At 47.2% G+C, this 57,671-nt stretch carries 48 protein-coding genes (2 of these 48 only partly in view); 12 read left to right on the top strand and 36 right to left on the bottom strand.

Features of this window, described 5'->3' with window-relative positions:
- A protein-coding gene (locus FN124_RS27645; RefSeq protein ID WP_142688013.1) for a short chain dehydrogenase crosses the window boundary here: on the top strand, nucleotides 1-463 show its 3' portion. Its footprint begins 140 nt before the window's first position; only the last 463 of its 603 coding nucleotides appear in the window; its start codon lies off the left edge, out of view; its stop codon occupies nucleotides 461-463.
- 92 nt (nucleotides 464-555) lie between these two features.
- On the top strand, nucleotides 556-1,644 hold the full coding sequence (locus FN124_RS27640) for a mechanosensitive ion channel family protein (RefSeq protein WP_142688012.1): 1,089 nt from the start codon (nucleotides 556-558) through the stop codon (nucleotides 1,642-1,644).
- Here the strand turns inward: FN124_RS27640 and FN124_RS27635 are convergent.
- The 4 genes from FN124_RS27635 to FN124_RS27620 all read right to left on the bottom strand — a co-directional run bounded on the left by FN124_RS27635 (nucleotide 1,636) and on the right by FN124_RS27620 (nucleotide 6,450).
- A complete protein-coding gene (locus FN124_RS27635) occupies nucleotides 1,636-2,109 on the bottom strand; it encodes a GNAT family N-acetyltransferase (protein ID WP_142688011.1) in 474 nt (157 codons plus the stop codon). The two genes, FN124_RS27640 and FN124_RS27635, sit on opposite strands and share 9 nt — an antisense overlap.
- Before the next feature lie 159 nt (nucleotides 2,110-2,268).
- Nucleotides 2,269-4,893 carry a glycoside hydrolase family 2 protein gene (locus tag FN124_RS27630; RefSeq protein WP_142688010.1) on the bottom strand — a complete coding sequence of 875 codons (2,625 nt, stop codon included), beginning with the start codon at nucleotides 4,891-4,893 and terminating at the stop codon, nucleotides 2,269-2,271.
- Between the two features lie 121 nt (nucleotides 4,894-5,014).
- Nucleotides 5,015-5,455 carry an SRPBCC domain-containing protein gene (locus tag FN124_RS27625; RefSeq protein WP_142688009.1) on the bottom strand — a complete coding sequence of 147 codons (441 nt, stop codon included), beginning with the start codon at nucleotides 5,453-5,455 and terminating at the stop codon, nucleotides 5,015-5,017.
- A gap of 5 nt (nucleotides 5,456-5,460) precedes the next feature.
- Nucleotides 5,461-6,450 (bottom strand): GlxA family transcriptional regulator, encoded by a 990-nt coding sequence (locus FN124_RS27620; RefSeq protein WP_142688008.1) that lies wholly within the window; start codon nucleotides 6,448-6,450, stop codon nucleotides 5,461-5,463.
- Nucleotides 6,451-6,574: 124 nt separating this feature from the next.
- Between FN124_RS27620 and FN124_RS27615 the strand changes: the two genes are divergently transcribed.
- Nucleotides 6,575-6,994: a VOC family protein gene (locus tag FN124_RS27615; RefSeq protein ID WP_142688007.1), complete on the top strand. Its 420-nt coding sequence runs from the start codon at nucleotides 6,575-6,577 to the stop codon at nucleotides 6,992-6,994.
- Between the two features lie 5 nt (nucleotides 6,995-6,999).
- Here FN124_RS27615 and FN124_RS27610 read toward each other — a convergent pair whose 3' ends face one another.
- On the bottom strand, nucleotides 7,000-7,476 hold the full coding sequence (locus FN124_RS27610) for a VOC family protein (RefSeq protein ID WP_142688006.1): 477 nt from the start codon (nucleotides 7,474-7,476) through the stop codon (nucleotides 7,000-7,002).
- 360 nt (nucleotides 7,477-7,836) lie between these two features.
- Between FN124_RS27610 and FN124_RS27605 the strand changes: the two genes are divergently transcribed.
- Nucleotides 7,837-8,673, top strand: a complete 837-nt coding sequence (locus tag FN124_RS27605; protein WP_142688005.1) for a ThuA domain-containing protein — start codon at nucleotides 7,837-7,839, stop codon at nucleotides 8,671-8,673.
- Nucleotides 8,674-8,713: 40 nt separating this feature from the next.
- Here FN124_RS27605 and FN124_RS27600 read toward each other — a convergent pair whose 3' ends face one another.
- Together FN124_RS27600 and FN124_RS27595 are read right to left on the bottom strand one after the other, a co-directional pair.
- Nucleotides 8,714-9,037, bottom strand: a complete 324-nt coding sequence (locus tag FN124_RS27600; protein WP_142688004.1) for a hypothetical protein — start codon at nucleotides 9,035-9,037, stop codon at nucleotides 8,714-8,716.
- A 12-nt stretch (nucleotides 9,038-9,049) separates the two neighbouring features.
- Complete coding sequence (locus FN124_RS27595) at nucleotides 9,050-11,434, bottom strand: glycoside hydrolase family 2 protein (RefSeq protein WP_221887928.1); 2,385 nt, start codon at nucleotides 11,432-11,434, stop codon at nucleotides 9,050-9,052.
- A gap of 308 nt (nucleotides 11,435-11,742) precedes the next feature.
- Here FN124_RS27595 and FN124_RS27590 point away from each other — a divergent pair, with 308 nt between their 5' ends.
- From FN124_RS27590 to FN124_RS27575, 4 genes are all read left to right on the top strand, one after another.
- A complete protein-coding gene (locus FN124_RS27590; RefSeq protein ID WP_142688003.1) occupies nucleotides 11,743-13,191 on the top strand; it encodes a circularly permuted type 2 ATP-grasp protein in 1,449 nt (482 codons plus the stop codon).
- A gap of 16 nt (nucleotides 13,192-13,207) precedes the next feature.
- Entirely contained in the window at nucleotides 13,208-14,143 is a 936-nt protein-coding gene (locus FN124_RS27585) for an alpha-E domain-containing protein (RefSeq protein ID WP_142688002.1), read from the top strand.
- 12 nt (nucleotides 14,144-14,155) lie between these two features.
- Complete coding sequence (locus FN124_RS27580) at nucleotides 14,156-15,133, top strand: transglutaminase family protein (protein WP_142688001.1); 978 nt, start codon at nucleotides 14,156-14,158, stop codon at nucleotides 15,131-15,133.
- 197 nt (nucleotides 15,134-15,330) lie between these two features.
- Nucleotides 15,331-16,551 (top strand): glycosyltransferase family 87 protein, encoded by a 1,221-nt coding sequence (locus tag FN124_RS27575; RefSeq protein ID WP_142688000.1) that lies wholly within the window; start codon nucleotides 15,331-15,333, stop codon nucleotides 16,549-16,551.
- A gap of 44 nt (nucleotides 16,552-16,595) precedes the next feature.
- Here FN124_RS27575 and FN124_RS27570 read toward each other — a convergent pair whose 3' ends face one another.
- From FN124_RS27570 to FN124_RS27540, 7 genes are all read right to left on the bottom strand, one after another.
- A complete protein-coding gene (locus tag FN124_RS27570; RefSeq protein WP_142687999.1) occupies nucleotides 16,596-17,180 on the bottom strand; it encodes a PhnA domain-containing protein in 585 nt (194 codons plus the stop codon).
- A gap of 113 nt (nucleotides 17,181-17,293) precedes the next feature.
- The gene (locus FN124_RS27565) at nucleotides 17,294-18,403 is read right to left on the bottom strand and encodes a calcium:cation antiporter (protein WP_142687998.1); all 1,110 of its coding nucleotides are present in this window, start codon (nucleotides 18,401-18,403) and stop codon (nucleotides 17,294-17,296) included.
- A 155-nt stretch (nucleotides 18,404-18,558) separates the two neighbouring features.
- Nucleotides 18,559-18,921, bottom strand: a complete 363-nt coding sequence (locus tag FN124_RS27560; RefSeq protein WP_142687997.1) for a response regulator — start codon at nucleotides 18,919-18,921, stop codon at nucleotides 18,559-18,561.
- Between the two features lie 171 nt (nucleotides 18,922-19,092).
- Nucleotides 19,093-19,827, bottom strand: a complete 735-nt coding sequence (locus FN124_RS27555; RefSeq protein ID WP_142687996.1) for a hypothetical protein — start codon at nucleotides 19,825-19,827, stop codon at nucleotides 19,093-19,095.
- A 13-nt stretch (nucleotides 19,828-19,840) separates the two neighbouring features.
- Nucleotides 19,841-20,815, bottom strand: a complete 975-nt coding sequence (locus FN124_RS27550) for a hypothetical protein (RefSeq protein ID WP_142687995.1) — start codon at nucleotides 20,813-20,815, stop codon at nucleotides 19,841-19,843.
- A 54-nt stretch (nucleotides 20,816-20,869) separates the two neighbouring features.
- On the bottom strand, nucleotides 20,870-21,193 hold the full coding sequence (locus FN124_RS27545; protein ID WP_142687994.1) for a S24 family peptidase: 324 nt from the start codon (nucleotides 21,191-21,193) through the stop codon (nucleotides 20,870-20,872).
- A gap of 383 nt (nucleotides 21,194-21,576) precedes the next feature.
- The gene (locus FN124_RS27540; protein ID WP_142687993.1) at nucleotides 21,577-22,548 is read right to left on the bottom strand and encodes a 3-keto-disaccharide hydrolase; all 972 of its coding nucleotides are present in this window, start codon (nucleotides 22,546-22,548) and stop codon (nucleotides 21,577-21,579) included.
- A 96-nt stretch (nucleotides 22,549-22,644) separates the two neighbouring features.
- On the opposite strand from FN124_RS27540, the gene FN124_RS27535 reads away from it, so the two are divergent.
- The gene (locus FN124_RS27535; RefSeq protein WP_142687992.1) at nucleotides 22,645-23,913 is read left to right on the top strand and encodes an LVIVD repeat-containing protein; all 1,269 of its coding nucleotides are present in this window, start codon (nucleotides 22,645-22,647) and stop codon (nucleotides 23,911-23,913) included.
- A gap of 70 nt (nucleotides 23,914-23,983) precedes the next feature.
- Here the strand turns inward: FN124_RS27535 and FN124_RS27530 are convergent, their stop codons facing one another.
- The 3 genes from FN124_RS27530 to FN124_RS27520 all read right to left on the bottom strand — a co-directional run bounded on the left by FN124_RS27530 (nucleotide 23,984) and on the right by FN124_RS27520 (nucleotide 25,840).
- Nucleotides 23,984-24,505: a hypothetical protein gene (locus tag FN124_RS27530; protein ID WP_142687991.1), complete on the bottom strand. Its 522-nt coding sequence runs from the start codon at nucleotides 24,503-24,505 to the stop codon at nucleotides 23,984-23,986.
- A 67-nt stretch (nucleotides 24,506-24,572) separates the two neighbouring features.
- Complete coding sequence (locus tag FN124_RS27525; protein WP_142687990.1) at nucleotides 24,573-25,472, bottom strand: hypothetical protein; 900 nt, start codon at nucleotides 25,470-25,472, stop codon at nucleotides 24,573-24,575.
- A gap of 29 nt (nucleotides 25,473-25,501) precedes the next feature.
- Nucleotides 25,502-25,840: a winged helix-turn-helix transcriptional regulator gene (locus FN124_RS27520; RefSeq protein ID WP_142687989.1), complete on the bottom strand. Its 339-nt coding sequence runs from the start codon at nucleotides 25,838-25,840 to the stop codon at nucleotides 25,502-25,504.
- A gap of 128 nt (nucleotides 25,841-25,968) precedes the next feature.
- On the opposite strand from FN124_RS27520, the gene FN124_RS27515 reads away from it, so the two are divergent.
- Complete coding sequence (locus tag FN124_RS27515) at nucleotides 25,969-26,340, top strand: DoxX family protein (RefSeq protein WP_142687988.1); 372 nt, start codon at nucleotides 25,969-25,971, stop codon at nucleotides 26,338-26,340.
- 268 nt (nucleotides 26,341-26,608) lie between these two features.
- Entirely contained in the window at nucleotides 26,609-26,986 is a 378-nt protein-coding gene (locus FN124_RS27510; RefSeq protein ID WP_142687987.1) for a hypothetical protein, read from the top strand.
- Nucleotides 26,987-27,066: 80 nt separating this feature from the next.
- Here FN124_RS27510 and FN124_RS27505 read toward each other — a convergent pair whose 3' ends face one another.
- The 3 genes from FN124_RS27505 to FN124_RS27495 form a co-directional block, all read right to left on the bottom strand.
- Entirely contained in the window at nucleotides 27,067-27,249 is a 183-nt protein-coding gene (locus tag FN124_RS27505) for a hypothetical protein (RefSeq protein ID WP_142687986.1), read from the bottom strand.
- Nucleotides 27,239-28,384, bottom strand: coding sequence for a PepSY-associated TM helix domain-containing protein (locus tag FN124_RS27500; RefSeq protein WP_142687985.1), 1,146 nt, complete (start codon nucleotides 28,382-28,384; stop codon nucleotides 27,239-27,241). The genes FN124_RS27505 and FN124_RS27500 overlap by 11 nt, the downstream gene beginning before the upstream one ends.
- A 215-nt stretch (nucleotides 28,385-28,599) precedes the next feature.
- Nucleotides 28,600-28,947 (bottom strand): hypothetical protein, encoded by a 348-nt coding sequence (locus FN124_RS27495; protein WP_185937413.1) that lies wholly within the window; start codon nucleotides 28,945-28,947, stop codon nucleotides 28,600-28,602.
- A gap of 374 nt (nucleotides 28,948-29,321) precedes the next feature.
- On the opposite strand from FN124_RS27495, the gene FN124_RS27490 reads away from it, so the two are divergent.
- Nucleotides 29,322-30,770 (top strand): S41 family peptidase, encoded by a 1,449-nt coding sequence (locus FN124_RS27490; RefSeq protein WP_142687983.1) that lies wholly within the window; start codon nucleotides 29,322-29,324, stop codon nucleotides 30,768-30,770.
- 61 nt (nucleotides 30,771-30,831) lie between these two features.
- Here the strand turns inward: FN124_RS27490 and FN124_RS27485 are convergent, their stop codons facing one another.
- From FN124_RS27485 to FN124_RS27410, 16 genes are all read right to left on the bottom strand, one after another.
- Nucleotides 30,832-31,974, bottom strand: coding sequence for a TlpA disulfide reductase family protein (locus FN124_RS27485; protein ID WP_142687982.1), 1,143 nt, complete (start codon nucleotides 31,972-31,974; stop codon nucleotides 30,832-30,834).
- A gap of 20 nt (nucleotides 31,975-31,994) precedes the next feature.
- Nucleotides 31,995-33,596 carry a S41 family peptidase gene (locus FN124_RS27480; RefSeq protein WP_142687981.1) on the bottom strand — a complete coding sequence of 534 codons (1,602 nt, stop codon included), beginning with the start codon at nucleotides 33,594-33,596 and terminating at the stop codon, nucleotides 31,995-31,997.
- A 3-nt stretch (nucleotides 33,597-33,599) separates the two neighbouring features.
- Nucleotides 33,600-35,069 (bottom strand): TlpA family protein disulfide reductase, encoded by a 1,470-nt coding sequence (locus FN124_RS27475; protein WP_142687980.1) that lies wholly within the window; start codon nucleotides 35,067-35,069, stop codon nucleotides 33,600-33,602.
- 18 nt (nucleotides 35,070-35,087) lie between these two features.
- Complete coding sequence (locus tag FN124_RS27470; RefSeq protein WP_185937412.1) at nucleotides 35,088-36,449, bottom strand: RagB/SusD family nutrient uptake outer membrane protein; 1,362 nt, start codon at nucleotides 36,447-36,449, stop codon at nucleotides 35,088-35,090.
- Between the two features lie 27 nt (nucleotides 36,450-36,476).
- Entirely contained in the window at nucleotides 36,477-40,022 is a 3,546-nt protein-coding gene (locus FN124_RS27465) for a SusC/RagA family TonB-linked outer membrane protein (RefSeq protein ID WP_185937411.1), read from the bottom strand.
- 28 nt (nucleotides 40,023-40,050) lie between these two features.
- The gene (locus FN124_RS27460) at nucleotides 40,051-41,088 is read right to left on the bottom strand and encodes a FecR family protein (RefSeq protein ID WP_142687977.1); all 1,038 of its coding nucleotides are present in this window, start codon (nucleotides 41,086-41,088) and stop codon (nucleotides 40,051-40,053) included.
- Nucleotides 41,089-41,213: 125 nt separating this feature from the next.
- The gene (locus FN124_RS27455; protein WP_142687976.1) at nucleotides 41,214-41,804 is read right to left on the bottom strand and encodes an RNA polymerase sigma factor; all 591 of its coding nucleotides are present in this window, start codon (nucleotides 41,802-41,804) and stop codon (nucleotides 41,214-41,216) included.
- Nucleotides 41,805-42,106: 302 nt separating this feature from the next.
- Nucleotides 42,107-42,490: a DUF3887 domain-containing protein gene (locus FN124_RS27450; protein WP_142687975.1), complete on the bottom strand. Its 384-nt coding sequence runs from the start codon at nucleotides 42,488-42,490 to the stop codon at nucleotides 42,107-42,109.
- 214 nt (nucleotides 42,491-42,704) lie between these two features.
- On the bottom strand, nucleotides 42,705-43,265 hold the full coding sequence (locus FN124_RS27445; protein ID WP_221887927.1) for a LytR/AlgR family response regulator transcription factor: 561 nt from the start codon (nucleotides 43,263-43,265) through the stop codon (nucleotides 42,705-42,707).
- Entirely contained in the window at nucleotides 43,265-46,129 is a 2,865-nt protein-coding gene (locus tag FN124_RS27440; RefSeq protein WP_185937410.1) for a sensor histidine kinase, read from the bottom strand. Before FN124_RS27440 ends, FN124_RS27445 begins: the two co-directional genes overlap by 1 nt.
- A 186-nt stretch (nucleotides 46,130-46,315) precedes the next feature.
- Nucleotides 46,316-47,437, bottom strand: a complete 1,122-nt coding sequence (locus FN124_RS27435; protein ID WP_142687973.1) for a cellulase family glycosylhydrolase — start codon at nucleotides 47,435-47,437, stop codon at nucleotides 46,316-46,318.
- A gap of 32 nt (nucleotides 47,438-47,469) precedes the next feature.
- The gene (locus FN124_RS27430) at nucleotides 47,470-48,273 is read right to left on the bottom strand and encodes a hypothetical protein (protein WP_142687972.1); all 804 of its coding nucleotides are present in this window, start codon (nucleotides 48,271-48,273) and stop codon (nucleotides 47,470-47,472) included.
- Between the two features lie 643 nt (nucleotides 48,274-48,916).
- Nucleotides 48,917-49,324: a hypothetical protein gene (locus tag FN124_RS27425; protein WP_142687971.1), complete on the bottom strand. Its 408-nt coding sequence runs from the start codon at nucleotides 49,322-49,324 to the stop codon at nucleotides 48,917-48,919.
- Between the two features lie 86 nt (nucleotides 49,325-49,410).
- Nucleotides 49,411-51,216 carry an OmpA family protein gene (locus tag FN124_RS27420; RefSeq protein WP_142687970.1) on the bottom strand — a complete coding sequence of 602 codons (1,806 nt, stop codon included), beginning with the start codon at nucleotides 51,214-51,216 and terminating at the stop codon, nucleotides 49,411-49,413.
- Between the two features lie 18 nt (nucleotides 51,217-51,234).
- The gene (locus FN124_RS27415; protein ID WP_142687969.1) at nucleotides 51,235-52,236 is read right to left on the bottom strand and encodes a PorP/SprF family type IX secretion system membrane protein; all 1,002 of its coding nucleotides are present in this window, start codon (nucleotides 52,234-52,236) and stop codon (nucleotides 51,235-51,237) included.
- A 37-nt stretch (nucleotides 52,237-52,273) separates the two neighbouring features.
- Nucleotides 52,274-57,671, bottom strand: partial view of a DUF8202 domain-containing protein gene (locus FN124_RS27410; RefSeq protein WP_142687968.1) — the end only. 19,373 nt of this gene lie beyond the right edge of the window; only the last 5,398 of its 24,771 coding nucleotides appear in the window; its start codon lies off the right edge, out of view — the gene reads right to left on this strand; it ends in the stop codon at nucleotides 52,274-52,276.

Raw genomic sequence — 57,671 nt, 5'->3', positions numbered from 1 at the left:
AAATATGTACAAAGCCGCTCCCGGCCTGGATGCGGTGATTGTTACCGCCGGCTCTTCCGGCATGGAAAGCTTTCAGACACTTTCTGAAAAAGGTTTACTGCCAGCCATCCGATCCAAGTTATTAGGGCAGGTAAATGTAGTCCTCATCGGACAACACTATCTGAATAACGCTGGCTCCTTCACGCTTACCTCCGGCATACTGGCCGATGAGCCAGCCAGGGACGCGGCCGCGGGCTCGCTGGTAAGCGGGGCCATCAACAGCTTTACGATAGCGGCGGCCACTGAATTAAAAAGAGATCTCCGCATCAATACCGTAAGCCCCGGGCTGGCAGCCGATTCTGCAGGCGCTATTGCACATTTGTTCCCAGGCTTTAACCCGGTGCCCATGCAGAAGCTGGTGAATGCTTACCTGAAAAGTGTGGGAGGAGTAGTTAATGGTCAGATTATACGGGTGCACGAATAAACACAAAATGCAAGCTGCGTAATAGCTGTTTTTCTAATGGTAAATTAATGACTGAAGGATCATAACGGCATCATGTTTGAGGCAAGGCGCGCATGTGGAATCAACTCATAGAATATGCGGATCACCTGCCTGATTTCCTATGGAACCTTATACTGGCAGGCATTGCAGTCGTTACAGGATGGCTGATCAAATATCTGTTATCGATCTTCTTACGGCAATCAGTACGAACACATCAGGACTTTTCACTGATACGCAGTATCCTTTTCCGTTTAGGAAAAGCTTTCAACTATTTCCTGCCCTTACTGTTGCTCAACATGGCCATCCCGTTGATGCGGGTGCCTCCCAAATATGTGCCGGTGCTGAACAAAGTGGCAGAAATAGCGCTTACACTTTCTTTCGCGGCATTAGTGATAGGCGCCATTAAAGTGTTGGAAGATTACGTATACCATACCTATGATCTGAAAAAAGCCAATAACCTGAAAGAGCGGAAAATACGCACCCAGCTGCAGTTTATCAGGAAAGTATCTATTGCGGTGATCCTGGTGCTCACTGCCTGCGTGATCCTGCTCAGCTTCGACAGCATGCGTAAACTGGGTGCAGGGCTTCTTACCGGTGTGGGCATTGGCGGTATCATCATTGGCTTTGCCGCGCAGAAATCACTTGGTAACCTGCTGGCGGGCTTCCAGCTGGCATTTACACAACCCATACGTATAGATGATGTGCTGGTAGTGGAAGGCGAATGGGGACGTGTGGAGGAAATTACGCTTACCTATGTAGTGCTTAGCATATGGGACCAGCGCAGGTTGATTTTGCCGATCAATTATTTTATAGAGAAACCCTTCCAGAACTGGACCCGTAACAGTTCTGAAATACTGGGCACGGCTTTCTTTTACCTTGATTATACCGTGCCGGTAGACCAGGTAAGGGCTGAATTTGAAAGATTACTTGAGACGTCCCCGCTGTGGGACAGGCGCGCAAAGGCGCTGCAGGTAACGAATACCAGCGAGCGCACTATTGAGGTGAGGGCACTGATGAGCTCCTCCAATTCAGGGAATGCGTTTGACCTGCGGTGTTATATCCGCGAAAACCTGGTAGAATTTATAAGGGAAAATTATCCCGGCAGCCTGCCAAAAACCAGGGCCATTATGGAAGACATGGATAGCCGGCCATTATCAGCCTAACCATTTTTCCAGCACGATCATGTGCCTGCATTGAATACCGTTTTCATAAATGGGCTCAGAGTAATGCGTGGTAAAATAATTTTTCCGGATAGCAGAAATTTCAAATCCCTGCCGCTGGTACAGGTACAACTGCGCAATGCTGGAGTTGCCCGTGCCAATGCAAAGCTTTTTGAAGCCGTCTGCCCTGGCGCGCTGCGCGGCATCCTGCAATAACATCTTTCCCAGGCCTTTGCCCTGGTGCGCCGGGTTCACCGCGATGTTCCTGATTTCCATCGCATCATTGTCTTTCAAAAGTACATAAGCAGCAATTACCTGTTTCTTTTGTTCAAGCACATATACATCGCTGAAAGGAAGGTAACTGTTGATCATTGTTACCGATGGATCGGCCAGCAGCAAAAGGTCGTAGGGCATCTTCTCATTTGAGGCTAATTTCCGGATAGTTGTTTCTTCCTGGAGGGTGGTCATCACTGAGTAATTTTGTCGGTATAAATTGGAATAATAGGTACTTACTTACAAACCGGGTCCCCGGGCAACAGCTACAACAGGTTTCAGGGAACAGATTAACAAAATGAATATACAAAAAAAACAGGCATCTGTATAAACAGATGCCTGTAATAAAATGCATTATTGAATAGCGATATACTGCCGTTTTACATTGTTACCATAAATTTCCACCTCTGCATCCTTGCTGGTGGCGGTGGCGCCGCCACTGATGCTGACAGATCTCTCTTCACCGGGTAAAACGGAAATATAATTATCGCTATAAAATACCGGTAAGATCCTTTTCTTGTTCTGTGCGTTCACCAGCGATATACGGTTAAAGAACGCCACAGGGCCACCTGCGGGATTACTGATGGTAACACGGATACTGTCGGCGCCGGCTTTCACAGCGGTTACTTTTACTGCTGCTGCCGGCATTTGTGCCAGCCCGGAATAGTTTCCCCTGGCATCGGGCAACCAGTACAGGTTTTCATCTACCACCTGCCGGGCTGCATTCAGCAAACGCAGGGAAAAGAAGACACCCTGTTGCGCCCGGAGCTTGTCAAGCATGGGTTTCATGTTCATGAATTGCTGCACGGTGGCAGGGCCTACTTCTACAAACACCTGTGTGAGCAGGCTGTCGTGGCCCTGCATATCAAAAGTTTTCAGCTCCAGCATCAGGTCGCGCGCATACCGGAATGTATTGTTCACGGCCATCACCATGCCTCCATCGGGATCGTACATTACATGCAGGGGTGTGGCTCCTTTACGGGTGCCGTACAGGCAGGCGTTGGGATCCAGGTAATAATCATACATCTGTCCGCGCAGGGCCGTCCATGGATTTTGCGTTTTCCAGATGATCACGCCGGTATACCAGTCCCACATATGTGAGCTGAACCCTTCCATGAGGCCGCGGTACTGGTCGTAGTTCACCAGCTGCGCCTTGTTGGCCCAGTCCCGCAGATCGTTTGTTTTTCCATACGGGTCCACGGCTTTGTTATAGGAAATATATTTGTGATAATCCCATACTGCATCGGTTTTACCGGTTTGCTGATCGGGTGGTACCAGGTTTTCGGCGGGCAGGAATCTTTCCAGCGATTCATAGTCGCCGGTACCTACGGAGCCTACTTCAGAGTTAAACGGAAAGGTGCGGGTGCTCCAGAAGGTAGACAGGGGCTGGATACCATAGGGGCCGTCGCCGTTGCCGCCAATAGTATTGTACGACATACTGTCTGAGTTGGAGTAATCGAAGAAATAGCGGGTGCCATCCAGTGTTGGAATAATGGAGTCTTTCATAGCGGCAAACAGATCTGCCGGAGGCGTAATTTCATTACCTCCGCACCAGAAAGCGAGAGATGCATGATTCCGTAACATTTTCACCTGGTCGGCCACGCTTTCTAGGAACAGGGAATGATCATCGGGATATTTCCGGCGGGTCCACTGGTCCTCCTTCTTCATCGGATCCTGCCATCTGCCGTTACAATCACCGGATATCCAGAAGTCCTGGAACACCAGCAGGCCGTATTTATCGCAGGCTTCGTAGAATTCAGGTCTTTCCGTCAGGCTTCCACCCCAGATGCGGATCAGGTTCAGGTTCATATCGCGGTGGAAGCGTACTTCCGCATCATATCTTTCTTTGGTAAAGCGGAACAGGGCATCAGAAGTGATCCAGTTGCCACCTTTAATAAATATTTTCTGTCCGTTCACTGCAACTTCGCGGCTGCCGGTATGCGTGTTCCAATACGTCTGGATTTCACGGACGCCAAATTCCACGTCTTCTTTATCATCTGTTTTTCCGTTGTTTACAAACTGCAGCTGCAGCTGATACAATGATTGAGGGCCATAGCCGGCCGGCCACCACAACTTCGGCTGTTTCAGCAGCAGGTCCGGCAGCTGCACGGTGGTAGTGGCATGCGGGGGCAGGGTTACTTTTCTGGTAATGCGGTTGCCTGCCAGGGTATATTGTAAAGTGCCGGAGATGCTTTTGGCAGTGGCGTTTTCCAGGTCCGCTCCCACCATCAGGGTAACGGGCGCCTGCGGTCCTTCCGTTTTACGGACGCCGGGCACACGGGTAATAATATGCGGATCCCTGATCCGTACGGCGCCTGTTTTTTCTATGGTCACCTTATCCCATATCCCGGTATTGCGGTCGCGCATGGGCTGGATCCAGTCCCACCCTGCCGTATACTGCGGCCCGTTGTTTTTGGCAATAGTGCCATCGCCACCCTGGCCTCCGTTTGGATTGCCGGGGAACTGTGGTGGATATACAATAACGGCGAGGCGGTTTTTCCCGTTCTTTGCCAGGAAGGGGGTAACGTTATAGGACTGGCGGAGATAAGCACCGTAATGAGTGGTTTTATTAACGCGATGACCATTCAGGTAAATATCGCAGCCATCATTTACCCCTCTGAAATGCAGCCATACCTGGGCGTCGCCGGTAGCTGGCTGTTCTGCAAAGTCCTTTACAAACCAATAGGTATAATGATCGCGGCCGATGTGGTAAATATCCGGGATCTTTTCATTGTTCATGCCATACATCGGATCCGGCACCAGTTTATTATCCAGGAGGGTGGTGAGCACCGTTCCCGGCACGGTTGCCGGCGTCCAGCCGGAGAGGGCATACTCCGGGTCTGAGAGTTGCTGACCGGTAACTTTTACGCCGGCAACATTACCGCATTGCCATCCGCTGTTGAGCTCATATTTTTCCTGTGCTGATAATCCCAAAAAAGATAAGGACAGCAGGCAGAAGATTGTTGATTTCCGAAACATAGTGCTTTATTTTACGGCCAGTAGTTGTTCACTGCCGCAAAGATAACACAACCGTACCCGGGATCAAAACATGTATTTCCCGTTGAGAGGCGGAAAATGCCCATTCATACAATAAGCCGGATTACTTTTTTTCGGACAGTTCCTTTACCTTGTCCAGCGCCAGTGGCCAGGTTTTACCAAAATAATCTTTGTAGTCATCATTGAGGTCCATATCTACCACCAACTCCGTTTTGCCGTTAACGTTAGTAAGCGTATAATTTTCATAAGCGCCTGCCCAGGCTTTCACTTTATCGCTGGTAAGATCTTCCACTCCATTGTTTATTTCACCAAGGTGCTGAAACGACATGTATTCATTAGGCACTTTATCTTCAATACGGGCTACCATTCCCTGGTTGTCGTTACCCAGGAATAAAACTTTGCTTCCTTTTTCCCAGTTGGTTTCCACTCTGGATCCCTCGGCAAAAGCGGCTGTCCACTCCTGATAGGAAGGATCTCCCCAAAGCACTTCCCATACTTTTTCACGTGGGGCATCGATTGTAATTTTAAATGTTGATTTTTCCATGATCATTAATTTACAGGGTTCATGATTTGTTTATTGTATTTATTCCGGTACTCCAAAGGAGTGAGTCCCGTTACTTTTTTAAACATGGTGCGGAATGTTTTGGTGTCAACATATCCCACGTCGTAAATCACTTCGTTTACATTCTTTGTGCTGGTTTCAAAATCGCGCTTCGCCGCTTCTATTTTTATGCGCTGAATATATTCCACCACCGTGTTGCCGGTTGATTTTTTAAATCTTCTCTCAAAGGTCCTTCTTCCAATGGCCGACATATCAGACAGTTGTTCCACCGTAATTTTATCCTGGTAGCTGGATTCAATAAACTGCTGGGCTTTGAGGATAGGTTCGTCGTTATGGGCTTTTTGTCCTTCAAAAATAATGAAGGGCGATTGGCTCTGGCGGTCTATATCAATGGCATATGCTTTGGCGGTGAGGATGGCAATATCCCTGCCTGCGTATTTCTCTACCAGGTAAAGAATAAGGTTAAGATAGGAATAGGCGCCGCCGCTGGTATAAATGCGATCGTCTTCCGTGATGATCCTGTCGTCCATCAGCTGTACGTCGGGAAACATGGTCCTGAACTCCTTTGCCATTTTCCAATGGGTAGCGCACTGTTTTCCTTTGAGCAATCCTGTGGCAGCCAGGAAAAAAGCCCCCAGGCACAGGCTGGCAACAGAAGCACCTTGCTGGTATTGCTCCCGGATCCAGGGAATAAAGTCCTTATTAAGCTCCGCAGCCTTAGCCTGATCCCCGTGGAGGGAAGGAATAATGACCAGGTCTGTTTTCTTCACCTCGTTTATCAGCACTTCCGGTGATATGGTGAATAAGCGGTTACGTTGGCTTACTTCGGTCTTCAGCCCTACCAGCTGCACCTGGAACATTGGTTCCCGGTCTTTTTCAGCGAGGAAGTTATTGATATCTGTCAGGATCTGGTAGCTGCCTTCGATGTTAACTAAACTGGTATGCCCCAGGGGAACCAAGATGGAAATATGTATCATACGCTGCTATTATAATAATTTATGCCGCAATTAGCCTGAGAATTGTCGCTATACACCCCTGTTATTTATCCGAACCATTACGATTTTTGCATTATGATTCTAACTGAAAAAATCCGGTTTTAAAATGACCTTCATCCATACCTACCTTACTTTTAACGGCAACTGCCGGGAGGCTATGACTTTCTACAGGGAATGTCTTGGTGGAGAGTTAAGGCTCCAGACCATTGGCGATTCGCCCGTTTCGGCGGAGATACCTTCATTTATGAAGCCTTTCATCCTGCATTCAAGTCTTACCAAAGGTAACCTGGTACTTACCGCTTCCGATATGGTGCCCGAATCGGGGCTTACTGCGGGCAATACCGTTTCTTTACTACTGGACTGTAACAGTGAAGAGGAAGCCCGTACTTTTTATGCCCGTCTTTCTGCGGATGGTATTGCCACTCATCCGCTGGAAAGTACTTTCTGGGGGGCTTTATTTGGTGGCCTCACCGATAAGTTTGGTCTTCACTGGCTCATTAACTTTGAAGGAAACAGCCGGCAATAAAGATACTATTTACCATTAAATGCTTTCTCGAGCGCTGCAATATCCAGCTTCACCATTTTCATCATGGCCTGCATGGCTCTGCCTGCCTTTTCTTTATTCGGATCGCTCAGCAGTTTAGACATGATAGTAGGCGTGATCTGCCAGGATAAGCCATATTTATCTTTCAGCCAGCCGCATTGCACTTCCTTTCCACCATCGGCAGTGAGCCTGGACCAATAATAATCTACCTCCTCCTGGGTTTCACAGTATACCGTAAAGGAAACAGCTTCTGTGAACGGGAATTGTGGCCCTGCATTGATAGCCAGGAATTCCTGTCCCTCCAGGGAAAAGGTAGCGGCCAGCAAAGTACCTGCAGGCACAGGCCCTCCTTCTCCATAATATGATTTGTTTTTTACTTCTGCACTTTTAAAGATAGATGAGTAGAAGCTGATAGCCTCTTCCGCATTGAAGTTAAACCATAATGACGGTGTGATCTTTTGCATAACGATAGATTAAAGTTTTAAGAGGTTCATTTCGTTACAAAGATAGCAGCCCTCTTTTTCTCACTTACGGTGCAAAAGCGACATTCTTTAGGGGCGCTTGCGACAATGCGGATGTTATCGCGAAGGTTGTCTGACTCAGGATTATGATGATTTAGATGATTACGCTGAGTAGATTTTATTTTTAGAATTTTGTCAATGATTAAGAAAGATTTGGGGAGATAAAGGCGGTTATTCGTTTCCATCTTCCAAAATCCTTTAAAATCCTAACAAAATCTATTCAGCGTAATCATCTAAATCATCATAATCCTGAGTCAGACAAAATTCGCGTAAATGGTTTATTTTGTAGTTCATTTACTATTTATGAAGCTAAAATTCCACACAAGCATCCTTTGGCTTATTTTAAGCCTGTTCGGCAGTGTTGCAGGCCATGCCCAACAAACCACCTCCCCGCAATTCCGTGTTATCGCTTTTTACACCGCTAAAAATGATCAGGCGCATATCAGTTTTGTGCATGAAGCCAATAAATGGTTTCCGGAAATGGCAGCGAAATATAATTTCAGTTACGACTCCACCAACAACTGGCAAAATCTCAATGCTGCATTTTTGTCTAAATACCAGGTAGTGATTTTCCTGGATACAAGGCCGGAAGATCCCGCGCAACGCGCCGCCTTCCGGGAGTACATGGAGCATGGCGGCGGATGGATAGGCTTTCACTTTGCTGCATTTGCGCTTACACCATCTGCCTTTCCGCAAAACTGGGACTGGTATCACAATATCTTCCTCGGCTCAGGATCATATGGCAGCAACACCTGGCGCCCCACACCGGCTGTGTTGCGGGTTGAAAACCGCCCGCACCCCATTACCCAAAACCTGCCGGATACTTTCTCCACCGCTCCCAATGAGTGGTATCGCTGGAGCAACGACCTGCGTAAAAACCCGGACATCAGTATACTGCTGTCTGTTGATCCCAGCAGCTTCCCGCTCGGCACCGGCCCTAAACAACACGAGATCTGGCACAGCGGTTATTACCCTGTGGTATGGACCAATAAAAAGTATAAGATGCTATATGTGAATATGGGGCATAATGATATCGACTATGAGCATCATACCAATAAGGAATTATCTTTCACCTTTGCGAACGAAATACAGAACAGGATGATCCTGGATGCATTGCAGTGGATGGGAAAGAAGAAATAACAAACAATGGGCACGGTGTAGATCCGTGCCCATTGTTTAATTACTTCGCATGCAAGGTGGCAATAGTTTGCTGCTGTTCTGCTACCTGTTTATTCAGGCGCTCCACGTTTTTATTCAGTTGGATAATATACATGGTAAGCTCTTCTACTTTCTTCAGGAGCTGCTGGTCGAAATCGCCCAGATCCAGGCCTTTTTCCAGCACTTCTTTTTCCGAAGGAATGCCTTCCAGATGCTTTTCCGCAGTCACAAAATTTTCTACCTCCTGCAGGGATGGCAATTTGTCTGACTCAGGATGTTGATGATTACGCTGATCAATCACAATAATCAGGATAATCAGCGTAATCCTGCTCCAAGACAACTTCATCGCCGAAGGCGATTAATTCATAAACGCCTCTATCTTTTTCTTTTCATCCAGCTTTACGAACTGGCCATATTTATCGAGGTATTCTTTAGCTACTGGTTTGAATCCTGTTTTGTCCTGTTTATTGAGAAGATAAATCGTTCTTGCCCGCAGGTATATTTCCTCTCCTGGTGCGCCATAGGGTTTTACAGTAGTGTAAATGGCATCCCAATCGGGATTGGCGCCGTTTTCAGGCACAGAGGGAGCGATAAGATCCTGGTAAATAAGATTCATCATTTTTACGGTGGCTTGTCTTGCGCCCATCGCTTTGTCGATGGCCTCCATGTTATTGCGGATAATAAAGAAGCCGGTATCACGGGTACTGCCGGTCACCTGCATCACATAACGGAGGTCATCTTCTGAATAGGGTTGTTTCATTACAGCGAAGTAGTCGGCGCCGGCCAGGGCTGCGCCGTCTTTATCGCCCGACTGCACCGCCAGCATAGCCAGCTTTCTCAGGAACTCCGGTTCCCTTTTACCGTCAATATACTCCTGCAACATGGCGCTGTAGATGGCGGCGGGCTCTGTAAGATCAGCATCCTGGGCAGCCACTTCCGGTATGGTGCCCAGGTCTTTGTTTAGTGGCGCATGTATCTTCCTTATTTCCTCAAACGGAATTTTCACTATTTCACGGTCGTAGGTAAGCAACCCGTTCTGCTCTCCTTCCACATCAAAAGGCTGGGTATAGATACTGGCGGACAGGCCCTGCCGCTCCAATAGCTGCAGATGCTGGTTCATAATGGCATACTTCGATTTCAGCGCAGCGGGCTTTTCCTGGATGTATCCCCAGGCAGTGTTGGTGTTCCACTGGTGATCGGGAATGAATACGCCAATACCGCCGAACTCGCCCAGTACCTGGGCTTTTCCCGGCATTTTTATGGCATTCATAGGATTGGGGTAACTGTGCACATCGGTAAGGTCTGCGCTGATGTATGCATTCGGGCTGGGACTGCGGAGCTTTTCATTTACATACAGGTATTCCCCTGAGTGACCATTCACCAGCCGCGACGGATCGCTGCGTTTGATCCATTCTGTTAAGCGCTGCTGATCGAATTGTCCCCATTTTTCATTGAACAGCACCCAGGTAGTAACGCATGGATAATTATGCAGCTGCGCCAGCGTTTCTTTACATTGCTGTTCAAAAGCCGCTTTGGCGCCTTCGGGCAGGCTGTGATTGGGGCTCACCATATCCTGCCATACCAGCATACCCAGTTTATCAGCCCAGTAATACCAGCGGTCGGGTTCCACTTTGATATGTTTGCGGATGGTATTAAAACCCATTGCCTTGATGGCTTTAATATCGAATGCCAGCGCTTCATCAGTAGGCGCCGTATAAAGGCCATCAGGCCAGAAGCCCTGGTCCAGGGTACCAAGGTTAAAGTAAGGCTTGTTGTTAAGAAAGATGCGGTCTACTCCTTTTTCATCTTTTGCAATGGATATTTTACGCATTCCGAAATAGCTTTTCACTTCATCGGCTACCCTGCCTCCTTTCAGGAGTTTCACGGAGAGATCGTACAGGAAAGGATTTCCGGGCGACCATAAAACCGGGTGATCCACCTTTAACTGTAATGGAACACCGCTCCTGCCTTTTACTGTGCCTGCAGTTTTACCGTTGGCAGAGGCCACCGCCTCCACCGTATACCCTGCGGGCGCATTTACCGTAAGATTAAGTATTTGTTTATCAATATCGGGTGTGAAATCCAGGCCGGAGATATAATCGGCAGGCACCTTTTCCAGCCATACGGTTTGCCAGATGCCGGAACTGGGCGTGTAATAGATATTGGCAGGATTCAATACCTGCTTACCGGAAGGGCCTATCCCCCTGTCCGACGGATCATAGATCTTCAGTACAAGAATGTTCTCCCCGTTCTTTACTGCATTGGTGATATCAATAGTAAACGACGTATAGCCGCCGGTGTGACCTCCTACCTCTTTCCCGTTGAGGTATACTTTACTTTGCCAGTCCACCGCCCCGAAGTGCAGGAGCGTTCTCTCTCCTGCCACCTGGCTAATATCAAGTTTACGGCGGTACCAGAGCCGCTGTTCCGGCAACAGTGTTTTCTTTACGCCGGATAATGCGGATTCCAATGGATAAGGCACAAGTATCTGCCCGTCGAAATTATAGGGTGCAGGTTCGTCTGCTGCCGTGATGGCATACTCCCAGAGCCCATTGAGGTTTTGCCAGTTCTTCCGTTCCAGCTGGGGCCGTGGATAGGCGGTAAGCGCATTTTGCGGATTCACTTGCTTCGCCCACCGGGATTGAATGGCAACAGGTTTCATTTTATAACCGGTTTGTGCCTGTAATGGGGCAAGGCTGCATAAAAGCAAGGCAGTGGCCAGTAATAGTGGTGTTCTCATCATGGAGTTACTTATTTCTTTGTGGTTAAATTGAGTGGCTTACAGGGTTGTGATCTTTCCGTTCATCTTAATGGCTAAAACAGGTACGGTAGCAAAATATACATAATTCCCCATGAATAAACAGGCTTAACTTTTAAGGTTTGTTAATCTGCATATTTTTCGATTTCATTAATATTATAATATTATATAATGTAATAAAATTAGGCATGAAATAAAAAATAAAACATCTTTACCATGATATAATTAGTATTTTTTTTCATAAATTAAACAACAAGAGCCATCGTATATGCCAGAATATAAATATTATTAAAATGAATACTATTAACCTCAACCGCTATGATCATATCTCCAATACCTGGGATGAAATGTACATTGCTGATAACCATCTCCGGGAACAATACCACCGGATCATCAGCTACCTGGAGAACGAATCGGCCAACGATCTCAATAAGAAAGAAGAACTGGCCAAACGCCTGTTTATGAGCCAGGGAATTACCTTTACGGTGTACGATAACGGGGAAGGGATTGAAAAGATCTTTCCCTTTGATATCATTCCCCGTATTATTACCTGCTCAGAATGGACTTTTATTGAAGAAGGCATTAAACAGCGGCTGAAAGCACTTAACCTTTTTCTGAAAGATGTTTATAACAACCAGTTTATTATCCGCGATGGTGTGATTCCCGCTTCCCTCATCTATTCCTGCCCTCATTTCCTGCGGGAAATGCACCAGCTGAACGTTCCTTACGATATCTATATCCATATTGCGGGCATCGACCTGATACGGGATTATGACGGCACCTTTTACGTACTGGAAGATAATCTCCGTACACCTTCAGGGGTAAGCTATATGCTGGAAAACCGCGAGATCACCAAACGGCTCTTTCCCGACCTCCTGCCACAGTGTAAAGTGCGCAGCGTAACAGAGTACCCTTCTATTCTTTATAAGAACCTGTTATCGCTCTCACCCCGTGCGGTAGCCAACCCTACTATAGTGCTGCTGAGCCCGGGCATGTACAATTCCGCCTATTATGAGCACACTACACTGGCCCGCCTGATGGGCGTGGAGCTGGTGGAAGGCAGAGACCTCGTGGTACGTGATCAGAAAGTATACATGAAAACCACCACCGGTTTGCAACAGGTAGATGTGATCTACCGCCGGGTAGACGATGAATATATAGATCCGCTTGTATTCAATCCCAAAAGCGTGCTCGGTGTTGCCGGCCTGATGAGCGCCTACCGCAAAGGCAATGTAGCTATCATTAACGCCACCGGCAACGGCGTAGCAGACGATAAAGCCGTATACAGCTATGTACCGGACATGATCAAATATTATCTGAATGAAACACCCCTGCTGAAAAATGTACCCACCTACAGTTTAGGCGACCCGGAACACAAAGAATATGTTTTCCGTAACATCCATAAAATGGTGATCAAAAAAACCAACGAAAGCGGTGGCTATGGCATGCTGATGGGGCATGCCGCTTCCGAATCCGATATAGAAAATTATAAGAAGGAAATACTGAAAGACCCCAGGAACTTCATCGCCCAGCCAACCATCAGCCTGTCTACCGCCCCTTGTTATCTCGACGGCATGCTGCAACCACGCCGGGTAGACCTCCGGCCATATGCCCTTACAGGCCCCGATGGCATCTCTATCGTTCCCGGCGGATTAACCCGGGTAGCCCTGAAAGAAGGCTCTCTCGTGGTAAACAGCTCACAGGGAGGCGGCAGTAAAGACACCTGGGTACTGGCATCATAAACAAAAACAAACGCCTATGTTAAGCAGAGTAGCCTCCAGTTTATATTGGTTGAGCAGGTATGTAGAAAGAAGCGACGGTATCCTGAGAATGCTGAAAATAAACTACGCCTCTTCACAAGACACCATCCAGGAATTTACATGGACACCGGTGATCCGCATTTCCTCCGGCGGCGATGAAGCCGAAATTTCATCTATCAAAAACGACAGCCGTTCGGTGATCGAGTACCTGCTCTTTAACCGCGACAATCCCAACTCCATCATCAACATGATCACATTGGCCCGTGAAAATGCCAGGAGCGTACAGGAGCACATCGCAAAAGACCTGTGGCAGTGCCTCAATGAGTACTATCATACCGTGAAAGACCCAAAGCTGTTATGGTATGTACAAAAAGACGACCCCGTAACAGCCCTGGATATTCTTATTAAACAGGTAATGCTATATTATGGCACCGCAGGCAGTATTATGGAAAGGGGTGAAAGCAGGAGCTTTATGAGCATCGGCAAATACCTCGAAAGAAGTATACAGTCGATCGATATCCTCGATATCAAATTTATCTCCATCTCCAACAATCCCGATCTGCTTACAGACACCTCTTACTGGCAACACCTGCTACTATCGCTGGGTGGTTATGAGCTTTACCTGAAAACCTACAGGAAAGGCTTTGAGGCAGAAAACGTGCTGGAACTGGTGATGCTCAACAACGATTTTCCAAGATCCGCAAAATATTCCGTGAACAATATTCACCGGTATTTTGAACGGCTTAAAAGCGATAAGAATATAGAACACTATAATAAACTGTCGTTTAATATCGGGCGATTGAACAGCACCATCACCTATAGCTCCGTAAACAGCATGAAAGCGGAAGGGCTTCATTCCTATCTTGTTAAAATCAGGAGCGAGCTATACGGCATCGGTAACCTGCTGAATGAATACTATTTCGCAAATGCTTAACCATTATATTATATGCCTGTTTTCAAAATAAAACATACCACGCGTTACACTTACGAAACACCGGTACGCGACAGTGCCAACCAGATCATCCTCTACCCGGTAAAAGATGAATACCAGAAAGTGATCAAACATGACCTGACTATTTCTCATCACCCTGAAGTTGAAGTATTCAAAGATTATTATGGAAATGAAGTAGGAATTTTTACGCAAACTGAACCGCATCATGAATTGAAGATCGTTTCTTCCACCTGTGTGGAAACCCTCCCCCGCCCCCTGCCGGCTGATAACCTGCCACCATTGGTCCAATGGCAGCTACTGGAGGATATCCGCTATGAGGTGGCTTTTATCGACTATCTTAAACAGGAGAATTTTGAAAACGCAGCTTCCCTGCGGCAAATTTCACTGAGCCTGAAAGAAGATACTGATACACCTTTCAAAACAGCTGTACGCTTCTCCGATTATGTATATACACACTTCGATTATATCAAAGGAGTAACCACGGTAAACAGCACCCTCGATGAAATATTACTTCTGCAAGCAGGCGTATGCCAGGATTTCGCGCACCTGTTAACCGCCATGCTGCGTTTCTCACAAATTCCGGCAAGATATGTAAGCGGGTATATTTGTCCCAATAAAAACGGCATGCGCGGGGAAGGCGCCACCCATGCCTGGGCAGAAGTGTATATTCCTGAATATGGTTGGCTGGGACTTGACCCTACCAACAACTGCATCGCCGGCGAAAATCATGTGAAACTGGCAGTAGGACGCAATTTCAGTGACTGCTCCCCGGTGAAAGGCGTATACAGCGGCGGCGCAGGACATACATTGGATGTGACCGTATCAGTAGGTTACGATGATCACGAGCATATTGATCCGGAACAGTTCCTTCAGCCCGCCACCAGTAGTACCGTTTCACCGGCGCCTGCAAAAAATAGTTACCAGCGCCACCTGGAAGAAATAATGATGCAGCAACAGCAGCAACAACAATGAATACACAAATTACACCGGCGAATGACGGGATCCCCTCTGCGGAGCCCGTCACGCTGATCCTCCTCCGCTTAATAACATCTCTTATTTATTCTCCTAAAACAATTTGATAATTCACAAATAAGGAAAATTTATATAGTTTTGCCAGGAACCTTAATGGCCGAACTATAAACTACAACTGTCACATTTAAAAGAGTACAATGCAACGCTTTGCCATAAAAAGGCGCTGGGATGCTTTCTGCCATACGATCGGCAGTATCCCGCCAAAATACCTGTATACCCTTTTTCTGTTAATGGCGGTGGGCATCTCTTTTCATTCCTGGTTTTCTTCACAGGATATGGAAAGATGGACCCGTTACAATAACTTCCTGATCTTTAAACAGGCATTTTCACACCTGGTACATAACCAGGACCTCTACGTGCTATACGAATCGGAATATTACGACCTGTATAAGTACAGTCCTTCTTTTGCTTTGTGGATGGGCGTTTTCGCCTGGATGCCGGATGTACCCGCATTGATTTGCTGGAATATCATGAACGTGGTAGTATTTATTATTGCCATCAGAACTTTGCCGGTAAAGAAAGAAAAGCAATCCATCCTGCTGTTGTTTTTAGCTATAGAGATGATGATTGCGCTTACCAGCTCACAGATCAACGTATTTATCGCGGGCTTTTTTATTCTTGCATGGCATTGCATGGAAAACAAAAAGATCTGGCTGGCAGCATTGCTGTTGGTGGTAACAGTGTATATCAAACTATTTGGCGTGGTGGCCATGTCATTGTTCCTGTTATACCCCGAACGCTGGAAAGCCGCGTTGTATACCGTTTTCTGGACAGCCGTGATTGCAGTGATGCCTTTGATGGTGATTTCATGGGATCAGCTGCTGTACCTTTACAAGAGCTGGGGCCACCTGCTGGCGAACGACTACTCCGCTTCCTATGGTGTTTCCGTGATGGGATGGTGGCATACCTGGTTTAACATGGATATCTCCAAACAGATTTTTATGCTGGTGGCAGCAGCCCTGTTTATGGCGCCGTTTTTACCCATCCTCTATAACCGGGAATCCAGGTATAACCTGAGTATGCTGGCCTCCGTGCTGATATGGGTGGTGATCTTTAACCATAAAGGTGAATCGCCTACCTATATTATTGCGCTCACCGGTGTGGCCATCTGGTATTTCACACAGGAACGGCCATCAACGTTAAATACCGTACTGGTGGTGCTTACGCTGGTATTCACTTCCTTTTCCTCTACAGACCTGATAACGCCATACTGGATTGCCAGAACTTATGTAGAGCCTTATGCAGTGAAAGCGGTGTTCTGCTCAATTGTATGGCTGAAAATAATAATGGAGCCTTTCTTCGCGGCATCCGCTGTTCCGGCAAGAATAACGGCCGACAAGCTGCAAAGGGCAGCTTAAAAATAACGAAAAAGGGGTGTCTCTCAGGAGACCCCCCTTTTTTATTATGCATTTTGCTTCCTTAAATATTTGGTGAGGATCACAATCAGCTGTCCTTCTATCTTTCCTTCTATTTGTTCTGTATTATCCGGCACCAGCCGTATATTCTTTACCACAGTGCCCATTCTTGCGTTTAAGGTAGACCCTTTTACATCAAGGGACCTGGTAAGAATAACAGTGTCGCCGTTTTGCAGAACAGCACCATTGCTATCCCTGTGCAATTCTACCGCAGCCTCATTTTCGTGATCGCCGGTAGCTTTAGCCCAGGCCAGTGCTTCATCATTCAGGTAAATCATGTCCAGGTTATCTGCCGCCCAGCTTTCCTGCCTTAAGCGGTTCAGCAGGCGCCAGGAAACAATCTGCACGCCAGGAACCTCACTCCACATCGATTCGTTCAGGCACTGCCAGTGACTACTGTCCAGCTCCGCTTTTTTCTCCACCTGTAACTGGCACTTTTCACAGATAAGGATACAATTATCCTGATCACTGTAAGTTTGGGGAGGCACTTCGTACATGTTCAACTGCTCTTCTGATTTGCATAGCTCGCACTTGTTTTCACTCCTTGTTAGCAATAGTTCGTTCAGCTTCATATATATCCTTGATAAAAAAATGTGCACGAAGGTAATATTTTTTTGCCCCGGACCATAGCCGTATTAATTTTTACCGGCAGTTTGAACTGCGGCAGCAGGGAAGCCGGTTCACTTTATGGTACCACGGTAATAAAAAGATAGGTAGCCAGTATCACCAGCAACACGATCCCCTGCAGGATATTCGTTTTTCCTGCATTAAAGGAAATGCTGATAGTAAAGAGAGAAAGGATCAGCAACAGGGTAGACTTGGCATCTATACCGAGCGTTATCTTAAAACCCAGTGTGTAAGCAACTATAGCCACCGCGGGAATAGTGAGCCCTATACTCGCCAGTGCTGAGCCAAGCGCCAGGTTCAGGCTTGTTTGTAACCGGTTTTGCGAGGCCGCCCTGATGGCGGCCAATCCCTCCGGCAAAAGGATCACCGCCGCTATGATAACCCCTACAAGGCTTTTAGGCGCACCCAGGTTTACCACAATGGTTTCAATTACAGGAGATAATTTCTTCGACAGTAATACCACCACTGCCAGCGCTATTAACAGGAATACCATGCTCACAACAGTAGTTAACCCCGACGGCGGTGCGGCATGTGTGTCTTCATCGCCGGGCGCCGCATCCTTCGGCAGGAAATAATCGCGGTGCCTCACGGCTTGCACCGCTACAAAACCGCCATACAGCACCAGTGAAATAATAGCTACAAATATCAGCTGGCTGCTGGAATAAACAGGGCCTGCTTCGGTAGTGGTATAATTTGGTAAGACAAGGGTTAAAATGGAGATCGCCGTTAAGGCAACCAGCGCGGCACTTACACCGGCTTTTATAAAGGCCTGTTCTTTAAAGCGGTAACCTCCAATGAACAAAGACATCCCTATAATGCCCGACAGGATCAGCATAATAGCGGCAAACACCGTATCTCTTGCCAGCGTTGCACCCTGATCTGCCTTGTTCAGCATAATAGATACAATCAGCGATACTTCAATCACCGTAATAGCAAGCGCCAGAATGAGGGTGCCATACGGTTCTCCTACCTTATGCGCCACCACCTCTGCATGATGCACAGCCGACAGCACCACACTGATCAGCACTAAACCCATCACAGCTGATAATATCCCGCTTTGCTGTTCTCCTGCAAATCCCAGTAATGCCAACCCGGTAAGAGGACTGATAAGACACCATAGCGGGAGCGTAATTTTCCATTTCCTGTAGAGAAAGTGATTGAATGCCATGTGCTTAATTTACAAAAAAATAAGCACATGCCCCCCATCCGCCAGTGCAACGAAGCGCCTGCAGGGGTAAAACGCCCTTCCCTGCAGGCATCAGCGCTCATGCTATCCGGTTGTATGGAAAAGCAGGAAAGCCCTGATGAGGAAATATTTATTTATCAGGCGGAGGGTAATAAATTGCTGACCACATTATAAAGCTCATCGATGCGGAAAGGTTTTGCAATCATGCTGTCGGCCTTGCAGAAACGAATGGATTCTTCTGAATAATTCCTGGCAGAGAACAGGATCACAGGTAATTTGGATTCCTCCGGCGAGGTTTTGATTTCCCGGCATAAGCGCCGGCCATCATAGCTACCCATGGCAATATCCATCAGCAGTACATCCGGCTCAAACCGGGCTATATAGTCATGAAGCACTGCGGGATCTTCCAGGGTAATCACCTCCATTTTCCTTCTTGAAAGCACCAGGGAAACAGCTTCAAGAATAGATGGATTATCGTCCACTACAAGTATTTTCCACATGGGAATAGTTTTAGATACCAGAACATGCACATTGTATAGCCTCGGCCGGGCCGCTCACTCAGAACGGAAATTAAATGTAGAACTGTTTTCCTGTTAAAATATGGGCACAGCACGCCTTCTGCAAAAAATTATTTTTGCGGAACCTCATTGTTGCGCTCCTTTGTTACTGCCTTATTCGCGGTAATAGTCTTTCACGCCGCCGGCAGGTGTAAAACTGATGAAGTACCGTTCCCTGCTGCCGCTGATAGACTGTGGATACCAGGTGAGCTTGTTAGCGCTGAAGATGCCATAAATATGCGTAAGCGGTGCAGCGCCCTCTATATTCTCTGCTTTGCGGTTGTAATTGCGGTATACCACGGAAGCACATACGAAACTGATATTATCAAGGCTGATCAATGCTTCGGAAATATTGTCTTGCACCGATAGCTGCACAGGTTTGGGGCTCTGCCATTTTCCGTTGCTGTAATTGTATTCATCAATATATTCAGGGTTCTCCGGGTGCTGGATGTTTACATTTATTCTTCCGTCGTTGTAAAAATGAATGGCTTTATAGAGATAGATGCTTTTCCCTGCAAAGGCCGGCAATGCACGCAGTGCCTTTTCGGCGTCAAGTAGCACGATGGCATCGCTGAGAAAATCGCCGTTTGTGGTGCGGGAATTATGAATAATAGTAGTCCCATTACGGTGCTCAATGGTTGTAGTGGTAGTAGTGGTACTGCTGCTCACGCTGGCGCCTGAACCGGAAGAAGTGGTGGTGACCTCCTCGTCCTGGCTTGCAGGCAGGTCTTTATAACTGCTGTCGGTATCACTGCCATACAGGGTATCATGTATAGATTCCCGGAACTGACTGCAGGATACGCACATCATCACTGTTATTATAATTCCGGTTAACTGTTGTAAACGCATCTTCTTTATATTTTTATTCGGCTATATCACTGGCAAATGCTACCTGCTCAGGGTCTTCTTTCAGATAAAAAACCGGGATGGACTCCTGCTTAGTCATATTCAGATCCAGGAGCGGCACTATTTTCTTTAATGAAGCCGTATGGGTTTTACCCAAATTATCCTGGTAGCGCAATTCAAAGCGTACCTGGGGCTGCTCATTAATATAGGTGCCGGTTTGCTCTGCGGAAACTATCTGCGCATCGGTACGCAGGCCGTAGTACTTCAGTTGCAGCCCATTAGCGGGAGCACCTATAAAAAGACTTATCAGTTTTCCGAAACCGATACGGCTCACCAGTACAATAAACGGGCATAAAACAAGCGGGTGATAAAATTCCAGGAAACGCCAGCCCCGCCCATGGTTCTCTAACCTGTAAGAATATACGTAATACGCCGCTACTGCGGTTACTATCAGTAACCAGGCCAGGAGCGACATAATAAGCCGTCCGGCTTTCATCTCCACCGTTACGCCATCCAGCGTTAAATGAGGCTGCGCTTTGAGCTTATCGTCGATCAGCAACCTGATGGTTTTTCCCTCATCATAGCGGTGCAGTTCCGGCTTGGTATCATTTACCTCCAGCTGTTCAGTGATTTCCGTGCCAACAAAATTCTGCAGGGAACATACTATTTCCCTGGTATCCACATCCTTACCCGCTGCGGGTAATTTTTTGCTGCTCACTATACGCGCATCTTTCCTTACACCTTCTTTTAAAAGACGCATGATATTTCCCCTCATGGTAAAAGGCAGTACTATCCATCTCCTGAACCATCCCTGGATCAGTATCAGCCATAATACAGCTGAAAGGCCCAGCAACACAAGCGCCAGCCATGGTTTGCTACCGCCATTCTCTCCGGCTGTCCCATACTCAGTGTTGTAGTAAATGAGCATGGGAAAAGGGATGGCAAAAAACAGCATGTAAATGATCCAGAAATAATTCCAAAAACCTTTCATTCAGCTAATTTAATTTATTTAGTTAAGTAAAGCTTTCTGCAGGCGCTAACCAGGTTAATCTTTTTTATAGATCACTTTATTTTCAAATTCACCCAGCACCACGCGGCCATAGATGACTTTTGTCCACCCGTTTTCAAACCCATGGTTATTCGCTATCAGGTAGCCTTTGCCGGCGTCTTTCTTTATCACTTTATGTGCATCAATATAACGGCCTTTTACTTTGCAGAATACAATATCGCCGATGCTGTATTCTGCTGCCTTTACAAACGTAAGCAGGGTACCGCTTTTCAGAATGGGTAACATAGAAGTGCCAAAGGCTTTCATTTTTCCTGTGCCGGTGGTTTCCAGCCCGGACTTTAGTCTTTCATACTTGTTCATGTTTTCATTATTTTTTTTGAATAAATCAGATGATCATATAGTAAAATGATCGTAGTGAAGGCTCATGGGGTATCTTAAGCCAAAATGCGGGAATATTTAACTGAAAGGGCAAATTCAATTGTAAGCATGATGGTAATACACTATTGGGCTACACAAGAAAGGCGGGTATAACAAACGGTATGCTGTGAAATAACAAAACCTGCGGGCAGCGCAGGTATCAAACTATTTGGGGATACTGCCGGGGCATTTTCTATAAAGAACAACTACGGCAAAAATAATGAAATTTTATATACGGCAAATTAAAATAGTGTTATCATCGCCTTCGGCGATGAGCGGATGTTGTCTGACTCAGGATTATAATCCTGAGTCAGACAACATCCGCGTTATTTAGCCGGCGTGATCACTATATTCCTGAACTCTATAGGACCGTGATCGCCCTGGAAATAAATCGGGCCCGGCTCACCTTCATTGCTATCCAGCGCGCCGCCGGTGATACCGGGAATGGCTGCGTTACAAATAATGGTTTTACCGTTGGCAACCACAGTTACCAGGCGGCCTACCAACGTAATATCATAGGTTTGCCACTGGCCGGGGCCAAGTGTTACCATATCGTTAGGCACCAGGAAACCGTATATGCCTCCGAACAGGTGACTGGAAGGTGCTTCTGTTTTGGGATTATCAATGATCTGTGTTTCATAACGGCCCCTCAGGTATACGCCGCTGTTGCTGCCTGCCTGGTAACGGAATTCCACATGCAGCTTAAAGTCGGAGAAGGTCTTTTCCGAGATCAGGTTAGCACCGGAATGCGGGCTGGTAAGGATACCGTCTTTAACAACCCATTGGTTTTCTCCCAATGCTTTCCAGCCGCTCAGGTCTTTCCCGTTGAACAGTTTTACCGGTTTTCCCCACACCGGCGGAGCCGTTCTTTTGAGATCCGGGGCTCTAACCCCTGTAAAAGAATAGGAATGCCCGTCGCTGGTATGGATAGTACCGCTGATGCCAGCGTCTGTTACCGTACCTTCCAGCTTCAGATCGCGGTCTTCCCTTTCCCATTGTGGCGGTATGGAGAAGCTGAACTTACCGTTGTCGAAGTTTACTTTGGAGATAGGCCTGGCACTTCCGCCGGTGCTCACAAAGCGGCCTACCAGGGTACTAAACCCGGAAAGCTCCACTTCCAGCCAGGAGGGCTTATCCACGCCGTTCTCACTGACCTTGATATCCCAGGCGCCTATCAGCGAGCCGCCTTTAACGCTTTCGTTCTTGATAGCCGATACCTGTGCCATAACACCGGAAGGAGTTACCAACCCCAGTCCCATGCAGCATACCAGCCCCGCGATAATACTTTTTCTATTCATGTTCATGTCCATGTTTGTTGAAGAAAGCTATAAAGATAAATATTTGGCCTGTAACTTTTACTCCTCTGTTTGCGTTAAACGGTCAAACCTCTCCCCATGCATATTTCTACCTATATCAAATTCCCGGTTATGATCGCCGTTATGATAGCTCTCGGCGGATGTGCAAAGGACAAATGCACTAAAATAGTCCAGCGAAAAGTATACACCCCCGTACTGATGGCGGTGAAAGACTACTGGGCCTCCATTAAGTCGGAGGCGCCCAGGGAGATCGGAACAACAGGCAAGATCTATGTAAAAGACCAGTATATCTTTGTAAATGAGCCATACAAAGGCATCCACGTGATCGACAACAGTACGCCGGCATCTCCCAAAAAAGTTTCTTTCTTAAATGTAATGGGCAACATAGATATCGCTATTAAAGGCAACTATCTGTATGCAGACAGCTTCACCGATCTTACCGTATTCGACATCAGCGATCCGCGTAATGTCACGTTTGTAAAGCGGCTGCCGGGAGCAACCGGCTACCCCGTAAGCGCAGATGGACTGCTGATAGGGTGGCAAATGGCCAGCGACAGTATGGTGATCGGGTTTACCAGCCGGGATACCTCTTACTGCGACTGCTCCGACGATGAATATGTGTTGTATTTTGCCAGCTCCGAAGCAGCCTCTTCTTACAACAATAAAACCCAGCAAACCGGCAAAGGCGGTTCAATGGCCCGTTTTACCATCACGGGGAATTACCTCTATGCCGTTAACTTTTCCCAGCTGAAAGCATTTGATCTCAGCAATGCAGCCGATCCTGTATTTAAAAGCTCACAAACCATCAACGGCGGTATTGAAACTATTTTCCCTTATGGCGACTACCTTTTCATCGGTAGCCAGAGCGCCATGTACATCTATGACATCCTGAATCCAGCCACTCCCTCCAAACGTTCCATGGTGACGCATTTCAGGGCCTGCGACCCGGTGGTAGTGGAAGGGAACAAAGCATATGTAACCATCAGGAGCGGCTCTGCCTGCGCAGGCTCGCTCAATCAACTGCAGGTATTTGATGTTACCAACGTAGACAACCCCATAAAACTAAGCACCACGGAAATGAAAAATCCCCATGGATTGGGAATCGATAACGGGAAGCTCTTTATCTGTGAAGGGAATTTCGGGCTGCGTTTCATGAACGCATCAGATGTAATGAATATCACCACCACCAAACTGGTAGATGGATTGGATACTTACGATGTAATACCTTTTGAAAACCAGCACCGCCTGCTGGTAAGCGCCAGGGATGGCATTTATCAATACGATTATAGCACAATGACTGATCCCCGGTTGTTGAGCAAAATTGCAGTAAAGGGACATTCATATTAAACAGAAGGCATGCTGGAATCAGCATGCCTTCAACTATTCTGACAACCGCTACACAGCAGTTGTATACAACTCATCTCAGTTTATTAATTTCATTAAACTGCTGTAGCGTATTATGAAACACTGTATCTTTCTCACTTACCTTTCCTGACATTGTAAGCTGTTCCTTATTTAACTCCAGCAACCTGTTCAGCGCTATACTTGCTTTTTCCTTGTCTTTATCATACGCGGCTTCCCGTTGCACTATTTCCTTCCGTTCCATGGTTTTCAGATCCCTGAGCGCCGTATAATAATCAACCGCAGCTTTCTTCAGTTCATCTCCCTGCTTCACTCCTTCTGCTGGCAATGCTTCTATTGTTTTAACAATATTATTGAACCCCTTCTCTATTTTATCAACAGCAGCCTGCGCTCCTTTAAAATCTTTGTTGATCAAACAATTCAGCTTTTCTTCTTCCGCTCCGCCTTTACCTACTAAAATATTGAATGCTACCCGCTCCTGCTTAACAATATCAGCCCTGAGCTCAATAGCCTTTTCAGGCTTACAGGAAGTAAAACCAGTTAATAAGAAAATGATGATAAAGATTTTCTGCTTCATTGGCGGTTCCCTTTAACAATGACATAAACAGGTTAAACAAAACAGTAAGATAGTTTTTTTTCTCCACTTAGCTGATGCTGCTGAAAACAGCTATTGAATATGCATTACCGTTTCCCGGGCTAAGGGGTAGCAGCCAATTCTGCGATGCCACATGAGCCGTACATGGCCCATAGGTAATAATCCTGATCTTCCGTTGCAGCGATTCTTTCTCCAGCGCATTCAGCACCTGCTGCAGTATCTGCCCTTTGAAAGGAGTAAACATAAAGAATACCGTTCCCTCTGAATAGCAGGCCGTTCTTGCGTCTGCGTTGATGAATACAGTATTGGCCAGGTGAAGTTGTGCAGCACAGTTGTTTGCATAGCCGCAAAAAGCAGGTTCAAATTCTATTCCCCTGGTGGGAACACCGCTAAGCAGATGTACAAGCATGGCTACCTGCCCAAGCCCGGCGCCTATATCATAGAAAATATCCTCTTTTGTGAACCCGGCTTTCTCCACCAGCTCAAAAACAATCCTGGCCGGTGTTTTCTGGTAGTACACCATGTCCGGCTCCAGTTCTTTTGTTTGCTCAGGCATTGTTTGAAAAGAGAATAACCCATTGATAAAAACATCTACATGGTCATACTCCATTGCCGCTTCCTGACTGCCGGCTGCATTAAAACCGGTATATTCCCGGATAAGCTCCCTGAACCTTTCCCCCCTCGCTTCTCCCGCCCTGATACGGGCCTGCAGCCGCCGGAACATTTTAGCATCGATGCTTTCCAGTTGCTGCTTTATACTTTCTGCGCGGTGCTTTAACAACAACAGATCCTGTTGATCTTCCTGTAGCAGGAGCTCATCAAGACGATCAATCACCAGGAAGTCCATCCTGTCTACCGCTTCCATGCGCCTTTCAAATTCTTCTTCCCGGGAAAGCAGGGAATCAGCGACTGTTTCTTCAATAAACGATTGCATCTGGGAGATGGTCATGTGGCAGAAATCCGGTTAATGAAATGAAACTATTTCCCAATCACTTTTTTCCGGTGCGCCTGCCCCCAATGATACAGTGCGTCCAGCACTTTATCGAGCGAAGTACCGTGTTTGGTGATTGAATACTCTACTGTAGGCGGGAAGGTATTATGTACTTCCCTTTTGATAAGCTTATTTGTTTCCAGCAATTTCAGTTCTTTAGACAATGTTTTGTCTGTAATACCGCCTACTTCTTTTGATATCTGCTTAAAGCGTTTACTGCCGGTCGACAGTGAAAGCATGATTAACAGCTTCCATCTGCCTTCCAGGGCTTCCAGCGCATCTTTTATAGCAAGTACACTTTTGGGGCATCCTTCGCGTGTCAGCATTTTCCTGGTTTTTGGATTTCACGATACTATCCTGTTGGATAGCGCTATCCGAGAAGATAGTACTATCATTTGGATAGCAAATGTAGATACTTTTACTACAGAATTATTAACAGCTCAAAAAAATTACAATGACGATCAAAGCAAAACGCACTCTCTCTACGGTATTAATGGCGATCTCTATCCTGGTACTTATTATGGGAGGGGTAATGAAACTGATTGATGCTGAACCTGCATCAGTGGTTCAATTCCTAACCAGGTACGGGTTTGGTAATTATATGAAGCTGCTGGGCGCCGGTGAACTGATCATCGCCGCATTGCTGCTTTTTCCCAAAACAAATAAGATAGGCTTCCTGTTGGCAAGTTGTTACCTGGGCGGAGCCTTTTGCCTGGAAATATCCGGCAGCCAACCTCTTGCTTCCGCCGTATTCCTGGCCATTCTCTGGGTAGGTATGTTTTTGAGATCCAGGGAGATGTTTTTGAATGTACCGGAAGCTTCCTGACTTCAACGTTATGCTTTCAGTACAAATTATGATATAAGCCGGGCATCTTTCACCACACCCATATCCAGTATGTACCGGTCGCTTTATTCTCCTTTTCATTACATTTCATAGCAGCAACTACCCATTGTGTGTACGACTTCACACAAAAAAGGGCCGCCGCGCTGCAATAATGCAGAGGATTATCTATATAGAAGAGCCCGTTCTCATCTGGTATGCTAATTGCATTTTCAGTTATTGAATCTTTATTGAGTAACCTAAAATGTGAATTATGAAATCGATTCTTGGCGTTATTGGTGTATTGCTGTTATCTGTAGTTTTATTCACCTCCTGTAGTAAAGACACTGACCCCGCAGACGTAGACGTTTTTGCCGGTACCTTCAGAGGAAAGATCGGGTATGTTGACGACGAAAAGAATATCAGCCAGGACAATGGCAGCGTTTTCGTTACAAAGGTGGGTACCCGGTACGACTTCAGATTTTCAGATGGTATCCCGGACCTTACCGGTGTGGAGTTTCAAAAGAAAGATGATAATACGATGGTGAGTATCGGATCTTCCGGTACCGGGCTTATCACCATCAATAAAGACAAACTTGTGATAGGTTTTGCCAGGAATGGCAGAAACTGGACAGCCGACTGTGGAAGATAAAGCTATTAAACAAAGAAGTTGATGTGTGATAAACAGATTTATCACACATCAACTTTTATATAAGCAGCTACCGGGAAACATTATCCCTGGTTACGCGGGAAATAATACCTGCGTATAATAATAATTACAGGCAAGGCCAATGCCACCCAGGAAAACGCATCCCATGCGCCATCGCCTACCAATGCTGCAATTAACCCCGCCAGCGACAACAAGGCTATCAGCAGCGGTTTTCCCCATAACTTCATAAATGGATTATTCTTCATCTTCGTATACTGCTTTTTCTGTGAGCCGGCTCCACTGCTGACTGGCGGCTCTTCTTCGCGCAAACCAGAGGTAAAGGCCTGTAATTAATACTATGATAGTGCCCAGATCGAACAGCGCCCAGATGATCTTTAAAGGCATCCCCCCATAATCGCCGAAATGCAGCGGTTCAGATAAGAACAAGGTGTTCACATACCAGGGCATCGTGCGGGCATCCGTTAACGTACCCGTTTTGGCGTCTATCAGCGCAGGCATCAGCAGCCTCGATGTAAGCGCGGTATTGCCCCGCATAAATACGGCATAGTGATGTTTGCTGGAAAACATGGTACCAGGGTAAGTTACTATACCGGGCTCCATATGAGGCGCCGCTTTCCTTGCGGTAGCCATGGCGCTGTCTAATGAGCTCAAGGTTCCTGTAAGTGGCTGCTGGTTTGCATATGGCGCCACCATTTCTTTCAGCTGCCCCTGTTGCCATAAGGCCACTATTACGTCTGACAATGTATTGATGACACCCGTTAAACCTACCACACTGGCCCATGTAAGCGTTACAATCCCGATCAGGTTATGCGTATCCAGCCATTTAAGGCGATTTGATTTGTACTTCCGCACCATACCGAAATCGTACTTTTTCATGATACGCCCATAAAGCACCACACCGGAAACTATGGCAATAACGAACAGGATTCCCATCAACCCAAGGAATAATTTGCCGCCAATGCCAAGAAACATATTCATGTGGATCTTCAGGATAATATCCATGATGCCGTCGGTGGTTGGTTTGCCCAGCACAGCACCGGTATATGCGTTGAGCGTAGCATACCTGCTTCCTTCAGGTGGCGCATCCGGTTTGGCTGCGAGATCAAATATGACCTTACTCTTATCATCGTTGTCCCAGAAAATATAGCGTATCTTCTCCGCCGGGTACTGTTTACCGGCAAGTATGGCCAGCGAATCGAGGCTCATTTTACGGGCCCCTTCCGGCACTTCCGCCACCACCTGTTTTTCCAGCAGCCTATCCAGCTCTTCGTGAAAGATCAGCGGAAGACCGGTGATACACAGCATCAGCATAAAAATGGTGCAGATAAGGCTGGTCCATTTATGCCATAAAAACCAACGTTTGGCGGTCCTGATATTCATTAACTGACGATTTGTATTTTAGTTATCCGGTCTTATGAAGCCGGACACAATTCAAACCCCAAAGTTGCCTTCTTCAGCAGGTTCCCGGTTTACGAGATCCGGAATTTGATTTTACAAATCGGGAAATTTTCTATGGCGATGATCCCTCGCTCTTTCAGCATACCGCACATCTGTTTTGAAAGCTCTTATCATGATCATTCCATAATTAAAGTGTTCTATTTCTTCTTTCCTATAACAGTAAAGGGATTGAAGGATATCCCCACATTGAGGTAATATGCAGGATCGGGCCGGGTCTTAAAAACAGGGGAGCCAAATGAATCCTCCTTCCTGAACAACCTCCCGGATGCAGTTAACCTCATCCCCGTTTTGACAGTAAATACAAATTGCCTGGCTATCACATGTTCATAAGTTAAACCTGAATTGACTTCCAGTTGCCGGTACTCGTATCTTTGATCTGTACCATCAATATTGTATAAATAAAAAGAGGTTCTGTCGATTTCACTGCCCAGGATCATACGATTGATCGTTGACGACCGGTGCAGGGTTTTACGGCATGTTATCATATCGATCAGTTTGCTGGTAATAATCGCGTTTTCCAACCAGTTGTCAGATTATCCTGAACCGGTGAGATATTACAGGATGCTGAGCATATACTTCTTCCTTATTTTATTAGGCTATGTAAACATGTATTTCCTGGCGCCTGTTCATCCGGGTAAGCAAATCCTTATGTAGTGAATATAAACTACATCGATTCATTTGATCACCGCTCCATCTATCTCGGCCCGCTGAAATCCCTTTAGGCGGGGTATACAAAAAAGATTTCTTTTCCATATACTCAGGAAGCGCTATCAATCCTTAAGAATAGATATTTCCTTTTGCCTGTTTGTTGCTAACTGAATAATCTTTAGATTCATGGGCATAAAAGACATTTCCATTTATGAAAATGAATTTAAGCATCCTGACTGTACTGCTGATCCTGCCTATGTTGCTGACCGCCGGGAAGCAAACATGTAACTGCGCCGAAAACATTAATGAAATAATTAAAAAAACAGAAGAGAATTACGCCGGTTTCCCAACAAAGGTCAATGCGCAAACCAGGCCGGCCTATAATCAGCTTGTTAAAACAATTAAAGCCAAAGCCGCTTTGGAAAATGATGCCAGGAATTGCTTTTATCTTGCAAAAGAATATATCCGCTTTTTCAAAGACAAACACTTTTCCTTCACCTATCAAAACACCGGTGATCCCGATAATGAGATCATTCCACCCGGCATCGCAAGGGATTATAAAAAAGCAAAACCGGATAACATAGAAGGCCGGTGGATAAACCCCGACACGTCCATTTCAATCAATATCATAAAAGTTCCGGGAAATGAATATAAGGCCGTCATACTTGAAGCCAGCGACAAAAACCTGCAGAAGGGACTTGTTTATTTTTCCTTAAAACCACACAAAAAAGGATTCCTGCTTAAACAGCATAATGTATATACCAGCACCGAAATGTATGCCAGGCAAAGGGGAGGGCTGTTACAACTATGGAACTTCGCTCTTTTTGGAAAAGTATATCCAACGGGCATGACTGCAGAAGAAAAAACGGAGCTAAGCAAGTGGCGCGATAATAATAACGGGTTGGATTTTAAAATGCTGGACGATGAAAGCAGTTATATTAAAATCCCGACTTTCTTTAATAACGACAATAAGATCAGTAAGCTGATAGCCGCTCACGATAAGGAAATAAGGAACAGCAAATACCTGGTCATCGATCTGCGGGGAAATGGCGGAGGCAACGCTGGCTGGAGTTATCTGCTGCCTTATGTTCTGACTAACCCTATAAAGCAGGATGCGCCGTTGCTCAGGATCTCCCCCGATAATGTAAAAATAAAAAAAGCTGACCTGGAGTATGTTGTTAAAAATCCAATACCCGAAGAAGCAAAAAAATATTATCCCGATGAATACATAGCATCGCTCAGGAACACCTATGAAAAGCTATCTAAACTGGATGGGGGCTTCTATGCGGTCCCCGGCATTACCATTCCTGTGGACGAGGTATTGGCGCAGCCTTCAAAGGTAGCCCTTATCACAGACGACCTTTGCGGAAGCGCCACAGAATACTTCTTTAAACTCATGGAACAAAGTAAAAAAACCATAAGGTATGGGGTTAACAGTGTTGGGATGATGGATTATGAGGGTCCAACGGTAGTTACTCCCCTACCCTTCAAACAATTTATTCTAATGATACCTGTTTCAAAATCAAGCTGGGCTGATACCGCCCCTATCGATGAAAATGGGTTTAATCCTGATGTAAGGTTGAGTGTTCCCGGAAACGAATGGACTGACTATGTTTTGAAAGATTTAAAACGCCGGGAGCTGCCGTTTGCCGGGAAATAATAAAAAAACGTTCAGAATGGATAAACAGTATCCATTCTGAACGTTTTACAGGAAGCTACAATCACTTCGCCAATACTTTCTGCAGCGTTTCCTCCAAAGCCGTTCCCCGCAGGTACTTGCCAATGATCTTCCCGTTAGGATCGATCAGGAAGTTCATGGGAATAGCATTTACTTCGTACAATTTTGCCGCTTCGTTTTCCCAGGCCTTCAGGTCTGATACCTGTGTCCAGGGCAATCCATCTTTTTCAATAGCAGCCAGCCATTTATCCCTGTCTCCATCTTTATCCAGCGATACGCCCAGTACAGTAAAGCCTTTATCCTTATAAGCCTGGTATGCTTTCACTACATTCGGGTTCTCTCTTCTGCAGGGGCCGCACCAGGAGGCCCAGAAATCAAGCAGTACGTATTTGCCCCTGAAATCAGAGAGCTTAACCGGTTTACCGTTTACGTCCAGCTGCGTAAAATCAGGTGCCACTGCCCCTTCCTGGGTCTTCTTCACTTTGGCGATCCTTTCCTGCAGTTCTATTCCAAGGTCTGATTTTCTTATGTCCGGATCCAGTTCATTGAAATCCTTTTCCGCAGTAATGGCATCAAACTCAGGCGGCAGCGTGGAATTGAAGGCCATCAGCGCCATATATTTACCGGGATTGGCTTTCACATATTTCATCTTCACCACAATGATCTCCTTTTGTATATCATTGGCCCTGCGTTCCAGGCTGGCGATATAGGCGGAATCTTTCTGTTTTTCGGGGGATTGGGCTTTAAACTCATTATCCAGTAACCCGTATTTATCATAGTAAGGCCTCAGTAATGCCGTTATCTTCACATTATCGTCGTTTGCCGGGCTGCCGGTGATCACCGCATTTTTAATGGAATCTTTGGCGGCAATGGTAATGGTCCTGTCTTCGATGAGGAACGGCAGGATATCTTCTACAGGGCGGGTTGTAGGATCTGGTGGCAGGTTGCTGTGCTTTACCACAATATGTGCTTCCTTTGGCGCCCCTAGGGTACCACGGAAAACGAATTTCCCGTTCTTCATAATAGTGGAATCCAGCTTCCGCTCCCCCTTCACCTTATAGGTCAGAAAAACTTTAACCGGTTCCTTTATACTGCTTACGCTGCCTTTAAGGGTATACGCTTGTTGCGCACTGGTTACAACGGGCGCGCCTAACGCCGCCAGTATCATTATTTTATTGAAGTTCATGTTCGTTTTTTTGATGAATACTATTTCTTCTCTTTCTTTACTGCTGGTGATTTCAGCTGCCGGTCAAAGTGCCCGGGCTCTTCCAGTAACCGCAATGCTTCCTGTATACTGGCATTATCCGTATTGAGCACGCGGAGATAATAGTCATTGCCTGCAAATAACTGGCTGGCCAGCTGTCCTTTAATTTCCAGGGAGAGTAAGCTGATAATCCTGTCTTTCCCGGCCATTTGCAAAGGCAGTCCTGCTTTTTCTGCGGCGCCCACTACCTGTTGCACCAAATACTCCGGCACCTGGTATTGTTTGTTAAACACTTTAAAATCCTGGTAGCTGGACAATAAGGAAGCGCGGTTGCTGTCGAGGTAATCAAAGGTGATCTTCCCCGCCAGGTTCTGATCTGCAACATCCTGGAGCCAGCCGTTATATTCAACGGTGTCTAATGGAATAAACAGGTCCGGCATAATTCCGCCGCCGCCAAACACGGTACGTTTATTTACCAGCGTAGTATACTTCAGTGAATCGGGGAAATGAAATACATTGGCATTCGTAAGCTCCCCGCTGGCAAAACGCGTTTGTACGTTATCGTTATAGCTGGCGCCATGATAGGGCTTTTGAATAGACCTGCCTGAAGGGGTGTAATAGCGGGCGCCGGTAAGCTCCAATACGGAGCCATCAAACACAGGTACCGGGCGTTGCATCAGCCCTTTGCCAAAGCTCCTTCTGCCTGCAATCACCGCCCGGTCCCAATCCTGCAGCGCGCCGGTAAGGATCTCACTGGCGGAGGCGGTAGACTGGTCTATCAATACCACCAGGTTACCCTCCATAAAATTGCCAAAGCCGCCGGTATAGTAATAATCTTTACCCTTATCTCTCCCAACACTATAAAATACCAGTTTATCTTTTGGTAAAAATTCATCTGCCACACCAATAGCCGCCTGTACATATCCGCCTCCATTGCCCTGCAAATCAAGGATCAGGCTTTTCATTCCCTGTTCTTTCAGCTGTATAAGCGCTTTGTCCATTTCTGCGCGGGTAGTTTCACTGAAGATGCGTAACGAGATATACCCTACCTTATCTGTAAGCATATACGCCGATTTCACGGACCTGTCGGCCACTACATTACGTATAATTTCAGTGGTAAACTTTGTCCCATTGGATTTACGGAGCACTTCCAGCGTAACAGGAGTGCCTTTTTCACCCCGGATCTTTTTCATCACTGCGAAGTTGGCAGCACCGGCAACGGGTGTTTTATCAATAGCCAGTATCCTGTCGCCCGCCTGCAGCCCAGCTTTTTCTGCCGGGCCGCCGCTTACTACCTGGGTAATGTAAAGACTGTCGTGTTGCATCATAAACTGGATACCTATGCCGGCAAAATTGCCTTTCATTGCTTCCTGCATCTGTGCCGCCTCTTCACCGGAAAAGTACCGGGAATGAGGATCCAGCTCCCGCATCATACCTGCAATAGCAGCATTTACCAGTGTTTCATCTGTCAGAGAATCAACATAATTTCCCTGTATAGCTTTCAGTGTTTGCCAAAGCTTTTCTTTAGGGTTCACCTGTGCTTTCGCATGCAATGAAAGTCCCGCTATCCCCAATGCTATAAGCGCATATTTTTTCAGCACCATAAATTATTTTTCTGCTTTTAAAAGTTCAATGGCATAGCTCAGCTCATCCACCAGTTTACTCGGGCTACCGGAGTAACCTTCGGAGGTGTAGCGCATCATGCCATCTTTAAGGATCACTTTCCTGGGTATGGCGGAAGAATGGAAAAAGGGAACAAAGGATTTAAATACCTGGTCCTGCTCCCCTGTTTTCTTATTTACTGCATCATGCAGCAGTTGAAAACGGAATCCCTCCTGTTTAACATATCCCTCCGATTTTTCCTTGTAGTTGCCTGTTTGCATAGTGCCCACCATGTACACGGCCACCTGCGGGTCCTGCGCATACTTGTCTACCAGCATCTGCATCCCGGGGAATGCGCTGATACAGGGTTTGCACCAGGTAGCCCAAAAGTCGAGCACCACAATTTTATTATTCCAATCGCTGGACCGTACCAGTTTACCCTCCGGGTTTTCCAGTGCAAAAGGCACATATTCCTGGTTGGTCAGATGCGCTCTCACGGATGCTTTCAGTTCTTCCTGTTCTTCCGCCGACTTCAGTGAAGCGAGGTACTTATCGTACGTGCCCGGGGTTTTATCTTTCGCCGTGAAAATACTTTTCAGCTTATCATACATAGCAGCCGTCATGGCATTTGCTTTCACACAATTTTCCAGGAATGGCTGTATGGCTTGCTGGTCACCGGTTTGCTGAAGAATGTTCATGTGAATATGATTCAGGTCTGCTGAACCATAAGCCCCTTTGGGCGATAAGTATTTGAAATACTCTTTTGCAGCGGCATATTGTTTCAGGTCGTGCAGCAACGAAATATGCGTATTCAGCTCATTATCCAGTTGCTCGCTGGCATTGGCTGCTGCTTTCTCCGGGGTAAACACGCCCGCTTCTTCATAGGATCTGTCATTTACTTTTTTTACCAGCTCATTGATCAGGGCAGTAGAAATCCCCGCAAGGGTATCGCGGCCAACTGTTTTAAATACATAGGCGCGCATGATATTCCATCGGTATATTTCATTTTCTGTTTTGAAGTTGAGCGGCGTACAAAAAGCCACCAGCTTGTCAAACTGCCGGGTGTTCATATAGGCGGCGCCCAGTTCGCGGTGCACGCTGTAGTAAATGAACTCCTGGTTGGTTGGATTGGCTTTCCAGGCGTCATAAGGAAATGCCTTCAGGAAAGTTTCTGCAGCCGTTATCAGCTCCTCTGAATTTTTGGCACCGGAAAGACGCTGAAAGGCATTCAGCCGGGCCGTTGCGCCTGAAGGATATTTATGGAGGATCAGCTGTTGCAACTCCTGCCCTCTTTTGGTATCCTTCAGTTCAAACTGATAATATCGCTGGATATCCGCCAGTTGTTGCTCGGACAGTGTGGTGCTTTTTATCAGTTCTTTTGGATCAGCATTCCTGTAGTCCTCCTTTTTCTGTGCAAACACCATTGTGGCGCCGAACAGCAGGCAACTTCCGATTAAGCTTATTTTCGTTCTCATATCTTTCAGTAATTATTGTTATCGTTGGTTCTGGGTTAACTCGGGGTTCAGTTCAATGTTTTTCGGCGGAATAGGATACACGTAGCGGTCGCCCGGCACCAACGTATAGGTAACGCCTTTGAATACACGCGATTCCGTTTCTGCCAGTGCGGGCTCCGTGCTGAGCCTGCGCTGGTCGAACCAGCGCAATCCAGTACCGAATAATTCACGTCTTCTTTCATCGATCACCAAACGCAGCGCTTCATCATTGGTAGCAGCGGTGAGGGCGGTATACTGTGCAGGAAGGAAACGTTTCTGCCGCAGCTCATTTACCAGGGCCATGGCCTCGTCTTTTTTACCGGACCTGGCCAGGCCTTCCGCCTGTATCAGCATCATTTCCGGTACAGATGCACCGGCTGTCACATAGTCCTGCAGGAAAATTTTATCCCGGTAAGATCCACGCCCGGTAAAGGATGGCTGGAAAGTATTCCCGCCCCGTGTAAACATCTTGTAGCGCAGGTCTTCCGGTGTAAGTTTGTCCATCAGTTCCGTGCTTAATGGCAGGTCAATATTCCCCGGCTTGGACACTTTTTTGCTGAGTATCACTTCCGGGTTATCGAGCCTGCGCGGGTAGACTTTTGTGCCATCTGCATAATCTTTCAGGTCTAACAGGGTATGCTGTACGCTCAGCGATCTGGCGGCATAATCTGCCGCTTCGCTGTAGCGTTGCATATAGAGATAGGTCCTGGCCAGCAGTGCATAACCGGCTGCCTTCCCCGGGTGCAGTTTGTTGGATGGGTTATCAGGCAGTAAAGGCAAGGCTGTTATGAGGTCGAGAATGATCTGGTCATACACCTGTTTTACGGAAGCCCTGGTAAGCGGTACAAAAAGATCCGGGGAAAGCAGTAAAGGCAAACCGGGATCTGTGGTGGCATTGGCAGCATTATACACTCTTGCATAAAGATTCACCAGGGTGAGATAAGTGGCAGCCCGCTGCACCTGCGCCTCTGCATATATGCTCCGTTTCTGCTCATCTGTGCCATTCATGCTTTCCATTACGTTGGCAGTGATCTGGTTGCATACGTAAACCTGATTATAGAGCTGATCCCAACCGGCATCGCCCTGGTCGGAAGTATAATAGTCTGCTGCCCAGGTATAAATATTCTGCAGTTCACTTGTAAGCAGGGTTTGTAAACCGGTATTGGATTCCAGGTTGATGTCATCGCTGGATAACATAGGCAGACTGGCCGAAACTTCAAACAGGCTTACATTGTTGAGGAGCGCCTGGAAGTCGGCGGTATATTTAAACTGGCGTTGATTGGGTTGTTCCACTTCCACGAACTTACGGCACGACATAGCCCCCATAGCCAATACCAGCAGCGTAATACAAATACGTTTCATTATCATTTTGATCATTTTTTTCCGTTGTTAGAAAGAAGCGTTCAGGCTCATGAAATAACTGGGTGATGGCGGCAGGTTGGTGTAGTTGGTGCTCATCGCATAACTGGGATCAATACCGGCCTTGTTCTGTTTCCAGATAATACCCAGGTTCCTTGCGGCAAAGCTGATCCCTGCCGATTTCAGCATGGTACGTGATAATGCCTTTGATGGTACCTGGTAACCCATTGATATTTGCTGCAGCCTTATATGGCTGGCGTTTTCCACCAGTATATCGGACATCTTGTACCGGTTGCTGCTGTTGGTGGTTACATTCGCCAAACCGGGCACATTGGTGAACTGCTCATCGCCCGGCTTCCGCCAGCGCTGCGCCAGGTCGCGCTGCGTGCCTATAAGCCCGTAGTAATTGCTGGTAGCGTAATCCGGGTAATTCTCTATCGACAGGCGACGGAACACATGTCCCATTTCATAGGAAATGCGCACGCCGAATGAAAATGATTTATAGCTGAAGTCATTGAAGAAGCCCCCGAAATAAGGCGGCGTAGTACGCCCTGCATATACCAGGTCCTTGGCTGTAATTGCGCTGTTGGGCATATCTGCCGTCACTATCTTTCCATCGGCGGTATATACCTGTGAGCGGCCTTTGTTATCCAGTCCGGCCCAGCGATAAGCATACATATAATCAGTGGGCATTCCCTCAATCGGGCTGCTGCTGCTCACGGCAAAGCTGCTGGTGGGCCGTGTAAAACGGGCATCCGTTACTTCGTTGGTATTGTAGGCAAAATTGAAAGTGGAGCTCCAACCGAAGTTCCTGTTCCTTACAATATCCCCGCGGATCCCGACATCGTAACCATGTCCTTTCATGCTGGCGGCATTATAATAAAGTGAGCTCCATCCGTAAGTGGTGTTGATGGGGAACTGCCACAGTATATCGCTGGTTCTTTTGCGATAGGCATCCGCACTGAAATGCAGGCGGTTGTTCAATACATCCACATCTACCCCAAGGTTCCAGGTTTGGGTAAGTTCCCAGCTGATCTTATTGTTGGCGGGAGATAATACATTGCCATAGGGTTCACGGGTAACCTGGTCCAGTCCTTTCAGATCCAGCAGGGCGGCGTTGCTGGCACTCATAGGCACAGCGCCTCCGGTACCATAGGTGAGCCGGACATTCAGTTTATTGAGCCAGTTTACTGATTTCATAAAATCTTCCGAAGTAACATCCCACTTCACGCCGGCGCTCCATAAGGGCCTTGCGCGCTGGCTGCGGGAAGCGCCTGCCAGTGTAAAATCATCAAAACGGATACTTCCTGATACTATGTAACGGTTGTTCATCATGGAGAGGGCGCCATTTCCGTAGTACGACAGGAACCGGTTGATAGACTTGTTAATGTTGCCATCGGAAAAACCGAGCGAGGTGGTCCAGCCCATCACGGTCTGGTAATACACATTGGGATCCCAGGAGGCGGAAGAATAGGTATCACTGTTAAATCCGTAACGCGTTTGCTGGTAAGCAGTACGCTGGTCTTCCCGGATTTCCGTACCGGCCAATGCATTAAGCGAGAAATTATTGCCCCAGGATTTATTAACGTTCACCTGTCCGCGCAGCCCGTAGTTAACCGTATTCGTATTTAGATTTGTCATTTTGCCACCGTAAGGCACGCCATACACCAGGCGGCCATTAGGGCCTATCGTGGTACCGGTATTCACTAATACTCTGGTATCGTAGCTTTCCAATTCACCGAGGATGGTATTTTCGGCGATATTGCGTTGCAGGGTGCCTGCTACACTTACATTTATCCAGTCGGTGATCTTTGTATTGATATCTGTTGTGAAGCGGTACCGGTTTTCTTTTGTAACAGAATTACCGTAATTCATTTCCTGCAAAGGGCTGTAAGTCCAGGGGAGATAGCCTTTGCTGAGGAAATCCGCCGCCACTTCATCGCGGTAATCGATAGAGCGGGCAATGGGATTACCGGCATTGTCCTGCAGCATTTCATAGGGCCGCAGTCCCAGGCGCCCGTTGCCAATGGCATTCAGGGCGGCTGTATTGGCCGTGCTGCTGGCGTAATTGTAATTGAGCCCTGTGCTGATAGTAACCCTGTTGTTAAACAATTCATTGCTCAGGTTGGCATTAACAAAATAATTTTCTCCTTTATTATTTCTGAACACGGGAACATCTTTGGTATAGTTGGTAGACAGGTAGTAAGTGCTGTGCGGGCCGCCCCCGGAGAAAGAGAGGTTATATTGCTGGGAAACGGCGCGTTGAAGCAGCAGGTCACGGATCTGGCCCCGGTTATCCATTTTACCAAGGGCAGATAATGCGGAGTCGCGCTGGCCGGCGGTTGCGGTAGCACGGTCTACTTTAAACATCCATTCCAGAGCTTCGCTAACGGGCCTGTTCTGGTTGAACGTCATCCAGCTGTTGTCCCAGATGGCAGGATCGGTAAAAAATCCCAGGTCCTTCATTTCCTTCTCCAGGTCAATATATTCCGCGGTGCTCATGCGGTTAAGATTCTTCATATCTGCCGGATTGGAGATACTGAGGTTGCTGCTGAAGTTGATACTGGATGAATTTTTCTTTCCTTTTTTGGTGGTGATCACAATAACGCCATTGGCCGCTTTGGCGCCCCAGATGGAGGTAGCGGCGGCATCTTTCAGTATGGTGATGGATTCAATATCTTCGGGATTATAACGGCTTAATACGGAGCCCCCGCTGGCATTACCAATCGTTCTGGTGGTGAGATCCTGTTCCACTGCAGGGAAGCCGTCTATAACGATGAGTGGCGTGCTGCCTGCGCCGGCGCCAAGGGTATTTACCCCACGGATGTTGATCTTATTGTTCCGCACATCAAAACGGACGCCAGGCGCAGTGCCTTCCAGGCGCTCCATTAAATTCACGGCGGGCACGGCTTTTATCTGTTTACTGGTGATCTGCTCAAACGCGCCGGTAGCTCTTTCCTTCGGTAAGGTCTGGTAACCGGTAGATAATACATTCACTTCCTGGAGCTGATGTATATCGGCTTCCATCCGGGCGTTCACAACGTTGTTATCTCCCACGTCGAGCTTCAAAGGGTTCATGCCTACAAAGGTGAAAACAACCGCCGTTGTTTTCTCTTTCAACCGCAGCGTGTACCTGCCGTCGCTGCTGGTGAGCGCGCCAAACCGGATAGCATATCCCTGTGGTATAACGGTTACGCCTACCAGCGGGCGCCCTTCTGTATCCGTTACCATACCTGTAATGGTTTGCGCATATCCTTCGTCAGGGATCTCGGAATTTTCTGCCGGCGTTGTATCCGGGCTTTTTACCGGGCGGTTATCCTTGATAATGGTGTAATAATTTTCCTGTACATAGAGGAAAACAAATCCTTTATTATACAACAGGTCCTTCAATACGGCTTCTACCGGCTCTTTCTTGGTGAGCGGACGTTTAAGGCTCACGTAAATATTATCCAGCAGGTGCTCTTCGTAGGCAAACCTGGTACCATATACCGCTTTCACTTCTTCCAGCGCCGCTTTTAGTTTTACCTGCTGTTGTGCAAATAACTTCCCCGGCAGTGTTACGCAGAGGCAACACATGACAAATAACATCCGTTTATACATGCTACTAATTTTGGCTGATAATTAAATGATTTGCTTTTTGACTGATTTTAAGATTAAATACCTTCCTGATAACAAAAAGGATATCGTCTGCATTGGCTGCAGGCACTGTTCCCGAAAGCCTTTTCTGCGCCAGCTCCGGCGCATCTAAAGTAATACTGTAACCGTAGTTGTCTTCCAGCACGTTCAGTATTTCCCGGAGGGTATAGCCGTCCAGGTCTAATTCGTTGGCTGTCCAGGCTTTATTGGCCTGCGGCTTTCTTTCCATTTCCTTTAACAGCTGTTTACTGCTGTCATAAACAAAAGCGTCGCCCGGTTTTAGTATTTTGACAAATGCCCCGGGGCCGTTCTTTTCAATCCTCAAACTGCCTTCCAGCAGGGAGATCTCCGTGATGTTGCGGCGGTTCCTTACATTAAACTTAGTGCCCAGTACAGTGAGCGCAAGGTTACTTACATGTACATGGAACGAATCCGATTGCTGCCACCTGTTTTTGATGGCTACATGCTTTACTTCAAAGTAGGCTTCCCCGTTCAGCCATATCTCCCGTGGTTTTGCTGATTTCCAGGTACGGGAGTAGTGAATGGAAGAATTACCGTTTAAAGTAACTACGGATTCATCCGGCAACACCACCTGTTCATGCTTTCCAAATGCGGTGGTATAGGACCTCTGGCCATGGGACGACAGCTCCCTGACAACTACCATGAACAACAGTACCGCTGCAGCAGCCGCTGTCCATTTAGCCACCAGTTTCATGGGCCTGTAATATCGCCGCTGCCGTTGCTCATCTGCTGCTATGTTGCCGGCAATTTTTTCCCATAGCAGTGATTTACCTGTAGCAGGACTATAGGCCGGTTCCCTGTTCAGGAGCAGTATCCAGGCACGGGCTTCTTCCATAGCGGCCCTCTTATCCGGGTACTGCGTGGAAAGCTGCACCCAGTAAGCAATAGATGCGTCGTCCCACTTCAGTACATGACGAATAAACGTTTCATCTTTAAAGAAAGAAGTAGTGGTATAGTCCGTATAATTCCCCTGCTGATGTTCCATAGCTGATTATATATACACTGCACTTTGAAATTTTATCCCTTGTCCAGGTTAAAAAATCAATAAATTTATTTTAACGGTCAGAAACTGAATATTTTCTAACAATTATATAATTAGATATGGCTGCCTTAGATTTTTTTCAATGAAACAACAGCCAGTAAAATAAGGAGATCAGTTTTGGATAAGTATTGCCGGAGGGTATCTATAGCTTTATACAGCAATTTATAAGTGCTGGAAACGGAAAGCTGCATGAGCGCAGCAATTTCTTCGTACTCCATTTCTTCGTAATATCGAAGGTGGATGATTTCCCTTTGCCTGGGTGTCATTTTTTCCAGGGCGGCTACCAGGTTGCTGCGGATACTTTCCAGTCGCTCGCGGCTGATCAGGGTTTGATCGTACGGCAGCTCCTGTCCCGGCCCCGGCCATCCCTCCGGCACGGAAAAACTATACTCCCGCTGCTGTACTTCCAGCATCCGGAGCAATACCCGGCGAAACGATTTATATAAATAATTTTTAACGGAGCCGGTATCTTTAATACCATCCCGGTTCTTCCAGAGCCTGACAAACAGGTTCTGCAGGGCATCTTCTATCAGGTGATCATCTGCAGAAAATTTATGACCATAATTAAAGAGTGGAGTGTAGTATTTATCAAAGATCCTTTGCAGGGAGGATTCATCTCCGGACCGAAATGCCTCCCATATATCTTTGTCATCCTGCATTATCCTGGTTGATTCAGTTGGTTTAGATGCGAAATTGCGGAAAATATTTCAAATATTCCCCCCGCAACTGCCACGAGTTGGTAAAACGCAATGCGAACAAAGGTTTCGGGGCAACAACACGGCAATATAGATAAACAATAATTATATGTGTCACATATACACGCTAAATTCCCTCAATGTCCGGCCGCTGATCCTTTATCTTTCTTCACTTATTTTATCCCCCTTAACAGGCGAATAGTCCGTTTTGGGCACTCCGTTCACCTTGAGTTTACTGAAGTAACATTTCACGCCGGTTGCCTTATTTAAGTTCTCGATGTTCTGAAGTATGGCCTTGTATACAGCCCTGTAATGGCATTGTTGTTATCAGCAGCTATACTGAGGGATATTATCCTCTTTTCAAACTCCGTTTTATATACGGCAAATGCAGTCTGGTTTTCAAAAAAGGCTCTCTTCACGATATTACCATAGCCGTTCTTTAAATTTGTAAGAAATGCTTTCGTTTTGTCTAACGGTAAACTGATTTTAGCCTGCGGGGAAAATATAGCATAAATACTGTCGAACTGACCGGCATTATAATACTTTTCAAATTTTTCAGACGTATACCTGCTTGCCGGATTTTCTGTTTGAGAGAAGGCAGTGAAAAAGATCAGGGAATATAGTGTTACTAAAACAAATTTCAGTTTCATTTTCAGCGTTTAGATCATTAGTTGCAGAAAGCATCAAAAATATTACACTATTAATAAACAGAAAGGATCAGTATCTCTTCTTTATTGAACAGGAAAAGATCGCCCGCCTTCCGGTCCTGTAATAATTTCGCCAGGGCGAATAGGGAAACAGGGACCTGTTCTTAAAAGCGATCTTCTCCGCATTTGCATAAAAATGGATTGAATAGCTGTATAACTACCTGAACTTTTTCAGCAGCTCATCCTTTTTCCGCCGTGCTACCGTTACATAGGCGCCGTTCTCCAGTTCTATCTGCCCGCCTTCTCCGCGGATGTAACGCTTGATGTAACGGAGATTGATAATGTACGAATGATGCGTACGAAAGAAGATATCTGCAGGCAGCAACTCTTCAAAGTCTTTCATAGTACGGCTCGCCAGCAACGATTGTTCCCTCACTCTTTGAATGGCCGATTTCAATTCTTCAATATCAACAGGTTTAAGCAGGTAATCGAAGGCTGCATACCGGATAGCTTTGATGGCGTATTGGTTATAAGCGGTGGTAAAAATAAGATGAAAATCTTTTTGCGGAAGCTGGTGCAACATTTCAAAGCCGTTCATAATTGGCATTTCAATATCAAGGAAAACGATGTCCGGTTTTTGTTCCTGGATAAGATGTAGCCCTTCGGCGCCATCGGCCGCTTCACCCAGCAGTTCTATTTCAGGGCAATAGTCGTGCAGTTTTTCACGTAAGGCAACGCGCCCTTTTTTCTCATCATCAATAATTATAGCTGTCAGCATTACTGAATTTTTAATAGTACCTGAACCCTGGTGCCGGTGGGCTTTCCTTCGTTCTTCAAATCTGTTACCTCTACAGATGCATACTCTTCATTATTAAAAAATCTTATCCTGTCTTTCCCCATCTGCATGCCATAGGAATGATCATTCCGTTTACTGCCACTCCTGACCGTATCCCTGCCCACCCCATTGTCTTCAATAATATATTCAATATGCTCTTCGTTTTTGGTTACCGTAATGGTGAGCCTGCCGTTATTATCCGGGCGATATCTCAGTCCATGCAGGATGGCGTTTTCAACATACGGTTGTACCACCAGCGGTGGCACCTGGTAATCGTCCAGCAGCAGGGACTCATCTGCCCTGATGGATGCGGTGAATTTATTTTCATCGCGGAGCTGTTCCAGGTCGATATACAGCTGCAGCGTTTCCAGGTCTTTTGCCAGGCTGATCACGTTTTGCATGGAGCTGTCCAGCACGTTGCGCAGCAGCCTGGCAAACTTGTTAAGGTACACTGTTGCGTGGTATTTATCATTGCTTTGTATCAGGGCATCGATACCGTTAATACAATTGAAAATAAAATGAGGGTTCATCTGCGCCCGCAACGCCATCATCTCTGTTTCAGCGATCCGGTGTCTTAATTCCGCTTCCCGCCAGATATTTCTGATTCTCCGTTTTATCAGGAATACCACCAGCCCTGTGACCAGGATCAGCGCGGCAATGCGGAACCACCATGTTTGCCACCATGCCGGATGAGCTGTTACAAACAACGTAAGTGTTTGTTGCTGCAGGTTGGCCAGGTTATCAGCTACTGCTATGGTAATAGCATAATCTCCCGGCGTAATATGATCAAGGGATAATTCAGGGCGATGCCCCAGGTCGTGCCAGTTATTCTCATCATTGTATTTATACCTGAATTGTACTTTATAGGGATCGAGGTACGACAGGTCAGAAAAAAACAGGTACAGGGATGTTTCTTTCCTGGACAGTTCAATATCGGTATTATTTTCAGACCTGGTAACATCGTTTATCCTGGTTTGGGTAAGACGCAGGCGGTTGGTTAACCGCGTCTGCAGCATCTTTTCGGTATCTATCAGCAATAGCCCGTTTGGAATGCCCAGGGCAAGTTTTCCATTGATCAGTTTTTTATGCGCATTTACCAGGTAGTCTGTAGGCAATCCATCTATCTGCGACAACCGCACTACCCTGTTCTTCTCTTTCAGCCATACATGCAGTCCTTCACGGGTACCAAAAAACACGTTCCCGTGCAGGTCTTCGGAAATACCCACTACATATGTGTCTGTTATCCCGTAAGTATGCGTATCTACCTTCTGGGTGATCCTTCCTTTTTCATCGGTGCGGTTCCAACCGCCATAGGCGGAAAACAAAAGGCTGCCATTAGCGGCCTGGCCAATGCTGTTGTAATAATCGCCCACAAACACACCCAGTGTTTTTTTATTGATGGTAGAATCGGAGATCTCTGTAAACTGATTTTTAGCCGGGTCATAACGCGCAATGCCCCATGCTTTGGGCATCCACCCCGCCAGCCAGATGGTGCCGCTGTTATCTACCAGCATATCGTTCCAGGTATTGCCTGTCCAGAAAGCAGTGTCGTTGTTAAATGCCCTGGAAAATTTTTTAAGACCGGGGTAACTGTACCGTGCAATTGGCTGGCCTGAGAAAACAACCCAGTATTCGTTCTGCGGGGTAACCAACACTTTGCGTATAGCACTCTTTATCTGCAGATCCGGTAAATGAAGCGGCTGGAAATGTTTGTCGCGCCAAAGGAATATTCCCTTGCTGGTAGATAACATTACCTGGTGGTCTACCTCATCCAATGCATAACATTTACTTCCGGCCTGTTCTGCAAACCGCTTCTCCCATGACCCGTTTTCATAAAACCAAACATCTCCGGCCCTGGTAAGCATCCATAGTCCGCCTGCTTTCTGTTCCACCACAGATATCACCGGGTCATCTTTTTCATTGGTCCGGGGAATGATGAATGTTTCAAGTGCGTCGGGAAGCGGGGTTAATTTTACCAGGCCTTTTGTAGTGGCTACCCAGAACAGGTTGGTACGCGCATCAAAACTTACGTAATTGATCACGGCAGCATCAATGCTGCAAACCTCCCGGTAGTTATTCTGCTCCAGCTGATATATTTTTTGTGTGGTGTAAAGAAACAGTCCTTTTGAAGTAAGCAGGAATCCCTTTACTACATCGCGTTTGGGAAGTAAAGGGAGATAATCAAATTCCCCTGTTGCCGGGTTTACCCGGATCAGTTTTCCGTCGGTAGCGGAAAGGATCACTTCCCCGTTATTCACCCGGATGGCGCTTTCATAGCTTAAGCGGCTTATGGCTGTTTCGGGATGCAGTGTCAGTTTGTTGTTTGCTTCATGCCATACCCAAAGGCCGGACCTTGCAGGCACCCATATAGTGCCGTCGGCAATTTGCAATATGTCGGTATTGATCTCTGCATCTTTATTATCCGGCCCGATAAGGAAGGACGAGGTCTTACCGGTTTGCGGCAGGTGATATTTTACATAGCTAAAGTCTGTTGACCATATCCTCCCCTTCCCGTCTACAAAAATATTTCTATATGCATCATTATTCGGATCAGTATCTGTAAAGATATTCGCTGTCAGTAACCGGGGCGCTTTATTAAAGCCCTGCAACCGGTTCAGTCCCCTGTCGTCATAAAAGTAAAAGGCATTATGATCGAGGAATAAATCAGTTACCCCGGTTTGTACCGACGGGTGGTTGACAAAGCGGTAGCCATCATAAATGGAAATGCCTCTTTGCGACGCGATATATAAATAACCGGATGAATCAGGAATGGCGGCATTTACGTAGTCGGACGGAAGGCCGTCCATATAGTTGAGGGTTTGTTTCCTGTAATGATCCTGGCCGTAAACGCTCCCGTTGAAGGTAAAGCAGCTACAGCATATTAACCCAAACAGTGCATGCGATATCATCCGCGGTAAGGCCACCGTTTTTTATTTAAATTTACAAACATTTATAGTTATCCTCCTATGTTTCTGCCCTGCTGCTGTTCAAGGCTACCGGGGCAGGGGCAGGGCTGCACAGGAACCCGCGGAGCGCAATCCGTAAGTAGTATTGTTAATGATATCATTGCCATAAGGAGTTAGTGTGCTGAATTCTCCGTTGGTTGTCATTTCCCGCGGTTTACAGCAATCCTGGGTATATGCCCATGCAAGCCATCCAATGCCCCGGTTGCAGGCTTCTCCCAGTACAATACGGTATAAATTGCTGATATCATAGGCGCAGCAAACATTACCATCCTGCCAGTTGCCTACTTCCCCGAAAACAAAACAGGTACCTGTATTATTTATCTCATCCAGTTTCGCTTTAACGGCAGCTGCAGTATTGGCATAATTTGCCCAATAGGTATGTGCGGAGAAGATAATGTTCTTACCGGGATCTGCGTTCAGGATATCTTTCGCCACTGCGGCCAGTGCTGAAGAGGAAGTGCCGCAGTCAGGCGCATCAATCATCAGTGGAATAGTGATGCCTGCATTACGCAGCCGCTGCACCGCCTGGATGTAATTGCTTTTGAATACGGCTTTAGCAGCTACCGGGTCTGCAGCCCATTCCACATCCCCGAATTCGCAGGCGATGTTGGCAATCAGGTACTTCTTATGCTTATTGATAAGGTCAATCACTGCCGGCTTTTGCCACCAGGGCAGGGCCACGGTATTAAAATAATTCCAGTCGCTTTTGCATACGGTATTCTGGATCACCAGGATGGGGATCATGCCCTTCTCATAACAATATCCTATGATGTTACTCAGCGTACCGTTGTTCAGCAGTCCGTCTACCGTTCCGGGCGCGCCGTCTGCTGTATCATCCAGCCAATGGGTGCCATTGGTATACCATTGAATACGGATGGCATTGGCGCCGGTTTTCGCTGCTTCGTCAATTTTGAATTTATACCTGGCCGGGCTTCCCAGGGTGGGTAAACCTTCGTCAATAATAGGATAATTGATACCCCGCAGGATGAACGGCTGCCCGCCAGCCAGCACCAGGTTTTTACCCGATATGGTAATGGTAGCGGCAGCAGGAGGATTTACGGGGTCATTGTTATCATGACTGCAACCAGTACTGATGACCAGCACCATTACAAGAAGGGTTAAAAAGGCGGATCCTTTTATTGTTTTCATATTAACTGGTTTTATGTTTCACCACAGGTGAATCAGTTACAGGAATACTGGTACCTTACCTCCTGGCTGGCGGCCGCAGTGCTGCCGGAGAGAGTAGTCGTTTTAATTTTCCCGGTTTCATCATAGTTGTAATTTACGTTGATGATGGTAGCCCCGTCTGTAAGGGCCTTTATCAGGTTCTTATTATTGATCGGGTTTACACCATAGTTCATGAGGTTATCAAAGCTCACAGCGCCTCCCTTTTGAGCAGGTTTATCCATATAGTATTCAAAGGTCGCTGCACTGCCACCTGCAATTTCCTGTTTCACCACATTACCATTGGCCCAGGTATAGGTGGTAGTACTGGTGGTATTGTTGGCCGGCCGGGCTATATATTCTTCCTTGAGGGTAGACAGCTGCAGTTCGCCCTTACTGTTATATTCGTAAGTAGTAGTAGCAGTAGACATAAGTTTGGGTGGTTGTCCGGACGGCGTATAGTCGTACCGTTTTTCAACAATCGATGTAGGCAGTCCCATGCTGTTAAGTTCTGCACGCAGCTGACTTGTTAATTGCCCATTCCAGTGATCCGAGTAGCCATCGCGGGTAAACTGGCCCTGTACATAATTAAACTGGTAGTGGGTCTTATAAAAATCGTCCATGCTTATCTTACTTATTCTCCCGTCATTATCATAGCTCAGTGTATAGGTTATAGTTGTAGCACCGGTTTTTGAAGTGGCTACAGCAATACGGCAGTTTTTATCCGGGGGCGGCGCAGGGCCGTTGTCGTCCTTGTGGCAGCCCGCCAGGATACAGGCCGATAGTAATAGGACAGACCTGAAAAGTGATGTAGGTTTCATGATATTGTATTTTGAATTTACGGGATTTTTCCCTGTATTGTTGATGATTGCAGGTAAATTATGCCGCGAGCCAGTCCCACAGCCTGGCGTATAGCTGGTTTGTCCGGTTGCCTCCGCAATGGCTGTTACAACTGTTATCGGTCACGCCTTCGCTTCCCTTTAAAAAGAGAATCGTTGCGGATAGCGCCATCATCACCAGTATACCATTATAGCCTGCGAGGCTTCTTTTACAAACAACTTACAGGTAACGCCGTTATTGGTTTCCACCACGCATTCATGCTTCCGCCTGGGTTGTTGCCGGATCCTTTACTGCAATACGATAGCAGGAACGCCTGAGAAAAGAATGTGTTTTCATGCGCTTATAATTAGTTGTAAAAACATACATCCACTGATCGGCCTTTCAGCTATGTGGCATCGCCTGCTGTAAGGGTATTGAATGATGCCGGTTCAAAAGTCCGGCATAAACGGGGAAGGAAGAAGCGCCGTTTAGCAGTTGGAGGGAATGAGTGAGCCGGCGGGGCACTTCCGGTATGGGAACAAACCGGTGTATTCAGCGAAAAGTTTCATCTATCATTCAAATCACTTCATAAAAAAAAGTGCGCCAGTAAAAATTTTACAGGCGCACCTCTTTTTATTGATCAGTTTAAGGTTCTGACGGATCCCGTTCTAATGCTTTCTTCAATTTATTATACAGTGTCCAATCGGGTTCCGGCTGGTTATCCATCCAGCCATAGGTAAGTCCCTCAAACCTTGCCCGGTAAAAAGTTGCATTCTCAGGATACATTCTTATTCCGTCATAGTATCTTCTCAGGAAAGTTTCAAAATTAGCGCGATCCTTTCTGGAGGCGAATTTCTCCCCTTCCTGGTAACCGTAATTATATTCCCGCTCATACTCGGAAAGTACCGGGCCGGTAGGATTGGGATTGGGCGGACGTAAGGGCGGAAGCGTCTGGGCATGGATCGACAAAGACCCTAGCAAAACAATTACGAGTACGGCAGCGGTTCTGGCAACAGCATTCCATTTAAAAGATGGCTTTCCTTTATTCTTCATAAGATAATATTTTAGATAGTGAAAATAGCCATCCTTACTATTAAACAATAGTACAAAAGCGACAAGTTTCACTGTCTTTAATATTGTTACCACTTCACCTGCAGTTCAGTGCGCCTGTTCTGTTTGTATTGCTCTTCCTTACATGGCACACCGTCTTTACATCCGTTCACCGGCTCGCGTTCTCCCTTATTGCTGTAGTAGAGACGTTTGGGATCTATACCCGCATTAACGAGATAATCTATCACTGCATAACAACGCAATGCCGACAGATCGGTATTATACTGGTCGGAACCCCGGTTATCTGCAAACGAAGCGATCACGATCCGCCAATCCGGATGGCGTTTCAGCACCATTGCCACCTGGTCCAGGATCTTCCGGGATTCGATGAGCAGCGATGTGCTGTTGTAATCATATAAGAATTTCAGCTGCTCCAGCTGTTGTTTATCTGTCTCTTCTTCTGCAGTATGTTTTTTCACCACCAAACCCGGGCGGTCGCCTGTTACAGGCGGCACTGCATGGTCTGTAATAACCGGCGATGGCTCGCTGGGATTAATCCTGTTAAAGTAATCAGCATCTGAGAAGAAATAAATATCATCCTTACCCATACCGCCGGGTTTATTGGAAGCCACATATCCTTCATAGCCGTTACGTTTCAATATGAGCCCTATATCATCAGCTCCGGAGTTAAAGGGCAATTTCATGTTCTGTGGTACTTCCCAGCTGGCCTTCGCTCCTTTTACCCGGTAGATGTCATAACCTCCCATGCCTGCATATCCCCTGCTGGAGAAATAAAGAATACCTTCTTCATTAACGGTGGGAAAAGTTTCCGCTGCTACCGTGTTTACCTGGCTACCACAGTTCACAGGCGTGCCCCAGGTGCCATCGGCCTGTTTTTCTGCATACCAGATATCGGTCTGCCCCAGCCCTCCCGGGCGGTCGGATACAAAATACAATATGTTGCCATCAGTGCTTAACACCGCATGACTGGAAGAATACCCCTCCATATTAATGCCGGGCATCAGTACGGGAGTGGCCCATTTGCCATCCTTCTTTACAGCCTGGTAAATCTGCAGGTGACGCACACCATTCACGAAACCTTTACTGGTAACGGGTATATTGCCGCCCTGTATATTGATGGTGGCATACAACGTATCTTCCGTACTGTTAAAACATACCGGCCCGATATGGTAATCATATTTGCCCAGCAGCGCCGGTACCAGCTCTTCCAGGTATGTATTGGAATTGCCGCTGGAATATTGCTGGTAAACGTATGCTTTATAATAAGGCTGCTCAGTACGTTTGTCGACAGGCGGGTGCGACTGCGACCCACTATTTAGTGCAAGGGAACGGTACCCGTTCGACATCAGCAGCAGTCCTCTCTTTACTACACCGCTAACCAGGTCTGAGCCATAGGTATTAAGCTCTTTAAGTGGTTTTAACTGCACAGCGGGCGCCTGTTTACTCCATACAACGGCACTGTCGCAGCCCTGCAGGGCAATGTCTTTTAATTTAAGGCTATCTGCATTGGATGTGGAAAACAATGCGTATTGCTGCTTTGCCGCATCATACTGTTCCAGTTGCCGGAGCACTTCTCCATAAGCAAAATAAGCGGCAGCCGGATGGTCCGGGCGACTTATAATCTCCTGGTATATATCCGAAGCTTCTTTATAGTAACCGATCTCCTGGTAACTATGTGCCATTTTCATCAGCTGATCCACGGGCATCTTTTTCCCTTTGTTACGGGCAATCCTGTTATAGAGCGCTCCTGCTTCTGCATACTGCTGCCTGGCGTACGCTGCGTTGGCTAACTGCGACAGGCTTTTCTGCTCCTGGCTATACAGGCTGAAGGTACTCAACAACATCAGCGGGATAATAGTAATACAACGTCTCATACGGGTAGTAACTAAAGTTTAAAAATACCGGGGGTTCTTTACAGTGAAATTTTTCGAAGGGATCAAAAAGCCTAATGATATTTCATGCGATCCTCCCTGGTAACCCGCCATTTTATTGATACTCAGATCATAGGAATAGCCGATGCGAAGGTTCTCTGTAGCGTAAAACTCTACCATCACACTGGCCGCATCCAGTTCACTAAGGTCCTTTTGCAGGTTGGTCTTGTTCCACAGGCCCACACCGGTACGGTAGGAAGCGCCTGTCCACAGCTTTTCACCAATCAGCAGGAAAGCATTGATGTCCACATTGGTAGGTCCCTTAAAATCTTCCTTGATAAGGATAGAAGGTTTCAGCTGCAATCCCTCACCTAGTGGAAACATAGCACCTGTAGTAACATACAGGTGCTGTGTTTTACGGATGGTGGAATAATTGTTCCCTTTCCAGTTGTACCGTGTAGCATCTGTATAAAGGGAAAGCAGGTCCATCACGGAAGCTCCTGCATAAAAACGGGAAGTATAGTAATAAATCCCGAAGCGTGCATCCGGTACCCATACGCTCTTTTTACCCAGGGGTATGGCCGAGTCGTCGTTATCGGTGTATTGCAGGGCTGTACCATCAATGGAATACTGGGTAACACCACCTCCTATGCCAAAGCAAAGCCGGCGTGTACCTTCATCGTCAAGCGGGATCCGGTAAGCATAGGAGCCATAGAGTGATAAGGCTTCCTGTGGCCCCAGTTTATCAAACAACATTTGCAGCCCCAGCCCCACCTTGTTGTCACTGGCGGGCGTTACTCCGTCTACCGACACGCCGCCTGTACGCGGCGCACCGGGAAATGAGGCCCACTGGTGCCGGTATACCGTGTTCACATACAGATCTTCTTTATAACCTGCATAAGCGGGGTTAATACTTAACCCGTTGAACACATACTGGCTGAACTGTATGTTCTGTTGCGCCACTCCGCGCATCCCTGTTGCCAGCAACATCACCATTATTCCTGCTCTGAGTATTGTTTGCATCTTTTACTTTTTTTGTAGCAGATATTATTATTGTCTTTTACCGCAATATTGTTATCCAGCCTTTATACTTTTTGATACCGTCCGGTTTCTTCACTTCCAGTATATAGTAGTAAGTGCTTTCGTTCAGGTTGGAACCGTTCCAGTCGTTACGGTAATCTTTGGATTGGTACACCTGTCCGCCCCAGCGGTTGAAGATATATAGTGATGATCCCGGATATTTTTCAAGTCCGCCGATGATGAACCTTTCGTTCTTACCATCGCCGTTCGGCGTAATCACATTCGGGAACAAGAGGTCTGATCCTTCCACTCCCACTGCAGATACTCCTGTGTTATTCGTGCTGTCGGCATCCGGCATATTGGTGCTGTAGGCTGTCGCTTCATTGATCAGCTGTCCGCCTTCTATTACGCGGGAGGTCAGCGTCATTTGTACACTGGCCCCTGCTGCCAGGTCGCCGATATTCCATTCTACCAGTTTAGCAGCTGGTGATACTACTACCTGTCCCCTTTCGGCGGAAGTATGAGAAGGCACATCCAGCTGTACCGGCAGGCGGTCTTCAGCTTTCACGGCGGTCATTGCCACGTTGCCTGCATTCCTTACGGTGATACGGTAGGTGAGGTTCTGTCCCATGCGGTACGGTCCTGTTACCGGAGCCACTATTTCTTTGGTAACGATCAGGTCACCGGTATATGTATCAGTATCAGTAATTGTTACCGTTGCTTCACCGGTGCCGCCCTTTGTGAAGGTATAGCTGGCCGATTGTCCGCCGGTGAGCATGAGCACAACTGTTTCCGGCGATTCTACTTCACTGTCGTTCAGCACACTCACGGGAACGGTTACACTGCTGGCTCCTGCCGGGATGGTAATTGTGCCGGTAATAGCTGTATAATCTGCATCCGGTGTGGCAGTACCGCCAATCATATATTGAACAGTGATTGGCTCTGAGGTGCGCTTGCCGCTGGCCAGGCTGATGGCGAACGCGCCGTTTACACCCGGTTCAGTAGCATCCGGCCTGCTGGCGGTTACCACCAGGTTCAGGTTAGTGTGATCATCGTCTGCAATGGTTACAGTGGCGGTACTGTTAGCACCGGTTGTGTAACTCATGTGGGCCGATTCACCACTGGTAATGGTGAGCACCATCGTTTCTGCAGGTTCTATCAGGTCATCGTCTGTTACGGTTACCGGTACCACTACGCTCGACTGGCCTGCTGGTATTACCACTGTGCCGGTGAGAGCGGTATAATCGCTGCCTGCTGCGGCGCTTCCTGCAATTGTGTAGGTAACCGTGATATCTTCAACCGGTATTTTGCCGCTGGCCAGGCCAATGGTGAATGCTCCCGGTGTTGATGGCTCTGCCGCATTTGGCGTGGTAGCGCTTACGGTCATATCCATGTTCACGTTATCGTCGTCTGCTATATTCACTGTAATGGTGTTGCTGCTGCCTGGTGTAAACACAAGGCCTGTAGCCGTACCACCGGTACCTGTGATAATCACGGTTTCATTTCCTTCTATCAGCTGGTCATCCGTTACTGTTACCGGTATGGCGATGCTGTTCTGACCAGCCGGGATCACTACGGTACCTGTGAGGGCAGTGTAATCTGCACCGCCTTTTGCAGTACCCGTTACGGTATAGCTGGCGGTGATATCCACTGCTGCGGTAACACCGGTTGGCAGGCTAATGGTGAAGCCGCCGTTAGTAGCAGGTTCTGCGCCATCTGCGTTTTTAGTGATATTCAACACCAGGTTGCTTTCATCATCAGTGATGTTCACTGTAGCAATACCGCCGGTAGTGAAGGTGAAGTTGGCTGAGCTGGCGCCTGTTGGTGTCAGGATCACTGTTTCTGTGCCTTCTATCACCTGGTCGTCTGTAACGGTTACCGGTATGGTAACGCTGTTCTGACCGGCCGGGATCACTACTGTACCGGTAAGGGCGGCGTAATCCGCACCCGGGGTAGCCGTACCCGTTATAGTGTAGTTCACTGTAATATTTTCTGAAGAAGTAACGCCTGCCGGCAGACTGATGACGAAGTTGCCGTTAGTGGCAGGTTCTGCGCCGTCTGCACCTTTAGTAGCGGTTACTACCATGTTGGCCGGTACGCTGCTTTCATTATCGGTGATATTTACGGTAGCACTACCGTTACCAGCGAAGGTGAAGTGACCTGAAGTACCGCCGTTGAGGGCGGCTATTACTGTTTCTGTTACTTCTATGATCTGGTCGTCCGCAACAACTACGGGAACGGCTATACTGTTCTGGTCCGCAGGTATTACTACGGTGCCGGTGAGGGTGGTATAATCTGCTCCGGCAGTAGCGGTACCCGCTATTGTATAATTAACGGTGATCGCTTCGGAAGATGTGATACCTGCAGGCAGGCTCACCTTAAAGCCGCCGTTGGTAGCTGGTTCAGCTCCGTCTGTATCTTTGGAGATAGTCAGTGCCAGGCTGGCCGGTGTAATGCTTTCATCATCGCTGATGTTTACGGTTGCACTACCGTTGCCAGTGAAGCTGAGGCCGGTGGCTGTTCCTCCGTTTAAGGTCATGATCACGCTTTCGGTTACTTCAATCACCTTATCATCTTTTACTGTTACCGGAACGCTTACGCTGTTCTGACCTGCCGGGATAGTAATGGTTCCCGTGATGGCAGTATAGTCTGTGCCACTGATAGCGGTGCCGCTTACGGTATAGTTTACCTGGATATTTTCAGAGGTAATGATACCGCCGGGCAAACTGATACTAAAGCTTCCATTTGCAGATGGCTCTGCGGCGTCGGTGGTTTTCACGATCCTCAGTGTACGGTTAGCAGCGGTGTTTTCATCATCTGTGATGTTTACAGTAGCCGCGCCGCCGCCGGTGAAGGCAAAGCTGGCTGATGTACCACCGGTGAGGGTCATGTGCACTGTTTCAGTGCTTTCCAGGATCAGGTCATTGATCACAGGCACCGGTACGGTAACACTGTTCTGACCTGCAGGGATCACTACAGTACCACTGAGGGCAGTGTAGTCTGTTCCGCTGGTAGCTGTACCGCTGATGGTATAATTCACGGTAACTGCTTCAGATGAGGCCAGGCCGGCAGGCAAACTAATAGTAAACTCACCATTTGTGGACGGTTCTGCGCCATCACTGATGGCCGTTACTGCGAGTATGCGGTTGGCCGCTGTGTTGTCGTCGTCCAGTATGTTTACAATGGCATTGCTGCTACCTGTGAAAGTAAAGCTGGCAGAAGATCCACCGGTAAGCGTCACCACCACGGTTTCTGTATTTTCTATCAGCTTGTCGTCGATCACCGGTACCTGTACGGTAACGTTGTTCTGACCTGCAGGTATCACTGCTGAAGTATTCAATGCAGTGTAGTCTGTACCTGCGGTGGCGGTGCCGCCTATTGTATAATTTACGATCACGTTTTCAGAGGCTGTAATACCAGCTGGCAGACTGATAGTGAATGAGCCGGCTGTGGAAGGTTCTGATGCGTCGGCAGTTTTTACCACGCTGAGCACCCTGTTAGCCGCAACGTTATCATCATCTGTAATATTCACGGTGGCATTACCTGTACCGCCTGCAGTGAAGACGAAGCTGGCAGATGTTCCGCCGGTTGTTGTCAATACCACTGTTTCGGTTGGTTCAATCACCTTATCGTCTGATACATTCACTGGTACGGCTATACTATTCTGGCCGGCAGGGATAGTGATGACCCCGGTGATATTGGTATAGTCTGTACCGGAAGTTGCAGTACCTGCTACGGTGTAGTTAACCGTGATATCTTCAGCAGCGGTAATTCCTGCAGGCAGACCAATACTGAAGCTACCGTTGGTAGCCGGTTCAGCGGCATCGGCGGTGTTGGTTACAAGCAATACGCGGTTAGCTGCTGTGTTATCATCGTCGGCAATATTTACCGTAGCGTTGCCGCTGGTTGTGCTGGCAGTGAAGGCGAAGCTGGCAGATGTGCCGCCTGTAACGGTCATGATCACGGTTTCATTTCCTTCAATGATCTGGTCATCGGTTACGGTTACCGGTACGTTCACGCTGTTCTGACCGGCAGGTATCACTACTGTACCGGTGAGGTTTGCATAATCGGTACCATTCATCGCGGTGCCTGTAATCGCGTAATTCACGGTGATATCTTCCGCAGCGGTGATGCCGGCGGGCAAGCCTACATTGAAGTTGCCGTTCGTGCCTGGCTCTGCGCCATCTGCTGTTCTGCTCACCTGTATCACACGGTTAGTGGAGTTATCATCGTCATCATTAATATTCACGGTCGCATTACCGTTGGTGGTGCTGGCGGTGAATGCGAAGCTGGTAGAAGTGCCACCGGTGAGGGTCAGGATCACCGTTTCGGTTGTTTCAATCACCTGGTCGTTGATCACACTCACAGGAACGGTTACACTATTTTGTCCGGCAGGGATCACTACTGTGCCACTGAGAGCATTGTAGTCGGTTCCACCTGTTGCCGTACCGGCTGTGGTATAGCTTACGGTAATATCTTCGGCTGCAGTTACTCCGGCAGGTAAACTGATAGCAAAGCTACCGTTTGTACCAGGTTCAGCAGCATCAGCCGCATTGCTTACACTCAGCACCCGGTTAGCCGCGGTGTTATCGTCATCTGCGATATTCACTGTAGCATTTCCGCTGGTACTGCTTGCCGCGAGGGTAAAGCTGGTAGAGCTGGCCCCTGTAGCCGTCAATATTACTGTTTCTGTATTTTCTATGATCTGGTCGTTGATCACATCTACGGTTACCGGCACACTGTTCTGACCGGCCGGGATCACCACGGTTCCACCCAGGGCAGTGTAATCAGTTCCGCTGATGGCTGTACCGCCTATGGTGTAACTAACGGTGAGATCTTCCGATGCGGTATACCCTGCAGGCAGGCCAACGGTAAATATTCCATTGGTAGCTGGTTCTGCACCGTTCACAGGGTTGGTTACATTGATCACCAGGTTAGCTGCAACATTATCATCATCGGCAATATTCACTGTAGCGTTGCCGCTGGTAGTGCTAGCCGTGAAGTTAAAGCTGGTGCTGGTACCGCCTGTAAGCATCAGGGTCACCGTTTCAGGAGTTTCGATCACCTGATCGTCGATCACCGGTACGGTTACGGTTACACTGTCTTCACCGGCAGGAATTACCACTGAACCACTCAGCGCGGTATAATCTTTTCCGCTGGTAGCGGTACCGTTAACCGTATAATTCACTGTAATGTCTTCCGATGCAGTGATACCTAAAGGCAGGGTAATTGTGAATACGCCATTTGTGCCCGGTTCGGCAGCATCGGTGGTTTTCACCACACCCAGCACGCGATTAGCTGCGGTGTTATCGTTGTCTGTAATATTCACGGTGTCCTTACCGTTGGTGGTGCTGGCCGTGAGCGTGAAGCTGGTGGAAGTACCGCCGGTCAGTGTCATGATCACGGTTTCTGTAGGCTCAATCAGCTGATCGTCCTGT

Source organism: Chitinophaga polysaccharea (assembly GCF_902150045.1).
Lineage (GTDB): Bacteria > Bacteroidota > Bacteroidia > Chitinophagales > Chitinophagaceae > Chitinophaga > Chitinophaga polysaccharea_A.
Note: the sequence above shows the minus strand (reverse complement) of the source record. Positions and strands in the feature narration are given on the sequence as shown.

Bases quoted from the DNA above. Each gene is read 5' to 3' on its own strand.
- FN124_RS27640 (WP_142688012.1), top strand. From the start codon at position 556: ATGTGGAATCAACTCATAGAATATGCGGATCACCTGCCTGATTTCCTA.
- FN124_RS27635 (WP_142688011.1), bottom strand. From the start codon at position 2,109: ATGACCACCCTCCAGGAAGAAACAACTATCCGGAAATTAGCCTCAAAT.
- FN124_RS27630 (WP_142688010.1), bottom strand. From the start codon at position 4,893: ATGTTTCGGAAATCAACAATCTTCTGCCTGCTGTCCTTATCTTTTTTG.
- FN124_RS27625 (WP_142688009.1), bottom strand. From the start codon at position 5,455: ATGGAAAAATCAACATTTAAAATTACAATCGATGCCCCACGTGAAAAA.
- FN124_RS27620 (WP_142688008.1), bottom strand. From the start codon at position 6,450: ATGATACATATTTCCATCTTGGTTCCCCTGGGGCATACCAGTTTAGTT.
- FN124_RS27615 (WP_142688007.1), top strand. From the start codon at position 6,575: ATGACCTTCATCCATACCTACCTTACTTTTAACGGCAACTGCCGGGAG.
- FN124_RS27610 (WP_142688006.1), bottom strand. From the start codon at position 7,476: ATGCAAAAGATCACACCGTCATTATGGTTTAACTTCAATGCGGAAGAG.
- FN124_RS27605 (WP_142688005.1), top strand. From the start codon at position 7,837: ATGAAGCTAAAATTCCACACAAGCATCCTTTGGCTTATTTTAAGCCTG.
- FN124_RS27600 (WP_142688004.1), bottom strand. From the start codon at position 9,037: ATGAAGTTGTCTTGGAGCAGGATTACGCTGATTATCCTGATTATTGTG.
- FN124_RS27595 (WP_221887928.1), bottom strand. From the start codon at position 11,434: ATGATGAGAACACCACTATTACTGGCCACTGCCTTGCTTTTATGCAGC.
- FN124_RS27590 (WP_142688003.1), top strand. From the start codon at position 11,743: ATGAATACTATTAACCTCAACCGCTATGATCATATCTCCAATACCTGG.
- FN124_RS27585 (WP_142688002.1), top strand. From the start codon at position 13,208: ATGTTAAGCAGAGTAGCCTCCAGTTTATATTGGTTGAGCAGGTATGTA.
- FN124_RS27580 (WP_142688001.1), top strand. From the start codon at position 14,156: ATGCCTGTTTTCAAAATAAAACATACCACGCGTTACACTTACGAAACA.
- FN124_RS27575 (WP_142688000.1), top strand. From the start codon at position 15,331: ATGCAACGCTTTGCCATAAAAAGGCGCTGGGATGCTTTCTGCCATACG.
- FN124_RS27570 (WP_142687999.1), bottom strand. From the start codon at position 17,180: ATGAAGCTGAACGAACTATTGCTAACAAGGAGTGAAAACAAGTGCGAG.
- FN124_RS27565 (WP_142687998.1), bottom strand. From the start codon at position 18,403: ATGGCATTCAATCACTTTCTCTACAGGAAATGGAAAATTACGCTCCCG.
- FN124_RS27560 (WP_142687997.1), bottom strand. From the start codon at position 18,921: ATGTGGAAAATACTTGTAGTGGACGATAATCCATCTATTCTTGAAGCT.
- FN124_RS27555 (WP_142687996.1), bottom strand. From the start codon at position 19,827: ATGCGTTTACAACAGTTAACCGGAATTATAATAACAGTGATGATGTGC.
- FN124_RS27550 (WP_142687995.1), bottom strand. From the start codon at position 20,815: ATGAAAGGTTTTTGGAATTATTTCTGGATCATTTACATGCTGTTTTTT.
- FN124_RS27545 (WP_142687994.1), bottom strand. From the start codon at position 21,193: ATGAACAAGTATGAAAGACTAAAGTCCGGGCTGGAAACCACCGGCACA.
- FN124_RS27540 (WP_142687993.1), bottom strand. From the start codon at position 22,548: ATGAATAGAAAAAGTATTATCGCGGGGCTGGTATGCTGCATGGGACTG.
- FN124_RS27535 (WP_142687992.1), top strand. From the start codon at position 22,645: ATGCATATTTCTACCTATATCAAATTCCCGGTTATGATCGCCGTTATG.
- FN124_RS27530 (WP_142687991.1), bottom strand. From the start codon at position 24,505: ATGAAGCAGAAAATCTTTATCATCATTTTCTTATTAACTGGTTTTACT.
- FN124_RS27525 (WP_142687990.1), bottom strand. From the start codon at position 25,472: ATGACCATCTCCCAGATGCAATCGTTTATTGAAGAAACAGTCGCTGAT.
- FN124_RS27520 (WP_142687989.1), bottom strand. From the start codon at position 25,840: ATGCTGACACGCGAAGGATGCCCCAAAAGTGTACTTGCTATAAAAGAT.
- FN124_RS27515 (WP_142687988.1), top strand. From the start codon at position 25,969: ATGACGATCAAAGCAAAACGCACTCTCTCTACGGTATTAATGGCGATC.
- FN124_RS27510 (WP_142687987.1), top strand. From the start codon at position 26,609: ATGAAATCGATTCTTGGCGTTATTGGTGTATTGCTGTTATCTGTAGTT.
- FN124_RS27505 (WP_142687986.1), bottom strand. From the start codon at position 27,249: ATGAAGAATAATCCATTTATGAAGTTATGGGGAAAACCGCTGCTGATA.
- FN124_RS27500 (WP_142687985.1), bottom strand. From the start codon at position 28,384: ATGAATATCAGGACCGCCAAACGTTGGTTTTTATGGCATAAATGGACC.
- FN124_RS27495 (WP_185937413.1), bottom strand. From the start codon at position 28,947: ATGATAACATGCCGTAAAACCCTGCACCGGTCGTCAACGATCAATCGT.
- FN124_RS27490 (WP_142687983.1), top strand. From the start codon at position 29,322: ATGAAAATGAATTTAAGCATCCTGACTGTACTGCTGATCCTGCCTATG.
- FN124_RS27485 (WP_142687982.1), bottom strand. From the start codon at position 31,974: ATGAACTTCAATAAAATAATGATACTGGCGGCGTTAGGCGCGCCCGTT.
- FN124_RS27480 (WP_142687981.1), bottom strand. From the start codon at position 33,596: ATGGTGCTGAAAAAATATGCGCTTATAGCATTGGGGATAGCGGGACTT.
- FN124_RS27475 (WP_142687980.1), bottom strand. From the start codon at position 35,069: ATGAGAACGAAAATAAGCTTAATCGGAAGTTGCCTGCTGTTCGGCGCC.
- FN124_RS27470 (WP_185937412.1), bottom strand. From the start codon at position 36,449: ATGAAACGTATTTGTATTACGCTGCTGGTATTGGCTATGGGGGCTATG.
- FN124_RS27465 (WP_185937411.1), bottom strand. From the start codon at position 40,022: ATGTGTTGCCTCTGCGTAACACTGCCGGGGAAGTTATTTGCACAACAG.
- FN124_RS27460 (WP_142687977.1), bottom strand. From the start codon at position 41,088: ATGGAACATCAGCAGGGGAATTATACGGACTATACCACTACTTCTTTC.
- FN124_RS27455 (WP_142687976.1), bottom strand. From the start codon at position 41,804: ATGCAGGATGACAAAGATATATGGGAGGCATTTCGGTCCGGAGATGAA.
- FN124_RS27450 (WP_142687975.1), bottom strand. From the start codon at position 42,490: ATGAAACTGAAATTTGTTTTAGTAACACTATATTCCCTGATCTTTTTC.
- FN124_RS27445 (WP_221887927.1), bottom strand. From the start codon at position 43,265: ATGCTGACAGCTATAATTATTGATGATGAGAAAAAAGGGCGCGTTGCC.
- FN124_RS27440 (WP_185937410.1), bottom strand. From the start codon at position 46,129: ATGGACGGCCTTCCGTCCGACTACGTAAATGCCGCCATTCCTGATTCA.
- FN124_RS27435 (WP_142687973.1), bottom strand. From the start codon at position 47,437: ATGAAAACAATAAAAGGATCCGCCTTTTTAACCCTTCTTGTAATGGTG.
- FN124_RS27430 (WP_142687972.1), bottom strand. From the start codon at position 48,273: ATGAAACCTACATCACTTTTCAGGTCTGTCCTATTACTATCGGCCTGT.
- FN124_RS27425 (WP_142687971.1), bottom strand. From the start codon at position 49,324: ATGAAGAATAAAGGAAAGCCATCTTTTAAATGGAATGCTGTTGCCAGA.
- FN124_RS27420 (WP_142687970.1), bottom strand. From the start codon at position 51,216: ATGAGACGTTGTATTACTATTATCCCGCTGATGTTGTTGAGTACCTTC.
- FN124_RS27415 (WP_142687969.1), bottom strand. From the start codon at position 52,236: ATGCAAACAATACTCAGAGCAGGAATAATGGTGATGTTGCTGGCAACA.